The 41,107-nt window shown below is 69.8% G+C and carries 37 protein-coding genes and 2 pseudogenes; 19 read left to right on the forward strand and 20 right to left on the reverse strand.

The window, feature by feature from the left end; translation table 11 throughout:
* Positions 1 to 293 precede the first annotated feature (293 nt).
* From KUM44_RS34800 to KUM44_RS34810, 3 genes are all read right to left on the reverse strand, one after another.
* Positions 294 to 1,202 carry a GNAT family N-acetyltransferase gene (locus KUM44_RS34800; RefSeq protein WP_217213755.1) on the reverse strand — a complete coding sequence of 303 codons (909 nt, stop codon included), beginning with the start codon at positions 1,200 to 1,202 and terminating at the stop codon, positions 294 to 296.
* A gap of 172 nt (positions 1,203 to 1,374) precedes the next feature.
* Positions 1,375 to 3,348 carry an IucA/IucC family siderophore biosynthesis protein gene (locus KUM44_RS34805; protein WP_374202106.1) on the reverse strand — a complete coding sequence of 658 codons (1,974 nt, stop codon included), beginning with the start codon at positions 3,346 to 3,348 and terminating at the stop codon, positions 1,375 to 1,377.
* A gap of 449 nt (positions 3,349 to 3,797) precedes the next feature.
* Positions 3,798 to 5,531, reverse strand: coding sequence for a diaminobutyrate--2-oxoglutarate transaminase family protein (locus tag KUM44_RS34810; protein ID WP_217213756.1), 1,734 nt, complete (start codon positions 5,529 to 5,531; stop codon positions 3,798 to 3,800).
* A gap of 293 nt (positions 5,532 to 5,824) precedes the next feature.
* Here KUM44_RS34810 and KUM44_RS34815 point away from each other — a divergent pair, with 293 nt between their 5' ends.
* On the forward strand, positions 5,825 to 6,070 hold the full coding sequence (locus KUM44_RS34815; RefSeq protein WP_217213757.1) for a hypothetical protein: 246 nt from the start codon (positions 5,825 to 5,827) through the stop codon (positions 6,068 to 6,070).
* Here the strand turns inward: KUM44_RS34815 and KUM44_RS47760 are convergent.
* Positions 5,988 to 6,170, reverse strand: coding sequence for a hypothetical protein (locus KUM44_RS47760; RefSeq protein ID WP_374202103.1), 183 nt, complete (start codon positions 6,168 to 6,170; stop codon positions 5,988 to 5,990). The two genes, KUM44_RS34815 and KUM44_RS47760, sit on opposite strands and share 83 nt — an antisense overlap.
* 283 nt (positions 6,171 to 6,453) lie before the next feature.
* Positions 6,454 to 6,858, reverse strand: a pseudogene (locus KUM44_RS46165) (MerR family transcriptional regulator).
* Between the two features lie 85 nt (positions 6,859 to 6,943).
* On the opposite strand from KUM44_RS46165, the gene KUM44_RS34830 reads away from it, so the two are divergent.
* From KUM44_RS34830 to KUM44_RS34850, 5 genes and pseudogenes are all read left to right on the forward strand, one after another.
* Positions 6,944 to 8,152, forward strand: coding sequence for an NAD(P)/FAD-dependent oxidoreductase (locus KUM44_RS34830; protein WP_217213759.1), 1,209 nt, complete (start codon positions 6,944 to 6,946; stop codon positions 8,150 to 8,152).
* A 10-nt stretch (positions 8,153 to 8,162) separates the two neighbouring features.
* Positions 8,163 to 9,119: a sigma-70 family RNA polymerase sigma factor gene (locus KUM44_RS34835; protein ID WP_217213760.1), complete on the forward strand. Its 957-nt coding sequence runs from the start codon at positions 8,163 to 8,165 to the stop codon at positions 9,117 to 9,119.
* Positions 9,120 to 9,444: 325 nt separating this feature from the next.
* Positions 9,445 to 9,675 (forward strand): annotated as a pseudogene (locus KUM44_RS34840) (sigma factor); the annotation flags it as partial.
* A gap of 510 nt (positions 9,676 to 10,185) precedes the next feature.
* Entirely contained in the window at positions 10,186 to 11,406 is a 1,221-nt protein-coding gene (locus KUM44_RS34845; RefSeq protein ID WP_217213761.1) for a serine protease, read from the forward strand.
* Positions 11,407 to 11,705: 299 nt separating this feature from the next.
* Positions 11,706 to 12,902, forward strand: coding sequence for a serine protease (locus KUM44_RS34850; protein ID WP_254390564.1), 1,197 nt, complete (start codon positions 11,706 to 11,708; stop codon positions 12,900 to 12,902).
* A 79-nt stretch (positions 12,903 to 12,981) separates the two neighbouring features.
* Here the strand turns inward: KUM44_RS34850 and hflX are convergent, their stop codons facing one another.
* The 6 genes from hflX to miaA all read right to left on the reverse strand — a co-directional run bounded on the left by hflX (position 12,982) and on the right by miaA (position 21,360).
* Positions 12,982 to 14,475 (reverse strand): GTPase HflX, encoded by a 1,494-nt coding sequence (hflX, locus tag KUM44_RS34855; RefSeq protein WP_217213763.1) that lies wholly within the window; start codon positions 14,473 to 14,475, stop codon positions 12,982 to 12,984.
* Positions 14,476 to 14,666: 191 nt separating this feature from the next.
* Positions 14,667 to 16,262: a M1 family metallopeptidase gene (locus KUM44_RS34860; protein WP_217213764.1), complete on the reverse strand. Its 1,596-nt coding sequence runs from the start codon at positions 16,260 to 16,262 to the stop codon at positions 14,667 to 14,669.
* Positions 16,263 to 16,366: 104 nt separating this feature from the next.
* Complete coding sequence (locus KUM44_RS34865) at positions 16,367 to 18,562, reverse strand: bifunctional (p)ppGpp synthetase/guanosine-3',5'-bis(diphosphate) 3'-pyrophosphohydrolase (protein ID WP_217213765.1); 2,196 nt, start codon at positions 18,560 to 18,562, stop codon at positions 16,367 to 16,369.
* A gap of 298 nt (positions 18,563 to 18,860) precedes the next feature.
* Positions 18,861 to 19,754: a diaminopimelate epimerase gene (gene dapF, locus KUM44_RS34870; RefSeq protein ID WP_217213766.1), complete on the reverse strand. Its 894-nt coding sequence runs from the start codon at positions 19,752 to 19,754 to the stop codon at positions 18,861 to 18,863.
* Positions 19,755 to 19,800: 46 nt separating this feature from the next.
* Entirely contained in the window at positions 19,801 to 20,313 is a 513-nt protein-coding gene (locus tag KUM44_RS34875) for a hypothetical protein (protein ID WP_217213798.1), read from the reverse strand.
* A gap of 108 nt (positions 20,314 to 20,421) precedes the next feature.
* On the reverse strand, positions 20,422 to 21,360 hold the full coding sequence (gene miaA, locus KUM44_RS34880) for a tRNA (adenosine(37)-N6)-dimethylallyltransferase MiaA (RefSeq protein ID WP_217213767.1): 939 nt from the start codon (positions 21,358 to 21,360) through the stop codon (positions 20,422 to 20,424).
* A gap of 182 nt (positions 21,361 to 21,542) precedes the next feature.
* On the opposite strand from miaA, the gene KUM44_RS34885 reads away from it, so the two are divergent.
* Positions 21,543 to 21,812 carry a hypothetical protein gene (locus KUM44_RS34885; protein ID WP_217213768.1) on the forward strand — a complete coding sequence of 90 codons (270 nt, stop codon included), beginning with the start codon at positions 21,543 to 21,545 and terminating at the stop codon, positions 21,810 to 21,812.
* A gap of 24 nt (positions 21,813 to 21,836) precedes the next feature.
* Complete coding sequence (locus KUM44_RS34890) at positions 21,837 to 22,106, forward strand: antitoxin (RefSeq protein WP_217213769.1); 270 nt, start codon at positions 21,837 to 21,839, stop codon at positions 22,104 to 22,106.
* Positions 22,107 to 22,177: 71 nt separating this feature from the next.
* Here KUM44_RS34890 and KUM44_RS34895 read toward each other — a convergent pair whose 3' ends face one another.
* From KUM44_RS34895 to KUM44_RS34905, 3 genes are all read right to left on the reverse strand, one after another.
* Positions 22,178 to 22,918, reverse strand: coding sequence for a class III extradiol dioxygenase subunit B-like domain-containing protein (locus KUM44_RS34895; RefSeq protein WP_217213770.1), 741 nt, complete (start codon positions 22,916 to 22,918; stop codon positions 22,178 to 22,180).
* 150 nt (positions 22,919 to 23,068) lie between these two features.
* Entirely contained in the window at positions 23,069 to 24,583 is a 1,515-nt protein-coding gene (miaB, locus tag KUM44_RS34900; protein ID WP_217213771.1) for a tRNA (N6-isopentenyl adenosine(37)-C2)-methylthiotransferase MiaB, read from the reverse strand.
* 68 nt (positions 24,584 to 24,651) lie between these two features.
* Positions 24,652 to 25,056 (reverse strand): MazG nucleotide pyrophosphohydrolase domain-containing protein, encoded by a 405-nt coding sequence (locus tag KUM44_RS34905; RefSeq protein ID WP_217213772.1) that lies wholly within the window; start codon positions 25,054 to 25,056, stop codon positions 24,652 to 24,654.
* 93 nt (positions 25,057 to 25,149) lie between these two features.
* Here KUM44_RS34905 and KUM44_RS34910 point away from each other — a divergent pair, with 93 nt between their 5' ends.
* On the forward strand, positions 25,150 to 26,145 hold the full coding sequence (locus KUM44_RS34910) for a TAXI family TRAP transporter solute-binding subunit (RefSeq protein WP_217213773.1): 996 nt from the start codon (positions 25,150 to 25,152) through the stop codon (positions 26,143 to 26,145).
* 131 nt (positions 26,146 to 26,276) lie between these two features.
* On the opposite strand, the gene KUM44_RS34915 is transcribed toward KUM44_RS34910, so the two are convergent.
* A complete protein-coding gene (locus KUM44_RS34915) occupies positions 26,277 to 27,668 on the reverse strand; it encodes a HAMP domain-containing sensor histidine kinase (protein ID WP_217213774.1) in 1,392 nt (463 codons plus the stop codon).
* Positions 27,669 to 27,677: 9 nt separating this feature from the next.
* Positions 27,678 to 28,364, reverse strand: coding sequence for a response regulator transcription factor (locus KUM44_RS34920; protein ID WP_217213775.1), 687 nt, complete (start codon positions 28,362 to 28,364; stop codon positions 27,678 to 27,680).
* A gap of 288 nt (positions 28,365 to 28,652) precedes the next feature.
* Here KUM44_RS34920 and KUM44_RS34925 point away from each other — a divergent pair, with 288 nt between their 5' ends.
* From KUM44_RS34925 to KUM44_RS34955, 8 genes are all read left to right on the forward strand, one after another.
* The gene (locus KUM44_RS34925; protein WP_030046930.1) at positions 28,653 to 29,429 is read left to right on the forward strand and encodes an amino acid ABC transporter ATP-binding protein; all 777 of its coding nucleotides are present in this window, start codon (positions 28,653 to 28,655) and stop codon (positions 29,427 to 29,429) included.
* A 134-nt stretch (positions 29,430 to 29,563) separates the two neighbouring features.
* Positions 29,564 to 30,406: a glutamate ABC transporter substrate-binding protein gene (locus KUM44_RS34930; RefSeq protein ID WP_217213776.1), complete on the forward strand. Its 843-nt coding sequence runs from the start codon at positions 29,564 to 29,566 to the stop codon at positions 30,404 to 30,406.
* A 96-nt stretch (positions 30,407 to 30,502) separates the two neighbouring features.
* On the forward strand, positions 30,503 to 31,177 hold the full coding sequence (locus tag KUM44_RS34935; RefSeq protein WP_217213777.1) for an amino acid ABC transporter permease: 675 nt from the start codon (positions 30,503 to 30,505) through the stop codon (positions 31,175 to 31,177).
* Positions 31,174 to 32,106, forward strand: coding sequence for an amino acid ABC transporter permease (locus KUM44_RS34940; protein WP_217213778.1), 933 nt, complete (start codon positions 31,174 to 31,176; stop codon positions 32,104 to 32,106). The genes KUM44_RS34935 and KUM44_RS34940 overlap by 4 nt, the downstream gene beginning before the upstream one ends.
* A gap of 177 nt (positions 32,107 to 32,283) precedes the next feature.
* Positions 32,284 to 33,966 carry an FAD-dependent monooxygenase gene (locus tag KUM44_RS34945; protein ID WP_217213779.1) on the forward strand — a complete coding sequence of 561 codons (1,683 nt, stop codon included), beginning with the start codon at positions 32,284 to 32,286 and terminating at the stop codon, positions 33,964 to 33,966.
* 14 nt (positions 33,967 to 33,980) lie between these two features.
* Positions 33,981 to 34,205, forward strand: a complete 225-nt coding sequence (locus KUM44_RS47765; protein ID WP_374202104.1) for a putative leader peptide — start codon at positions 33,981 to 33,983, stop codon at positions 34,203 to 34,205.
* A 100-nt stretch (positions 34,206 to 34,305) separates the two neighbouring features.
* On the forward strand, positions 34,306 to 34,875 hold the full coding sequence (locus KUM44_RS34950; protein ID WP_217213780.1) for a cysteine dioxygenase family protein: 570 nt from the start codon (positions 34,306 to 34,308) through the stop codon (positions 34,873 to 34,875).
* Positions 34,872 to 35,270, forward strand: coding sequence for a rhodanese-like domain-containing protein (locus KUM44_RS34955; protein ID WP_217213781.1), 399 nt, complete (start codon positions 34,872 to 34,874; stop codon positions 35,268 to 35,270). The genes KUM44_RS34950 and KUM44_RS34955 overlap by 4 nt, the downstream gene beginning before the upstream one ends.
* Positions 35,271 to 35,497: 227 nt before the next feature.
* Here the strand turns inward: KUM44_RS34955 and recX are convergent, their stop codons facing one another.
* From recX to KUM44_RS34975, 4 genes are all read right to left on the reverse strand, one after another.
* Positions 35,498 to 36,430: a recombination regulator RecX gene (gene recX, locus KUM44_RS34960; RefSeq protein WP_217213782.1), complete on the reverse strand. Its 933-nt coding sequence runs from the start codon at positions 36,428 to 36,430 to the stop codon at positions 35,498 to 35,500.
* Between the two features lie 3 nt (positions 36,431 to 36,433).
* Positions 36,434 to 37,558: a recombinase RecA gene (gene recA, locus KUM44_RS34965; protein ID WP_217213783.1), complete on the reverse strand. Its 1,125-nt coding sequence runs from the start codon at positions 37,556 to 37,558 to the stop codon at positions 36,434 to 36,436.
* Between the two features lie 354 nt (positions 37,559 to 37,912).
* Positions 37,913 to 39,199, reverse strand: coding sequence for an AI-2E family transporter (locus tag KUM44_RS34970; RefSeq protein ID WP_217213784.1), 1,287 nt, complete (start codon positions 39,197 to 39,199; stop codon positions 37,913 to 37,915).
* A 60-nt stretch (positions 39,200 to 39,259) separates the two neighbouring features.
* Positions 39,260 to 39,454: a DUF3046 domain-containing protein gene (locus KUM44_RS34975; protein ID WP_217213785.1), complete on the reverse strand. Its 195-nt coding sequence runs from the start codon at positions 39,452 to 39,454 to the stop codon at positions 39,260 to 39,262.
* Positions 39,455 to 40,073: 619 nt separating this feature from the next.
* Between KUM44_RS34975 and KUM44_RS34980 the strand changes: the two genes are divergently transcribed.
* Positions 40,074 to 40,505 (forward strand): hypothetical protein, encoded by a 432-nt coding sequence (locus KUM44_RS34980; RefSeq protein ID WP_217213786.1) that lies wholly within the window; start codon positions 40,074 to 40,076, stop codon positions 40,503 to 40,505.
* A 70-nt stretch (positions 40,506 to 40,575) separates the two neighbouring features.
* The coding region (locus tag KUM44_RS34985) for a hypothetical protein (protein WP_217213787.1) at positions 40,576 to 41,107 on the forward strand (532 nt) is incomplete at its 3' end.

Consider the following 41,107-nt stretch of genomic DNA (forward strand, 5'->3'; position numbering starts at 1 on the left):
CGGGTGGGTGTGGCGGGCGGTTCGGACATGGCCGGGTCGGGTGGGTGTGGCGGGCGGTTCGGACGTGGGCCGGTCGGCGGGGTTTGGCGAAGAGAATCGGTAGTGGTGCGGGCCTGGCAGGTACGGATTCGGAGGGCCCAGCCCTGCATGCGCCACACGCCTCGGCTGCCTCGGCAGTCGACCGCCGACCCTGAGCGTGTGAGAGATCGACTCTGCCTGAAACCGGTTCGTCGGGAGTGGGAACCGGATCGCCGCGAGCGGTGTACCAAAAGTGATGATGCCGCGACGTGGCGTCACAGCAGATGGCGCAGACTTCGATCTCTGACCATGAGGGCAGCCCGCTTGGCGGGCAGGTCGACCTCGGCTGAGAACCGGAAGCCGGCGCTCAGGAAAGCGGCGACGGAAGGGGTGTTGCGAATGTCGGGTTCGGCGACGATGCGAGCGCAGGCGGGGCGCCTGTCGAGTGCGAGGTCGGCGACTGCTCGGAGGAGGATCCCGCCAAGTCCTCGCCCACGGTCGCCGACGGCTCCGATGAGGAGATGGACGCCGGTGTCATGAGGCCGGGCCGGATAATGCCGGGCCAGCGGGTCGAGGTCGGCCCGGTAGATTTCCCAATAACTCATCGGCGTGCCTTCCAACAATCCCAGGCACGGGACGCTGCGTCCGTCACCGGAGAGATGGAGCCGCAGGTGTTCCTCGGTCGCGTTCGGGGGTCCGGCAAGTTCCCAGAACGCCGCGACGGCGGGATCGTTCATCCAGTGGCCGATGATCGGAAGGTCTCGGTCGACCCGCACGGGGACCAGGTGAAGCACTCCTGCGGGTGTGCTGATCGGCCCCCAGTCGGCAATGTGGTCGAGCAGATCTTCGGCGTGGGACAGGTCGGAGGCGGGTACTGCTGCGGGATCGAGTACGGGTGCGTCTGTCGGATCGGGCACGGGCTTGGCAACGGGATCAGGTGTCGGCGGGGCCGCCGCCCCGGCTGCTGAGCCTGCGCCCAGGTTCCCTGCCCCGACTCCACCGGCGTCCTCCTCGAAGAGCGCGATGATCTCGTCGGGCAGGGGCACGTCCAGCGTGTCCTCACTGTCCGCGCTCGCGCCGGCAGCCGGGGCGCCACAGCTCTCACGAGCCCCCGGGCTCGTGGCGGTACCGATGTCGGTGACGGGGGCGGCATCGGCGTTGGCACTTGCGTCGGTGGGAGGCACGGCGACGCTCCTCTCAGGAGACGGGGTGGGTCATGTTCCTCAGGGATGAAGGAGATTGGCGAAGGCCGGAGACGGTGTCGGGAGCACAGGAGTCGAGCGACGGGGAGCGACGGAGGTGAGGGATAGCGGCGGACAAGACGCAAGTACGGGATGGCATGGGCGACACAGACGGTCAGATGTGCAGGGGGTTGGCGATGGTGACGTAGACGGACTGGGTGTCGACCGGGCCGACGAGTTCGTCGAGGCCGTGCACTCGGGTCAGCAGATTCGCCTTGCATCGCAGGACCGGTGAGTCGAGCAGGTGTGCCGGCAGTGATGTGCTCAACCGGGCGGGACCGGCGGCGACGTTGTTGAGGAAACGGCGGAACGCTGCGAGCAGCAATTGCTCGTCGGCAAGATGCTGGGAACCGAACGCGCCGATGAGACCGAACACGTTGTTGATCGCGAGGTAGTACGCGAAGCGCTCGTCGGTGACCTCGTCCGAGACGAAGGTGTCGCTGCACTCGCCGATGCCGGGAAGCCGGGCCTCCAGTTCCGTGCGCCGGGACTCACGGAAGTAGTAGCCCTGGTTGTCGCGGTACCGGCCGCCTGATGGCCAGCCGTCACCATCCAGCAGAAGCAGGGTGTTCTGCTGGTGCGCCTCCAGGGCGATTCCGGCCTCGGCGTCCAGCCACAGAACTGGACGGACGATCTGTTCGAGGTAGCGCAGGAACCACTCGGCGGCAACGGCCCCGCGAGGGCGCCCCGTCCGGACGGCGAGATGCGTGACCACGTCGGCCAGACGGGACCTGAGAACTTCCTTGCCCGACCGCGGCCGCCCGAGGGTGGTGCCGGGTTGTGCGGAGGGACGGGGTGAGACGAGTCCTGCTACGCAGGACACGTTGTCGGAAGGCGTGAACGGGTTGTGCCGGATCACCACGTCGAAGCCGGGCACAGGAGCGCCGTCCGGCCCGTCGACCGCGAGCCATGCCGGGTCGCGGACGATGTCGAAACCGGGGTGCGCAGCCTGCCACTGGGTGGAGAGACCGCTGCGCAGGAGGCGGTGTACCTCGACACCGCGGTGCAGCTCCTTGCGGAGGTTCTCACGGCGCGAGTTGGTGATCCGCAGGCCCAGCGACAGCTTGAGCATGGCGGGGGCACCGGACCTGTGGACGGTTCGGACGGAGGAGGTGGGGTGCCACAGAGCCCCGTGGGCGCCGAGGTCCCGGAGCAGACCGGCCTCGACCATGGCCGCGGTGTCGGGGCGATGCAGGACCTCGCGGTGCTGCCAAGGGTGCAGGGGGAGGGCCGCGTACCCGTCGGGCACCGGCAGCTCATGACCGGCGAGGCGGGCGGTGAGGTGCGCGGCCGGGACAGCCCTGCCACGTTCGGTCCAAGCAGAGTCAGTGGCGAGCAGGAAGGGAGCGACAGCCAGCCAGTGCAAGGGGAAGGAACCACGCAACTCGGGTGAGTACCGCCGAGCTTCGGTATCGGAGAGACCCTCGCGGCTCTTCGGCGTCGGGTGGAGCGGATGTCCGAGGAGGAGAGCCTGCTCGGACGCGAGGAAGTGGTCGGGGCAGTCGGCAGGGTGCTCACGGCGCTCGCTGATGAACGTGACAGTTCGCCGGACGGAGTCGGCGACACGGGCAACGAGGTCGGTGGCGTCGGAGGAAAACGCAGGGAGGGAGGGGTTCGTGGGCGCAGGAAAGGCGGAGGACTCGGAGGCCGGAGGCACGGCAGCGAGCGGGGATACGGCAAGGGTCGGAGACGCGGCGGACTTCACGGATGCAGCGGTGGGAGACGGTACGGGCGAGGAAGCGAGGGAGGCCCGAGCACACGGTGTGGGGGCGGTCGGGGGTGTCGCAGTATCGGAGTTCGGCAGAGGAGCACCGTCGGCAGCAGGGCTGCCGCCGCCGAGCGTCTCCCTGATGAGTAGGGCGGCGAGGGTGACCGCGTCGGTCGGCGGGGACTGGGGCGGGGCGTCGGCCAGGTGCGGAAGACCGAAGCGGTGCCACCCCGTCGGGGACCAGTAGTGGACCGGGACCAGCAGGGCGGTGCCGGTGGCCGGCAAGGGGATTCGGAGGACCCCGTTGTCGGGTGCCGGGACGTTCGTCTCGCGTACCCAGCAGCGGAGCAGGTTCTCCACCGCGGCGGCCTGGCCTGCCATGTGCGGGTCGGGATGCTCCAGGAAGTCGGCGGTGCCCTTGTGCAGCCACTCCCCGTCCGGGGCGCCTCCCTGCATCGGCCCGAGTACCGGCGTCTGGGAGGCGGCGAGGCCCTGTGTCGGCACGGGCGGCTCCGGCTCCGGCTGGGAGAGCCATCGAGCGGAGGAAACCTGCGCGCGGGTGTCGGTACGGCCGTCGGTCGCGGGGGTGGTGGTCAAGGCTGGTCCTCTTGAGGTGGTTCCGGCTGTGCGGCGACGGCCGCCGTGCTGATGGTGAGGGTGGGCGTGGCCTGGAGGGGCCCGCGTTCCAGAGGTGGGCTCGGAGGGGGGTTCCGTTGGTGGTGAGGTTTCGGTGGGAAGCGAGGGGGCGCTCGGGCGTGGGTCGGTCGGCTGACGCCGACGCGGCGGCACAGCTCGAGGTGGGAAGTGGCGCGCCCTCATCGGCTGCCGGACTACACGGCCCGGTCGGCCCAGTCGGCCCGGCCTGGCTGATCTGTCCGATCGGTTCGGCCGCCGCGCCGTCGCTGGACCGGGTGCGGCTGGTAGGTCCCGTCGTGGTCGGCGTGGTTGCGCGACACAGCGTCCACCGCGTCGGCCAGCCGGTCCAGCACCGCGTGGGCCTGCTCGTCGCTGATGGTCAGGGGTGGAAGCAGCCGTACGACGCTGGAGTGGCGGCCGCCGAGTTCGACGATCAGGCCGCGTCGAAGGCACTCCCGCTGGATCGCGGCTGCGAGTCCGGGGGCAGCTGGACGTGGGCGGCGATCCTGGTCCTGCGCTGTCGCCGCCGCCCGCTCTCCTCCACCGACAGGTGGCAGGCCCGCCGAGGGGCCGCCCGTAATTCGGGCAGGGTCGGCGCCCACGAGACCGCTCGCCACTCCCTCGCCAGGCCAACCCAGATCACCGGAACCACCAGGCTCGGCCTGGCCGGGAGCACGCCCGCACCCTCCCGGAGGAGCCAAGAGACCCGGCTCGTCGCCCGCCGCTTCCAGCGCCGCCATGTTCGCCGTCCGCGGCCCCTCGCCCTGCGTGGATTCAGCCTCTGGCTCCACCACTTCGACCCCGATCATCAGCCCTCTCCCCCGCACATCGCCGATACAGGTGAACTCGCCTGCCATTGCTTGGAGTTGACGCAGCATCTGCGAGCCCAGTTCGGCCGCCCGTTCCGCGAGCCGGTTCTCGCGGACGTAGGCGAGGGTCGCTGTGCCGGCGGCCATGGCGAGCTGGTTTCCGCGGAAGGTTCCGGCATGTGCGCCGGGTTGCCAGGCGTCGAGTTCGTCTCGGTAGACGATGACCGCCAGGGGCAGACTGCCACCGATGGCCTTGGAGAGGACCATGACGTCGGGGGTGACGCCGCTGTGCTCCATGGCCCAGAAGGCACCGGTTCGCCCGACCCCCGTCTGGACCTCGTCGGCGATCAGTGGGATGGAGCGGTCGGCGGTGATCTGCCGCATGCGCCGCAGCCAGCCGTCCGGCGCGGGGATCACGCCGCCCTCGCCTTGGACGGGTTCGAGGATCATCCCGGCGGGATGGGGCACTCCCGACTTGGGATCTTCGAGGACGGACTCGGTCCAGCGGGCGGCGAGTTCGGCACCGCGTTCGCCGCCGACGCCGAAGGGACAGCGGTAGTCCTGCGGGTAGGGCAGGCGTGCGACCCGTACGTCGAAGGCGCCCCCGGACGCTTCAAGGGCTCCGGCGGTCATCCCGTGGTAGGCGCCGCTGAAGGCGAGGATTCCGTTGCGCCCGGTGGCGGCCCGGACCAGCTTGAAAGCGGCCTCCACCGCGTCCGTGCCGGCCGGGCCGCAGAACTGCACGCGCGCGTGGTCGGCGAGGCCGGGCGGCAGGGTGTGGAACAGCTCGGTGATGAAGGCGTCCTTGACCGGGGTCGCCAGGTCCAGGACGTGCAGCGGCGCGCCCGAGTCCAGGACTTTGCGGATGGCCTCAAGGACCACGGGGTGGTTGTGGCCGAGCGCCAGCGTCCCGGCACCGGACAGACAGTCCAGGTAGCGGCGGCCGTCGGCCCCTTCGATGGTCAGCCCGCGCGCCCGCACTGGCACGATGGGCAGGGAACGGGCGTAGGTGCGTGCCGCCGACTCGCGCGCCGACTGCCGCCGCAGGATCCCCTCGTGCACGGCGCGCGCCCCCGCCGACTCGGACGTTTCCCCGCGCACAGATTCGGTCACTGCCATGGCTCCCTGTCCTCCCGCTGTCCAGGGGCGAGCAGGTCTCTCGCATCCTCGCCCGACCCGACATACGAAGCCCCGCGAGCGTCCACTCGAAACTCCGGGGAACTGGGCACAGGGGACCGCACACGGACAGCAGGCCCCCACCGCTACCAACCCCGGACTGTTCACCGGGTTACGGGTTGCTTCAAGATCCTTGCCGTGACGGATCGTCGCCGACCCACCCCGCATCGACATCGGCGAGCGGCCGTCGCCGACCGGCTTGGTCACCCCCGGGCCGACGCCGGCCCGCCCGCTCCGTGCGAACCGTCGGCCGTGCTGCCCAGGACGCCACCGACAAGGGATCTCGGGAGATCATCAACGAGCGGCCGCTGCTCGAAGCAGCCAGCGTCGGGCCCGGGCCTGGGTCCGGTGGCCCCATCTGGAAGGACTCCGTGGTCGAGCGCACCGCCGCCTCCAAGGTCACCGGGCTTGAGCGCATGCCCGGACGACTGGGCGGCGATCCGGATCCAGCCGTCTCGCTGCAACGTCCACAGGGGCGCTGAGGCCGGCCACCAGCCGTGGCTTCTCCTCGGGGTCGACCGTGATGCCCAGGCAGCCGCGCAGGCAGGCGACTCCGGTGCCGGCGGTGGTGTGGATGTGCATGATGCAGTCCGCGTCGGGCAGGTTGGCGTGGATCCCCGAGTGGATCAGCAGACAGCCTCGTTGATGGGCCGGTCCGAGTCGGACAGGTTGTTCCGTCGAGGTCGATCTTCACCGGGTTGATCAGGAGGTGCTCCTTCGCCGTCCATCACGCCCTGGTGAGCGAGGACTCCGGCGGACCGGTCGAGGTATGCGCCCCGACCGACAGGGTTGTCGCACCAATGGGGTCGATCAGCGTGCGTATCGAGCCCGGGCGCCGCGGGGCGTACACCGTTCGTCCGCTTATTTAGGCGGGGAGGAATACGCCGCCGGGCAAGAGGCGTGCAGGCCACGCAGGACTGGGCCAGGGCGTGGAAGTCCGCGCGAGGCGCTCCGCCAGCATGGCCGCGCGTCCATCCGCTCGGGCCAGTGTTGGGTGCGCAGGTTCTCGACTCGCTGCCGGGCCGCCTGCTCGAAACCGCGGATTCGCTCAAGCAGCGCCTCGCGTTCTTCGGGCGGCAGATCCTCGCTCGAGTCGAGGCGGTCGGTGTACTCCAGCAGGGCACGCATCTCGTCGAGGGTGAGCCGAGAGCGGCTTCATACGGCGGATGACCATCAGGCGGGCGACGTCGGCCTCGGCGTAGAGGCGGAAGCCACCCCGGGAGCGGGCGGAGGGGATGAGGCTCCTGCCGCACTGTGACTCATGCCACATGCAGTTCCTGTCAGCAATCGGGGCGCTGTCCCGCTCAATTCACCGAGCAAGTCACCGAGAGCAAGCCAACCGACAGGAGCAGCAGATGAAGCACCGCATCGTCGTCCTCGGCGCCGGCTACGCCGGGACCTACGTGGCCGGGACCCTGGCCCGACGGCTGTCCCCGGCGGACGCCGAGATCACCGTGGTCAACGCGGAGCCGGACTTCGTCCAGCGGCTGCGGCTGCATCAGCTCGCGGCCGGCCAGGAGATCGAAGCTCCACAGCTCGCCGACGTCTTCGCGGGCACGGGGATACGGCTGCGCGTGGCCCGTGTCACCGCCGTCGACCCCGAGCGCCAGGTCGTCGCCATGGCCGATGCCGACGGCGGCGGCGAACTCGGCTACGAAACCCTGCTCTACGCGCTCGGCAGCCACGTCGCCGACCACGGCGTGGCCGGCGTGGCCGAGCACGCCTTCGACGTTTCCGGCCGGCCCTCGGCGCTGCGCCTGCGCGAACGCCTGGACAGTCTGGGCAAGCGGGACGAAGGCGGGAGTGTGCTGGTCGTCGGCGACGGATTGACCGGTATCGAGACCGCCACCGAGATCGCCGAAGCCCGGCCCGGCCTGTCGGTGACGCTGGTCGCCCGCGGCGAGCTGGGCGCCCGGCTCTCCGCCGGAGCCCGCAGCCACCTGCGGCACGTCTGTGACCGGTTGGGCGTCACCGTCCTGGAGTACGCCAGTGTCGAAGCCGTCGAAGCGACGCGGGTGCTGTGCGCCGACGGCACCGCCCTGGCGTCCGACGCGACCGTGTGGACGGCCGGGTTCGCGGTCGGCCCCATCGCCGCCGTCGGCGGGCTGGAGGTCACCGAGAACGGCCGGATCGTCGTCGATCGCACCATGCGGTCGGTCTCGCACCCGAACGTCTACGCCTGCGGCGACAGCGCCTACGCCATCGGCGACAACGGCCGGCCGCTGCCGATGTCCTGCGCTTCGGCCGGCTACACCGGCCGACAGGCGGCGGACGCGATCGTGGGACGCCTGACCGGCGGCGAGATCGCGAACACCAAGCTGGTCTACCCGGGCAACCACATCAGCCTCGGGCGGCGGGACGGGATCCTGCAAATGGTCGACGACGAAGCGCAGGCACAGCCGAAGTACGTGGGCGGCCGGACGGCCGCGCGGATCAAGGCGGGCATCCTCAGGATCTCGCTGTGGGCCGTCTCGCACCCGACCTTCGGCCTGCCCAGGCGCACGCGCCACCTCGCGCCTGATGCACCCGCCGAAAGGGCGGTCGGCGTGCGCGTAGCCGCCTAGGGTGGCCCGCGTGGACAGCACCGCCACTGATCGCTTGGACATCAGCCGGTTCGAGGCCTGCCGGAACCGGCTGGCCTCGCTGGCGTACCGGCTGCTGGGCTCCGCCACCGACGCCGAGGACGCCGTGCAGGATGCGTTCTTGCAGTGGCAGGCCGCCGACCGGCAGCGGATCAAGGTGCCGGAAGCATGGCTGACCAAGGTCGTCACCAACCTGTGCCTCGACCGGCTCCGTTCGGCACAGGTCCGCCGCGAACGCACCACCGGCGCCTGGCTGCCCGAACCGCTCCTCGACGGCGACCCGATGCTCGGCCCGGCCGACACTTTCGAGCAGCGCGAATCGGTCTCCCTGGCCGTGCTGACTCTCATGGAGCGCCTGTCACCCCTCGAGCGGGCCGTCTACGTCCTGCGCGAAGCGTTCTCCTACAGCCACGCCGAGATCGCCGAGATCCTCGACATCACCGAGTCCGCAAGCCAGCAGCACCTCCACCGGGCCCGGCGCCGCATCACCGCCGCGCGCCGTCGCGGCAGCGGCGAAGTGGACCCGGCGACCTCCCGCAGGATCGTCGAGGAATTCCTCGCCGCTGCCTCCTCGGGCCGCACCGAACGGCTGGTGGCGCTGCTCACCGACGACGCGACCGCGATCTCCGACGGCGCCGGCCTGACCGAGAAGCTGCTGCGGTACGACACGCCCCAGCGCGTCGCCGCCGTCGCACGGGCCGGCTTCAAACCCACCCCCGCGAAACGGCGACTTGTCGGCGGCACGCCCGCAATCCACTACGCGCTCGTCAACGGCACCCCCGCCATCCTCACCGTGCTCGGCGACCAGGTCGTCGGCTCAGTGACGTTCGACATCACAGGCAGCAGGATCTCGTCCGTGCGCGGTATCGCCGCCCCTACCCGCCTCGCCCGGCTCACCGAAGCCTGGCGGCGGCACGAACCGGACACACCGCTCATCGCCCAGTGGTGACCCGACGCCGACCACCGAAAAGTGAGCTGGCTCACACGCTGTCACAGCTGCCGATCACGCGGTGTCTTGAGGCCGACCCTGGAAACGGAGGAGCCCCCCATGGCCGAGAGCACTGATGCCGTGGGGCGCCTGCTCACGGAGAGACGCCGACCAGCGTGGACGACGAGCGCATCGTTGCCGCCGGGGACTCGGCGGCAACGTCGGACCTGCCGTTCCGGATGAGCGCCTTTGTCGCGGGCTGCCTGGGTGCGCACGCCGCCGACTCGGTGCTCGGCCGCGTCGCCGGTGAGCGGCCCACGTCCATCAGCCTGTCGTTCCCCGCCATGTGCCTGCGAGATTGCTCGGTTCGGCGGCCGACGCCGAAGACGTCCTCCAGGAGACCTGACTGCGCTGGGTCAAGATCGACCTTGGGCAGGTGAGCGACCGGCGGACCTGCCTGGTGCGGATCACGACCCGGCAGGCGCTCAACCGGCTGCGCACCATGAAACGCCGTCGGCAGGCGTACGTCGGCCAGTGGCCGCCCGCACCGCTGCTCACCACGCCGGACGTAGCGGACCCCTCCGTCCAGCCGGTCGCCGCGAGCGTCTATGCCGTGAGCGTCGGCCCGGTCGGGGCTTCCCTGTCGGTGCTGGTCGACCTCCTCGGCGCGGTGGGCGGCAGCCCGGCCCTGGCCCGCCCCACCCCAGGGACGGGCTGGGCTGCGCCTACTTCGCCATGCTCCTGGGCCTGATCGCCGTCACCCTCGCCCGGCTGGCCCGCTCCCGTTCCCGCCGAACCCGCGCACGGTTGGTGTCAACGCATGAGGCTGACATCCACCGTTGACATCAACGGGTCCCGCCCCCCGACTGGACGGGCACAACAGACGTCACATCAGCGGCACTCGGGGTGAATTGCCAGCTCAGACAGCCCGTAGCGAAACCGTTGCCGTTCCGCCGGAACTCCCCCACAGCGAGCGCATAGTGTGTGGTGCCGTCCCAACGCGCCGTGACACGGGCCGGACCAGCGATGGATCGCCGAAGTTCACGGCCACGGCGCCAAGTACCGTCATCCCAGGGGGAGTCAGATCATGCGTTCGATACGGCCGTCGTTCACCGCTCGTCGGGGGAGGAACACGCGCCGCACCACCTCCCCGCTCCCCGTGGTCGCGATGGCCGCGGCGCTCGCCTTCACCGTCACGGCCTGCGAGTCGGGCGACGCCGAGGCGGGCGGTGAGGCCACCGCGTCCGCGGCGGCCGGGGGCGAGGGCAAGATCACGATCCCGGACGACATCAAGGACAAGCTCAAAGAGCACGGGATCGACATCGACAAGTGGAAGGGCGGCGCCTGGAAGCAGTGGGAGAAGGACGACTGGCTCCGCGAGGCCCAGGACTACATCAACCCGATCATCGAGGGCCTGTGGGACCCGGACCGCATGAGGGACGCCGAGGATCCGGACCGGGGCGTCGACGACAGCGACCTCTCCGGTGACCAGGGGGTGACCGACCCGACGCCGGAGCCCGTGGCCGCCCAGGGCGTGCCGGCCTCGTACCACGCGAACGCGCCCGAGGCAGGCAAGGTCTTCTTCGACTCCCCCGAGGGCACGATGGTCTGCTCGGCGACGGTCGTTCAGGACCCGGCCAACCCAGGCAAGTCCAACATGGTCTGGACGGCCGGTCACTGCGTGCACGCCGGCAAGAGCGGCGGCTGGTACCGCAACATCGCGTTCGTGCCGTCCTACAACGACGCGGGGATGTCGGCCGCGGAGATCAAGAACGCCACGCGGGAACAGGTCGCTCCGTACGGCGTCTGGTGGGCCGACTGGGCGCAGACCTCGGACCAGTGGATCGCGCAGGGCGGTGCGACAGGCGGGGACGGCGCCTCGTACGACTTCGCCGTGCTGCATGTGAAGCCGGAGGAGGGCAGCAACGGCAAGTCCCTGGAGGAGACGGTCGGTTCGGCCCTCCCGGTGGACTTCAACGCGCCCGCCGTCCCCGAGGTGGACAGCATCAAGGCGATCGGCTACCCGGCGGCGGCACCGTTCGACGGCCAGAAGCTGTACCAGTGCCAGGACAAGCCGGGTCGGCTGTCGCTCAAGGCGTCGGACCCGACGATGTACCGCATCGGCTGCACCATGACCGGCGGTTCGTCCGGTGGTGGCTGGGTCGCGACCGGCTCGGACGGCAAGCCGGCGCTCGTCTCCAACACCTCCATCGGCCCGGTGGACTCGGGCTGGCTGGCGGGCCCGCGGCTGGGCAAGGAGGCCAACGGCATCTTCGAGAAGGTGAGCGACAAGTTCGCCGGCCAGTGACGTCGGCCGGAAGCCGGAGGCCCGAGGCCGGTGACTGAAAGCTGACGGCAGCGTCGTAGGGACCGGCGGCGGTGGGTCGAGGGAGAAACCTTCACCGCCTCACCGCCGTTCGCCCCCAACTCCACGGGCATAGTGGGGTGTCGCGTCCGAGGGGTCGACACGAGAGCATGCACGACCCCTCCATGACCAGCACCTGGCGTTTCGCGACCAGTACCGACGTTTCGTGACCGGCGCCTGACTTCAGGCAAGACGGCTCAGCACGCTCCAACGGGGGTTACCGCACCATGCGTTCCGCACATATGCCCACAGCTCCACGCCGCAGGCGGCGCTCCGCCCTCGCCGCCACCGGCCTCGTCGCCGCCCTCGCGCTCACCGCGACCGCCTGTGGCGGCTCGGTGGAGGACGCGGCGAACGACCAGGCCGATGCCGCCGCGTCCCAGGCCGCCGACGAGATCGGCGGCGGCAAGATCCAGATTCCGACCGACATCGAGGACAAGCTCAAGGAGCACGGCATCGATGTCGACAAGTGGACCAGCGGCGGCTGGCAGGACTGGGACAAGGACAAGTGGCTGAGTGAGGCCAAGGACTTCGTCAATCCGGTGATCGAGGGCCTGTGGAAGCCCGACCGGATGCAGTCCGCCAAGGAGGCCAACAAGACGATCACCACGCAGGACGCCTCCGCCGACCAGGGCGTGAGCGACCCGGAGCCCGCCCCCGTGCAGGCCACGGCCGAGAAGACGCCGTACCACGACAACGCGGCCCCGGTCGGCAAGGTCTTCTTCGACTCCCCCGACGGCCCGGCCGTCTGCTCCGGCACGGTGATCAAGGACGTCAACCATCCCGGCAAGTCCAACCTGGTCTGGACGGCCGGCCACTGTGTGCACGCCGGTGGCGACGGCGGCTGGTACCGCAACATCGTCTTCGTCCCGGCCTACAACGACCTCGGCAAGTCCGCGGCACAGCTGAGCAACGCCAACGCCACCGAGATCGCCCCGTACGGCAACTGGTGGGCGGACTGGGTCTCGACCTCCAACGAGTGGATCAAGGGCGGTTCGCAGACCGGCGGTGCGGGTGCCGCGTACGACTACTCCGTACTGCATGTGAAGCCGGAGCAGGGTTCCAAGTCGCTCGAGGAGACGGTCGGCGCCGCCCTCGACGTGGACTTCTCGGCGCCGTCGGCGACCGAGGCCGGCACGATGGGCGCCTGGGGCTACCCGGCGGCGCCGCCGTACAACGGCCTGCGGATGTTCAAGTGCCTCGACCAGCCGGGCCGGTTCTCGCTCAGCACCACCCTGCCGACCATGTACCGCATCGGCTGCACCATGACCGGCGGTTCGTCGGGCGGCGGCTGGTTCCGGGTGGTGGACGGCGAGACCAAGCTGGTGTCGAACACGTCGATCGGCCCTGAGGACAACACCTGGCTCGCGGGCCCGCAGCTGGGAGCGGGCGCCGAGTCGGTGTACCAGTACATGAGCAAGACATACGGCGGTCGCTGACACAGGCACATACGAAAGGCCCGCCCCCTGCGACTTCCGTTCCAGCGGGGGCGGGCCTTCGGCGTATCTACGGCATGGCTCAGGCGGTCGCCGTCGGAACGTACGGCGTGAGATCCGCCGCCAGTTCCTCGTGCACCCGCACCTTGAGCAGCGTGCCCTCCGGGGTGTGCTCCTCGGAGATCACCTCGCCCTCGGTGTGGGCGCGGGCCACCAGCTTGCCGTGGGTGTACGGCACGAGCGCCTCGATCTCGACGGACGGGCGGGGCAGCTCGTTGTCGATCAGCGCGAGCAGCTCTTCGATGCCCTGGCCGGTGCGTGCCGAGACCGCGATGGAGCGCTTCTCGATCCGCATCAGCCGCTGGAGGGTCAGCGGGTCGGCCGCGTCCGCCTTGTTGATCACGACGATTTCCGGTACGTCGGTCGCCCCGACGTCCCTGACCACCTCGCGTACGGCGGCCAGCTGCTCCTCCGGGTTCGGATGCGAGCCGTCCACCACGTGCAGGATCAGGTCGGACTCCCCGACCTCCTCCATGGTGGAGCGAAACGCCTCGACCAGGTGGTGCGGCAGGTGCCGTACGAAACCGACCGTGTCGGCCAGCGTGTACAGCCGTCCGCCCGGGGTCTCGGCCCGGCGCACTGTCGGGTCGAGGGTCGCGAACAGGGCGTTCTCGACCAGGACGCCCGCGCCCGTGAGGCGGTTGAGCAGGGAGGACTTGCCGGCGTTGGTGTAGCCGGCGATGGCGACCGAGGGCACCTTGTGGCGCTTGCGCTCCTGGCGCTTGATCTCGCGGCCGGTCTTCATCTCCGCGATCTCCCGGCGCATCTTCGCCATCTTCTCGCGGATCCGACGCCGGTCCGTCTCGATCTTGGTCTCACCGGGACCACGGGTGGCGAGGCCGCCGCCCTTGCCGCCGCCCATCTGCCGGGACAGCGACTGACCCCAGCCGCGCAGCCTCGGCAGCATGTACTGCATCTGCGCGAGCGCGACCTGCGCCTTGCCCTCTCGGGACTTGGCGTGTTGGGCGAAGATGTCGAGGATCAGGGCCGTACGGTCGATGACCTTGACCTTGACGACGTCTTCGAGGTGGATGAGCTGGCCCGGGCTGAGCTCACCGTCGCAGATGACGGTGTCGGCGCCGGTCTCCAGCACGATGTCCCGCAGCTCGTCCGCCTTGCCGGAGCCGATGTAGGTGGCCGCGTCGGGCTTGTCACGGCGCTGGATCACGCCGTCGAGCACGATCGCGCCCGCGGTCTCCGCGAGGGCGGCGAGCTCCGCGAGGGAGTTGTCCGCGTCCTGCACGGTTCCCGAGGTCCAGACGCCGACGAGCACGACCCGCTCCAGACGGAGCTGGCGGTACTCGACCTCGGTGACGTCCTCGAGCTCGGTGGAGAGGCCCGCCACGCGGCGCAGAGCCGCACGCTCGGAGCGGTCGAACTGGTCGCCGTCCCGCTCTCCGTCGATCTCGTGGCTCCAGGCGACGTCCTCTTCCATCAGGGCATCGGCCCGAAGACCTTCGGGATAGGTGTGCGCGAAGCGCTGCGTGTCCTGGGAAGGGGAAGAAGAGGAGGTCATTGGGTCCTTACGTCGATGGGGAATCCGTTTGCGGCGACGGTGGCAGTGGCTCTGGCGCTTCGGAGCTGGTCCGTAGCGCCCGGAAACTGTCCGTCACTAGCCACAACGCACGAGTACCCCGGGAGATTCCCGCGCACCGTGCCGTGCCGACCTGAAGATGTTCGCACGGCACGGCCCGTCTCGTCACCGCCTTATTCGCCGGTCGCCTTCTTCCCGGCGGCCGTCTTGGCGGCGGCCTTCTTCTCAGGCGCCTTCCCGGTCGCCTTCTTCCCGGCCGGCTTCGTCGGGTCCGCCGACTTCCACTCCGGCTGACCGGGCATCGGCGGGGTCTTCTCGCCGTACAGCCAGGCGTGCATGAACCCGTCGAGGTGGCGGCCGGAGATGTCCTCCGCGAGCGCGACGAAGTCCGCGGTCGTGGCGGAACGGTCCTTGTAGCGCTTCACCCACGCGCGTTCCAGGCGCTCGAACGCCGGGGCGCCGATCTCCTGGCGGAGGGCGTACAGGACCAGGGACGCGCCGTCGTAGACGTTCGGCCGGAAGATCCCGTTCTTCTTGCCGGCGGCGGCCGCCTTGGGCGCCGCGGGAGGTCCGCCGGCCGCACGCCAGCGGTCGGAGGCGGCGTACGCGGCCTTCATCCGGGCCTCCATGGGCCTGCCCGCCTTCTCCGCGGCGTACAGGGTCTCGTACCAGGTGGCGTGTCCCTCGCTGAGCCACAGGTCGGACCACGCGCGCGGGCTGACGCTGTCGCCGAACCACTGGTGCGCCAGCTCATGCACCATGATCGACTCGATGTACCACTTCGGGAAGGCGGACTCGGTGAAGAGGTCTCGCTCGAAGAGCGAGAGCGTCTGCGTCTCGAGTTCGAACCCGGTGGCGGCATCGGCCATGAGCAGGCCGTACGTCTCGAAGGGGTACCGTCCGACCTTGCTCTCCATCCAGGAGATCTGGGCCGGGGTCTTCTTCAGCCACGGCTCGAGCTGCTTGCGGTCCTTGGCGGGCACGACGTCCCGGAGGGGCAGCCCGTGCGGCCCGGTGCGGTGCACGACCTCGGAGCGGCCGATGGACACCTGGGCGAGCTCGGTGGCCATGGGGTGCCGAGTGCGGTACGTCCAGGTCGTCGAGCCGCCCGCGCGGTCCACGTCGGTCGGCAGGCCGTTGGCGACGGCGGTGTAGCCGTTGGGCGCGGTGACCCGGATGGTGAACATCGCCTTGTCGGAGGGGTGGTCGTTGCAGGGGAACACGACATGGGCGGCGTCGGCCTGGTTGGCCATGGCGAGGCCGTCCGTGGTCCGCACCCAGCCGCCCTCCCGGGTCTTGCCGTACACGGGATCGCTGGTGTGCCGCACGGTGATCCGCGTCCAGCTGCCGTCGGCCAACGGCTCCTCGGGCGTGACGACCAGGTCCTCACCGGCGCTGCGGAAGGTCGCGGGCGTCCCGTCGACCTCGACGGACTCGACCTTGCCGTGGGCGAAGTCCAGGTTGACGCGGTCCAGGTCCTTCGTCGTCCAGGCGTCGATCGTGGTGACGGCCTGGAGGGGTTTGCTGTTCGTGCCGGGGTAGGTGAAGGAGAGGTCGTACGAGGCCACGTCGTAGCCGGGGTTGCCCAGGTGCGGGAAGAGGCGGTCGCCGACGCCCAGAGGTTCGGCCGGAGCGCTCGCGGCGAGGAGGCCGAGGGAGGCGGTGAGGGCGACCAGGGCGGACGCCTGGGCCCGTCGACGGGTTCCAGGACGGGTACGAGGAGCGCCAGGGACTGGTCGCCGAGCCTCGGTGCGGGGGGTGAGCAGCATGTACCACGGCTATCAGCGCGCGCGTGCGGGGCGTCGACGACGCGCGACCGCCCCACTCGAACGGGTATGTCAGGTGGGTGCAGCCGCTGGGGAACCCCGCGCCCTCACGCCCCCTGGGTCTGCGCCTGCGGCTGCGGCCTGCTCACGTCGTACACGCCTCCCACGTTCCGCATCGCCCGCATGAGCCCCGGCAGCAGCGCCGCGTCCGGCAACTGGACCGTGTAGGTGTGACGTACGCGCTGCTGGGTCGGGGGTTCGACCGTCGCCGAGACGATCTCGGCGCCCTCCAGGGCCATCGCCTCCGTGAGGTCAGCCAGAAGGTGCGGGCGGACGAACGATTCGGCGACCAGGGTCACCCGGCACTCGGTGATCTCCCCCCAGCGCACGCCGACCTCCGCGCGCCCGGCGCCTTTCATCCGAGCCACCGCGGAGCACTCGACGCGATGAACCGTCACCACGCCCCCGCGCACGGCGAATCCGGTGACCTCGTCGGGCGGTACGGGGGTGCAGCAGCCGGCGAGGCGTACGGCCGCGCCGGGACGGTCGACGAGTACGTCGCCATCCTCGGACCGGCCGACCGGGCCCTCCGCGCCCAGCCGCACGGCCGCGCCCTCCGGGGCAGCCGTCTGGTTCTTGGCCCCGTCCGCAGCCCCTCGGAAGGCCACCCCGGCGTCCTTGGCCTCCGCGGCTCCCTGCACGGGATGCGCGGCCAGCCACCGCTGGATGGCGATCCGTGCGGCAGGCGTGTGAGCGTGCTCCAGCCACTCCCTGGAAGGCTCCGAAGCCGGGTCCTGGCCCATGAGGAGCTGAACGGTGTCGCCGTCCCGCAGAACGGTGCTGAGGGTGGCCAGGCGGCCGTTGACGCGTGCGCCGATGCACGCGTGCGCGTCCTCGCCGTACTGCGCGTAGGCGGCGTCCACACAGGTCGCGCCCTCGGGCAGCCCCAGGGTGCCGCCGTCGGGCCGGAAGACGGTGATCTCTCGGTCCTGGGCGAGGTCCTCGCGCAGCGTGGACCAGAAGGTGTCCGGGTCGGGGGCCGCCTCCTGCCAGTCGAGGAGGCGGGAGAGCCAGCCGGGACGCGTGGGGTCGGCACGTTCGCCGTCGCTGGCGGCGACCTGCTCCTCCGAAGGAGGAGCATAGGGATTGCCGAGCGCGACGACACCGGCCTCGGCGACCTTGTGCATCTGGTGGGTACGGATGAGGACTTCGGTTACCTGGCCGTCCGCGCGGGCGACGGCCGTGTGCAGCGACTGATACAGGTTGAACTTGGGAACCGCGATGAAGTCCTTGAACTCCGAGACGACCGGCGTCATACAGGTGTGCAGTTCACCCAGCACGCCGTAACAGTCCGCGTCCTCGTTCACCAGGACCAGCAGCCGCCCGAAGTCGGCGCCGCGCAGTCGGCCGCGCTTGCGGGACACGCGGTGCACGGAGACGAAGTGCCGTGGCCGGATGAGGACTTCGGCCTGGATGTCGGCCTCGCGCAGGACGGTGCGCATCTCGTCTGCCATCTCCGCGAGCGGATCGTCGTCACGCGAGGCGTTGCCGACGATCAGCTCCCGTGTGTGCTCGTACTCCTCGGGGTGCAGGATCGCGAAGACCAGGTCTTCCAGTTCCGTCTTGAGCGCCTGGACACCGAGTCGCTCGGCGAGCGGGATGAGCACGTCACGGGTCACCTTGGCGATACGGGCCTGTTTCTCGGGCCGCATCACGCCGAGGGTGCGCATGTTGTGCAGCCGGTCGGCGAGTTTGATCGACATCACGCGGACGTCGTTGCCGGTGGCGACGAGCATCTTGCGGAACGTCTCGGGCTCGGCGGCGGCGCCGTAGTCGACCTTCTCCAGCTTCGTGACGCCGTCGACGAGGAAGCGGACCTCCGCGCCGAACTGCTCGCCGACCTGATCGAGCGTCACGTCGGTGTCCTCGACGGTGTCGTGCAGCAGAGAGGCAGTCAAGGTCGTGGTTTCGGCGCCGAGTTCGGCGAGGATCAGGGTCACCGCGAGCGGGTGTGTGATGTACGGCTCGCCGCTCTTGCGCATCTGGCCGCGGTGCGAGGACTCGGCCAGCACATAGGCGCGGCGCAGCGGTTCGAGGTCCGCGTCGGGATGGTGGGCCCGGTGGGCGTCGACGACATGGCTGATCGCGTCGGGCAGCCGGCCGCGCGAGGCGGGGCCGAGCAACGCCGCCCGGCCGAGGCGGCGCAGGTCGATGCGGGCACGGGCTTTCCTGCGAGGCACCGCAGGCGTCACAGGGCCTGCTACCGGGCCTGGCGTCGCGGAATTCGTGGCCTCCGCACTCATGGGCACCTCCGGCTGCGTGGACCGGCGGACGGGGTGCCCCATGGCGGACACGGCTCAGGGGATGGCGACATCTCCCCCGTCCGGGCCGGTGCTTGATGCTACCGAGCCCATCACGTGCGACTGACCGCCTCTCGCCGAGCGTGAAACGGATCACCCATTCGAGCGAGAGTGTGCGGGTATACGTTTTTGCGCCAGACAGCCAGCTGTCGTTCGCGATCTCGAACACGCCGAGGGTCCCGACGGCATCACTCTCAGGCCGCGTCCGGCCCAAGGCTCTGATGACGCACCACGCGACCGCTCAGCGAACGAACGTTTCCAGCCACTCGACGTCGATCTCCCCCTCGGCCACGATCACCGCGGGGCCGGTCATCTCGATCTCGCCATCGGGCCGCTCGGTGATCACGAGGCTGCCGCCCGGCACATCGACGGTGTACGTCACGGGGGCGCCGGTGACCGCCGGGTCCGCCCCGTCCCGCCGCGCGGTGGCCACGGCGACGGCACACGCGCCCGTGCCGCACGACCGGGTCTCGCCCGCCCCGCGCTCGTGCACGCGCAGCGCGACGTGCCGGGGCCCCCGGTCGACCACGAACTCGACATTGACCCCGTCCGGATAGGCCGAGGCCGGGCTGAACGGCGGCGCCGAGTACAGGTCGCCGGCGTGCGCGAGGTCGTCCACGAAGGCGACCGCGTGCGGGTTGCCCATGTTCACGTTCCGCGCGGGCCAGCTGCGCTCACCGACGCTGACCGTGACGTCCCCTTCGGGGAACAGCGCCTTGCCCATGCCGACGGTGACATCACCCGCGGCGGAGCCGCCACCGGACGCGGTCTTGGCGATGTGCACGGTCTTCACGCCCCCGCGCGTGGCGACCGCGAGATCGCCTTCGACGGCGTACCCGGCGCGCTGGAGGTAGCGCGCGAACACGCGCACGCCGTTGCCGCACATCTCCGCGATCGAGCCGTCGCCGTTGCGGTAGTCCATGAACCACTCGGCCTCGGCCGCCATGCCCTTGGCCTCGGGGTGCGCCGCGGACCGCACGACGTGCAGCAGCCCGTCACCGCCGATGCCCGCGCGGCGGTCGCACAGGGCTGCGACGGCGGCCGGGGGAAGGTCGATGACGTTCTCGGGATCCGGGACGATCACGAAGTCGTTCTCGGTGCCGTGACCCTTGAGGAAGGCGATCCGCGTGCTCATTCCTCGATCGTACGGTGCCGCTACGACAGACCCGTAAGGACAGTCCTCAGCGCAGGCGAGCCACTCGCCACACGGCCAGCACGACGATCGCGGCGACGAGCAGGACGTACGCCAGCACGACCCGCCAGTCCGGTCTGCGACCGGAGCCCCGCTGCGGCAGCCCGGGCCAGGTGTAGCCGACCCGGCGAGCGGCCATCATGCCCCAGCCGGCCGCACAGGAGCAGATCAGCAGCCCCAGCATGGCGATCACGGCCCCGCTGTCGCCGAAGTCGAAGGCCAGCGGGAACGCGAACATCAGGGAGCCGACCGCGGCCAGGGAGACGATGGGCGCGAGCTGCCAGATGCGCAGCCGGCGCTGCGGGCGCAGCTCGACCTCGACCTCCGGGCCGCTCGCGTACATCTCCTCGGGCTCGGGGCCGTCATCGGTGACGCCACCCTCGGTCTCGTCGATGCCGTCCGGCCCGTCGGGGCTCCGACGGTCGCCGTCCCGCTCCGGTTCGCCCCGGTCAGCGGTGACGTTCTCGGTGCCTTCTGCGGTGTCGCGAGGGCCGGCCTCCATCGCCACGCGCCCTCCCAACTCGGACTCCACTTGGTCGATCGAAGCTCGATGATGGCATGGCACCGGAGGCCGGGATGACGGCCGGAGCGTCCCGATGCCATCACGTGATCAGGCTGTAACCGGTCGTTCGACCAACGCCAGTGCGAGATGCGGAAGTTCTGTGAGGTCCGCCGCAGCCCCACTCAGCCAGTGCACCCGCGGGTCGCGCCTGAACCATGAATCCTGGCGGCGCGCGAAGCGCTTGGTGGCACGTACGGTCTCGGACCGCGCCTCTTCCAGAGTGCACTCCCCGGCGAGCGCCGCGAGCACCTGCTGGTAGCCGAGCGCGCGCGAGGCCGTACGCCCCTCACGCAACCCCTGCGCCTCCAGCGCGCGGACCTCGTCCACCAGCCCGGCGTCCCACATCCGGTCGACCCGGCCCGAGATGCGCTCGTCCAGCTCCGGACGGGCCACGCCGACGCCGATCTGGACCGTGTCGTAGACCGAGTCATGACCGGGGAGGTTGGCTGTGAAGGGCTGGCCGGTGATCTCGATCACTTCGAGGGCGCGTACGATACGGCGGCCGTTGCTGGGGAGGATGGCCTGGGCGGCCTCGGGGTCGGCGGCGGCCAGGCGGGCGTGCAGCGCCCCGGAACCGCGCAGTGCGAGCTCCTCCTCCAGCCGGGCCCTGACCTCGGGGTCGGTGCCGGGGAACTCCAGGTTGTCGACGGCCCCACGGACGTAGAGTCCCGAGCCGCCGACCAGGATCGGCCAGCGCCCCTCGGCGAGCAGCGCGTCGATCCGCTCACGCGCGAGCCTCTGGTACTCGGCGACGGACGCCGTGACCGTCACGTCCCAGATGTCCAGGAGATGGTGCGGAACGCCGTCCCGCTCGTCGGGCGTCAGCTTGGCGGTGCCGATGTCCATCCCTCGGTAGAGCTGCATGGAGTCGGCGTTGACGACCTCACCCCCGAGTTGCCGGGCCAGGAAGACGCCCAGATCGGACTTTCCGGCCGCGGTGGGTCCGACTACGGCAATGACGCGGGGGGCGGGGGGTGCGCTGCTCACCGCCCCAGTCTCGCAAACCTCACGGGGTGGCCTCGAACGAGTTACGTGACGGCACACGCGCGGGGTCGTTGCCTGTTGCGAGGTTTTCGCCGCCGGTTTCGCGGAGGCGGCGACCCGGGGGCGCAAACGGACGCACCGGACGACGCGGGATTTCGCCCGCACGAGTAACGTATGGAGTGGATATGGGCGTTTTCACACGACTTTTCCGGCGGTCGAAGGCCACGGAGGAGGCGTCAACCGTCGAGGCTCAGGCCGACACACCAACGGCCGAGCCCGCGGCGGAGGAGGCGGCGGAGGCGCAGGGGTCGGCCGGGACCAAGGCCGAGGACGCGGCCGAACCGACGGCGGCGGAGTCCGTCGAGACCGACGCCGACGACGGCGTCGAGATCCCCAAGCAGCAGTCCGCCGACGAGGCGGCCGACAGCGAGGCCGGTGAGGGCGCCCGCACGTAACTGCCCCGCGCGGGAAGGTGAACGATGGGTCTGAAGGATAATTTGAAAGCCAAACTCGCCCCGGCGAAGGACAAGGTCTCCGGCCTCGCGCAGCGGCACGAGGGCAAGATCCAGCACGGTCTCGACAAGGCCGCGAAGGTCGTCGACGAGAAGACCAAGGGCAAGTACAGCGACAGGATCCACACGGGCACGGGCAAGGCCAAGGGCGCCATGGACCGACTCGCGCACAAGGGCGACGACACGGCGACCGGCAGCAGCACACCGCCGCCGGACGCACCCCCGCCGACCACCTGAACGGCACATCGACGGACGGCCGCGGAGCTTGACGGCTCCCGGCCGTCCGCCGTTTTCGGAAGCGGCGTGCGCTACGACCAGGTCGCGACCAGGTAGCCCACCCCGTACGGCGCGTCCTCGTACAGCAAGGCGCCCGAGAGACCCGCCTCCTCCGCGGCGCCCGCGAGGACCTGCCAGGGGGCCCGGCCCGACGCCTTCAGCTCGTGCGCGAGTTCGGTGTCCAGTGCCCTCAGGGCGGCCACGTCCGCGTCACCCAGCGCACGCGCGACGGACGCGTCGAACGGGGCCGCTCGCTCGTCGAGGTATCCGGGCGCCTTGAGCGTGCGACAGGCGCTGGCGTCGCCCATCGCCAGCACTGCCACCCGCTCGGCCCGGGCGGCGATGTCCCTTCCGATTTCAATACACCGCTCGGCCTGAAGAGGTTCCCCCACACCGAGTCCCTCGATCGGGGCGTCCGACCATCCGGTCCGCTCCAGCAGCCATGCGGCGACGGCGAGCGAGGACGGAAGCCGCGGGTCCGAAAGCGCCGAATCGGGCGCGTCGCCGTCACCCTGACCTGCGCCCCGGCCCAGCCGTACGTCGATGTCCACACCGAAGCCCCGGAACGTACCCCACGTCCCTTGCGGATACGTCCGCCGCCCGCTCTCCTCGGCGGGCCCCACGACCACGAGCCGGTCCGGCCGGGCAGCGGCGAGCAGGCCCAGCGCATCCGTACAGGCAGCCCGCGCGGCGTCCAGCTCGCCCGCGGCGCCCGCGGCGACCAGGGGCACGAGGAGGGGCGGGCAGGGGCAGACGGCGGCAGCGACAAGCATGATCGGCAGCCTACTGCGAGGCCCCGGAGGCGACCCGGGACGACATCCGCGAGGCTGCCCGAGACGACGTCCCCGGTACAGCAGGCGGCAGGCGCCCAGACCGCCCCCTGAGCCATGTGCACGCCCTCGCGGTCCGGTCTCCCGGTCCCGTCAGTCGATGGCACAGCCCCCGGTGACGGCCGGCAGCGGCTCGGGCACGCCCACCTTGGGCAGACCCAGCATGACACCCGCGGCCTTGGTGGCCTCGGCGGCGTTGCGCTTCTCCCAGGCGTCGCCCGCGCGCGTGCGGCGCACGTTCAGGACGGCTCCCTCGGCGAGGAGGTGGTGGGGTGCGGCATACGTGATCTCGACGGTCACGACGTCACCGGGGCGGACCTCCTGCTCCGGCTTGGTGAAGTGGACCAGTCGGTTGTCGGGGGCGCGGCCGGACAGGCGGTGCGTGGCGCCGTCCTTGCGGCCCTCTCCCTCGGCGACCATCAGGTCGAAGGTACGGCCGACCTGCTTCTTGTTCTCCTCCCAGGAGATCTCCTCCTGGAGGGCGACGAGACGCTCGTAGCGCGCCTGGACGACCGCCTTGGGGATCTGGTTCTCCATGGTGGCCGCGGGGGTGCCGGGGCGCTTGGAGTACTGGAAGGTGAAGGCCTGGGCGAAACGCGCCTCGCGGACGACGTGCAGCGTCTGCTCGAAGTCCTCCTCGGTCTCGCCCGGAAAGCCCACGATGATGTCGGTGGTGATCGCGGCGTGCGGGATGGCGGCGCGGACCTTCTCGATGATCCCCAGGTAGCGCTCCTGGCGGTAGGAGCGGCGCATCGCCTTGAGGACCGTGTCCGAACCGGACTGGAGCGGCATGTGCAGCTGCGGCATCACGTTCGGGGTCTGCGCCATCGCCGCGATCACGTCGTCCGTGAAGTCGCGCGGGTGCGGGGACGTGAAGCGGACGCGCTCCAGACCCTCGATGGTCCCGCAGGCCCGGAGCAGCTTGCTGAACGCCTCGCGGTCTCCGATGTCGGAGCCGTACGCGTTGACGTTCTGGCCGAGCAGCGTGATCTCGCTGACTCCCTCGGCGACCAGGGCCTCGACCTCGGCGAGGATGTCGCCGGGGCGGCGGTCCTTCTCCTTGCCGCGCAGAGCGGGGACGATACAGAAGGTGCAGGTGTTGTTGCAGCCGACGGAGATCGACACCCAGGCCGCGTAGGCGCTCTCTCGCCGGGTCGGCAGCGTCGACGGGAACGCCTCGAGCGACTCGGCGATCTCGACCTGCGCCTCCTCCTGCACGCGCGCGCGTTCCAGCAGGACGGGGAGCTTGCCGATGTTGTGCGTGCCGAAGACGACGTCCACCCAGGGCGCCCGCTTCACGATGGTGTCGCGGTCCTTCTGCGCGAGGCAGCCGCCGACCGCGATCTGCATCCCGGGCCGTTTGGTCTTCATCGGCGCGAGGCGGCCGAGGTTGCCGTACAGCTTGTTGTCGGCGTTCTCGCGCACCGCGCAGGTGTTGAAGACGACGACGTCCGCGTCACCGTCGGAGCCCTCGGGCGCGCGCACGTAACCGGCGTCTTCGAGCAGCCCGGACAATCGCTCGGAATCGTGGACGTTCATCTGGCACCCGTAGGTGCGCACCTCGTATGTCTTCACGTCCACTGCCTGGCTCCGGTCGCTGCTGCTCATGGGACAAGGGTATGCGGTCACGAGAACCCGTCGCCCCGGCCCAAGAGGGCTGAAGCGGCGGAATAGAGCTACCGCGCGGGAGCCGCCCACCCCTGCCGGCGCAGCACGCCCGACACGTCCGGGGCCTCGTAGTGCTCGCCCTTGAGGACCTTGCCGTCGGCTCTGCGGGAGATCCGGCCGTCCGGGCCCAGCTTGGTCATGTTGGAGCGGTGGATCTCGGACAGTACGGCGTCGAGGTCGATGCCGTGGACCAGGGCCGTGCCGTACGCGACGTAGACGACGTCCGCCAGCTCGTGCGCGAGTTTGTCGAGCGGGCCGGTCACGGAGACCTCGGCGACCTCCGCGGCCTCCTCGGCGAGCAGCTCTCCACGGTGGGCGGCGAGTTCCGGGGAGACCTCGGTCGGCGTTCTGCGGGCGTCGAGGCCGAAGGCGAGGTGGAATTCACGGACCAGGTCGGCGGGAGAGGAACTCATGCGGCGACTGTATCGGCCGGGTCTGACACCCCTCGCCTCCCCTGTGACCCCTGCCCTGGTCAGCACCGCGTACCGGCTGGCAGGATCGCGGCCATGTTCAAGGCATTCACCCGCATCAGCAGGCGCCGGACCGTCGAGGGCGCGGCCGCCGGGCTCGTGACCCTCGGGTTGCTGCTGTGGTGGCTGCTGCCGCTCGGTGAGGACCCGCCGAGCGGGACGATCACGTTCAGTACGGGCACGCGCGCGGGGGTCTACCAGGAGTACGGCGAGCTCCTGCGCGAGGAGCTCGCCAAGGACATGCCGCAGCTGAAGGTGCGGCTGACGACGAGCGCCGGGTCGCAGGAGAACGTCGAACGCGTGGCGAGCGGTGAAGCCGACTTCACGATCGCCGCTGCCGACGCCGTGGACACGTTCAGGATGGGCGGCAAGCCCGTCACGGACCGGCTGCGCGGCGTCGCCCGCCTGTACGACGACTATGTGCAGCTCGTCGTCCCACCCGACTCCGACATCCGCTCCGTCGCGGACCTGAAGGGCAAGCGGGTGGCCATAGGGCTGCCCAACTCCGGCGTGCGCCTGATCGCCACCCGCGTGTTGGAGGCCGCCGGCATCGATCCGGAGAAGGACATCACGCCCAGGGCGGACGGCATCGACACCGGGCCCAAGCGGCTGGGACGCGAGCTGGACGCGTTCTTCTGGTCGGGCGGACTGCCGACGGGCGGCCTGGAGGAGCTCGCCAAGACCTCCGCGTTCCGGTTCGTGCCGATCGACGCGGACCTCGTCGCCAAGGTGCACGCCCAGGGGGACGCGGCCCACTTCTACCGAGCGACCAACATGCCGGAATCGGCCTACCCCCGCATCCAGGACGGCGCCACGGTGCCGACGATCGCCGTGTCCAACCTGCTGATCACCCGCAAGAACATGGACCCCCGGCTCACCGAATGGCTGACCCGGACGGTGATCAAGAGTCGCGACGGCATCGGCGCCCACGTCCACTCCGCGCAACTCGTCGACCTGCGTACGGCGATCTACACCGACCCGCTGACGCTGCACGAGGGCGCCAAGCGTTACTACCGCTCGGTGAAGCCGTAGCGCAGGCCGCGTCGGACCAGCCGTAGCCCTGCCCGCCTCGGACCAGCCGTAGCGCAGTCCGTTGGACCAGCCGTAGGCGACAGCAGGAACCCGCCGACCCGCAAACGCGCCCGCACCCGCACCCGCACCCGCTACGGCCTCGGGCCCGACCTCGGCACCGTCACCGTCACCCGTAGCCCGTGCGGCTCATGGCGGCCGTACGCGATCGAGCCGCCGCCCGGTGCGAGCAGTGCCCGGGAGATCGACAGGCCAAGACCCGAGCCCTTGATGTTCTGGTGGCGGCCGCTGCGCCAGAAGCGGTCGCCGATGCGGGCGAGTTCCTCGTCGGTGAGGCCGGGGCCGTTGTCGGCCACCTCGATCGTCGACGTCCTGCCGTTGGAGGTGACGGTCACCTCGACGCGCTCGTCTCCCGGCGTGAACTTGACCGCGTTGTCGATCACCGCGTCCAGCGCGCTGGACAGGGCCACAGGGTCGACCCAGGCGGTGGTGGGCGGACAGGTGCCCACCAGTCGTACGCCCTTGGCCTCGGCGGTCGGGGCCCAGGCCGCGACGCGCTCGGCGGTCAGCGCGCCGACGTCGGTCAGCCGGAGGTCGGCCTCGGTGTGCTCGGCCAGGGCGAGGTCGAGCAGATCGTCGAGGACCTGCGCCAGGCGCTTGCCCTCGGCCTGCACCGAGGCGATCTCCGCATTGCCCTCGGGGAGTTCGAAGGCGAGCAGTTCGATGCGCAGCAACAGCGCCGCGAGGGGGTTGCGCAGCTGGTGCGAGGCGTCGGCGACGAAGGCACGCTGCTGCTCCAGCACGTCCTCGACGTTGTCCGCCATCTCGTTGAACGACCGGGCCAGCCGTCTGAGTTCCGGCGGGCCGCTGGCCACCGCGACGCGTGACTTAATGCGGCCGCTCGCGATCTCGTGCGTGGTGACGTCCAGTACCCGCACCGGCCTGAGTACCCAGCCGGTCAGCCTGAGGGCGGCCCCGACGGCCACCAGCATCGCGGCCGTCAGCCCCGCGCCGATGATCAGCCAGCCGTGCAGGATCCGCGAACGCATCTGCCCGGTGGGCGAGTCGGTGACCACGACCGCGACGACGTCACCGTCCCGGATGACCGGCGAGGCGATGACGAGGCGGTTGCGCTGCCAGGGCCACACCTGCTGGGGATCGTGGCTGCGTCGGCTCAGCAGCGACTCCTTGAAGGCGTCGCGCTCTTCGCCGGTATCGGGCAGGAGCCAGGTCGTCGGGCCGCTGGCCAGGGGCGTGTCGGTGGGCAGGAAGACACCCGCCCGGATGCCGTAGACCTCGTAGTAGCTCTCAAGCTCCCGGCTCAGGATGCGCAGGTCGTCGCGGGAGCCGGTCGTGGTGTCGGCGGCGGGCCGCGCGATCGCCGCGAAGTACGCGGTGTCGTCGATCCGGTCGACGACCACCTTCTGCTGCTGGGCCGACGCCAGACTGACGGCGAGCGGTACGCCGAGGGCGAGCAGCACCGCCGCCATCAGGACGATCAGCAGCGGGAGGAGACGAGTGCGCACTCTTGCCCGCTACGACGCCGGGGCGACGAGTCGGTAGCCGACGCCGCGTACGGTCTCGATCAGCGCCGGCATGCGCAGCTTGGCGCGCAGGGACGCCACATGCACCTCAAGGGTGCGCCCGGTCCCCTCCCAGCTCGTGCGCCACACCTCGCTGATGATCTGTTCCCTGCGGAAGACCACCCCGGGGCGCTGGGCGAGCAGCGCGAGGAGGTCGAACTCCTTGCGGGTCAGTTGGACAACCGAACCGTCTACGCTGACCTGGCGGGTCGGCAGTTCGATGTGTACGGCGCCCAGGCGCAGCACACCGTCGCCGCCCGCCCCGGTGTCCTCCTGGACGTTGCGCCGGCTGACGGCGTGAATGCGGGCGAGCAGTTCTCCGGTGTCGTACGGCTTCACCACATAGTCGTCGGCCCCGAGGTTGAGGCCGTGGATGCGGGAGCGGACGTCGGAGCGCGCGGTGACCATGATCACGGGGGTGCTGGTCCGCTTGCGGATCTTGCCGCAGACCTCGTAACCGTCCTGGTCGGGCAGGCCGAGATCGAGGAGGACGACACCGAAGCCGTTGCCCTCGGGGACGAGCGCCTGGAGGGCCTCCTCGCCGCTACGCGCGTGCGTGACGTCGAAACCGTGCCGTGCCAGAACCGCGGACAGCGCGGCGGCGACGTGGTTGTCGTCCTCGACGAGGAGCAGTCTCACCCCGGCCTCCTTGGGTTCATCGGCCGTACGATTCAGGTAGGTACACAGTGCGTGCACCCGCGCGCGTGCACCATGGAAGTCACGCTGATGGACGAGGACGCCGTCAAGTGGGTTCCGGTTGCTCACGGCTTCCGTTATGCAGCCGGTACGCGCCCGGTCTCAAGTGCTACGACACGTGTCCGATTGCTATCGGATCGTGATGCTCAGATTCCCCTCAGAACTAATGACGCAGGTCGGATACGGTTACTACTGTCCTCCCACAACCGAGGAGGACGGAGCCTGAGAGCGATGACCGAAGTATCGGTGGCCAAGGAAGATGTGGCCGCGACCGGCGAGCTGGTCGTCCTGAAGAACGTGAACAAGCACTTCGGCGCGTTGCACGTGCTCCAGGACATCGATCTGACGATCGCCCGCGGCGAGGTCGTCGTGGTCATCGGACCCTCCGGGTCCGGGAAGTCCACCCTGTGCCGCACCATCAACCGCCTGGAGACGATCGACTCCGGCACGATCGCGATCGACGGCAAGCCCCTGCCCGCCGAGGGCAAGGCGCTGGCCAAGCTGCGTGCCGACGTCGGAATGGTCTTCCAGTCCTTCAACCTTTTCGCGCACAAGACCGTGCTCGAGAACGTGATGCTGGGCCAGATCAAGGTCCGCAAGACCGACAAGAAGAAGGCCGAGGAGAAGGCCCGCTCCCTGCTCGACCGAGTGGGCGTGGGCAGCCAGGCGGACAAGTACCCCGCCCAGCTCTCCGGCGGCCAGCAGCAGCGTGTGGCCATCGCCCGTGCGCTGGCCATGGACCCCAAGGTCATGCTCTTCGACGAGCCCACGTCGGCGCTCGACCCGGAGATGATCAACGAGGTCCTGGAGGTCATGCAGCAGCTCGCCCGCGACGGCATGACCATGATCGTCGTCACCCACGAAATGGGCTTCGCCCGTTCGGCCGCCAACCGGGTGGTGTTCATGGCGGACGGCAAGATCGTCGAAGAAGCTGTGCCGGACCAGTTCTTCAGCAACCCGCGCAGCGACCGCGCAAAGGACTTCCTGTCCAAGATCCTGCATCACTGACGGGGTGCGTTTCCGCACCACCGGCAGATGCTGCGATCCCGCACCACTGACGGACTGCTTCACGCACCCGACGACCTGCGTGACCCGCCGTTCCTGACGGCACGCATCTCTTCTTCACACAAAGGATGTTCACCATGAAGCTCCGCAAGGCCTCCGCCGCGGCCGCCGCTGCAATCGTCCTCTCCATCACCGCCACCGCTTGTGGTGGTGACGGCGGCGGCGACAGCAACTCGGGCTCCGGTGGCGGCGACAAGATCAAGATCGGCATTAAGTACGACCAGCCGGGTCTGGGCCTGAAGGAGCCCGACGGCACCTTCTCCGGCTTCGACGTCGATGTCGCCACGTACGTGGCGAAGGAGCTCGGCTACGAGCCGGACCAGATCGAGTTCGTCGAGACGAAGAGCGCCGACCGCGAGAACGCGCTCGCCCGTGGCGACGTGAAGCTCATCGCCGCGACGTACTCGATCACCGACGAGCGCAAGCAGAAGGTCGACTTCGCCGGCCCGTACCTGCTCGCCCACCAGGACCTGCTGGTCAAGACGGACTCGGACATCACCGAGGCCACCGACCTCAACGGCAAGAACCTGTGTTCGGTGGTCGGCTCCACCTCGGCGCAGAACGTCAGGAAGGACTTCGCCCCGAAGGCCAACCTGAAGGAGAACCCCACCTACTCGGAGTGCATCTCCTCGCTGCAGAGCGGCACTGTGGACGCCCTGACCACGGACGACTCGATCCTCGCCGGTTACGCTGCGCAGGAGCAGTACAAGGGCAAGTTCAAGCTCGCCGGCCTCAAGCTGAGCAACGAGAACTACGGCATCGGTGTGAAGAAGGGTGACACCGAGACCGTGAACAAGGTCAACGCCGCCCTCGAGAAGATGGTCAGCTCGAAGGCCTGGGACAAGGCGGTCGCCGACAACTTCGGTCCGGCCAACTACAAGAACGAGCCCGCGCCGAAGATCGGCGTCATCGTCAAGTAGCGCAGTGCCTGACCGGCGCGCCGCCGTCCACCGCGATCAGGGCGGCGGCGCGTCGCGCTATCCACAAACGCCACCCACCCGGAAGCGCGGGAGATCGTGTTCGACTTTCTTTCTGACTATGACGACCCAAACCTGTTGGGTGCCTTCTGGATGACGGTGAAACTCACCGCCATCTCCGGCCTCGGTTCCCTGATCTGGGGCACTCTGCTGGCCGCAATGCGGGTCAGCCCGGTCCCGCTCATGCGTGGGTTCGGCACGGCCTATGTGAACATCGTCCGGAACATCCCGCTGACGGTCATCATCATCTTCACCTCGCTCGGCCTCGCCGATGTCTTCGGCGTGACGATGGGCGCCTCCGACTTCAAGGTCCAGGGCTTCCGCCTGGCGATCCTCGGTCTCGTCGCCTACACCGCGGCCTTCGTCTGCGAGGCGATCCGTTCCGGCATCAACACCGTGCCGCTCGGCCAAGCCGAGGCGGCCCGTGCCATCGGACTGACCTTCAGCCAGACCCTCCGGCTGATCATCCTGCCGCAGGCTTTCCGCTCGGTCATCGGCCCGCTGGCCAACGTGTTGATCGCCCTGACGAAGAACACCACCGTGGCGGCCGCGATCGGCGTGGCCGAGGCCGCCTACCTGATGAAGGAAATGATCGAGAACGAGGCTCAGACGGTGCTCATCGGCGCGGTCTTCGCCTTCGGTTTCGTGGTACTGACCCTGCCCACCGGCCTCTTCCTCGGTTGGCTGAGCAAGCGACTGGCGGTGAAGCGATGACGTCCGTTCTCTACGACGCTCCGGGCCCCCGCGCCAAGCGGCGCAATGTGCTCATCTCGGTGGTCTTCTTCGCCCTGCTCGCCCTGCTCGTGTGGTTCGTCTGGGACGCCATGGACGGAAAGGGCCAGCTGGAGTGGGCCCTGTGGAAGCCGTTCACGGAGTCCAACGCCTGGACGACGTATCTGCTGCCGGGACTCGCCAACACGCTCAAGGCCGCGGCCCTGGCCATGGTGATCGCCCTTCCGCTGGGCGCGGTCTTCGGTATCGCACGTCTTTCCGACCACCTGGCGGTGCGGATGCCGGCCGCCTGGGTGGTGGAGTTCTTCCGGGCGATCCCGGTCCTGCTGCTGATGCTGTTCGCCAACGAGTTCTACGACCGCTGGACGAACGTCACGACTGACCAGCGGCCGATCTACGCGGTCGTCACCGGCCTGGTGCTCTACAACGCGTCCGTCCTCGCCGAGATCGTGCGGGCCGGCATCCTCGCCCTTCCCAAGGGGCAGTCCGAGGCCGCGATGGCGATCGGCCTGCGCAAGAACCAGACGATGCGGACCATCCTGCTGCCGCAGGCGGTCACCGCCATGCTGCCGGCCATCGTCAGCCAGCTCGTGGTCATCGTGAAGGACACCGCGCTGGGCGGCGTGATGATCGGCTTCACCGAGTTGCTCAACGCACGCGGCACCCTGGCGGCCAACTACGGCAACAACGTCCCCAGCTTCGTCGTGGTGGCGATCATCTACATCATCCTCAACTTCATCCTCACCAGCTTCGCGAGTTGGCTGGAGAAGAGGCTGCGGCGCAGCAAGAAGAGCACGGGTGCGGTCCTGAGCGCCGAGGACATGGAGGAGCTCAACCCGGCGGCGGTCGGAGGCTCCTTCGGGACCGGCGGCGAAGGCGGCGGCCTCCCGGGCTCCAGGACCTATACCTGACGAACAGTCAAATAGCATGAACGACCCGAAGGGCAGTGGCATGATCGCCACTGCCCTTCGTCACTTGACGCAAGCACCGGCAATGGGTTGCATACGTTCTGTGATCGTGCACCCTGCTCCAACTTTCTGTTCACTTGCGTCCCTCGGGACACCGCTGCGGGCAGGGGGCGCCGCGCCGTGGACCCGGTGATCATCGTCGGAGCGGGGCCCGTCGGGCTCACGCTCGCCCTGGCGCTGGCCCGTCAGGAGGTGCCGTCCGTCGTTCTCGACGAGGGGCCCGGCAAGGACGAACCCCGTCTCGCGCGCACGGTCGTCCTGCGCGAGGACACCACCGCCCTCGTGGAACGCCTGACGGGCACGCCGCTCTCCGAGGCCGGCGCCCACTGGGCCGGATGGCGGGCGATGCGGCGCAAGCAGGTGATGCGCGAGGTCACGTTCTACGACGCCGCGGAGGAAGCGGAGGGGCGCGAGGGCGTCAGCGTCACGAACCCCGCCCCCCTGCACATCGCCCAGCACGTGCTGACCGGTGCCCTGCGCGCGGCCCTCGCCGACGAACGGCTCGTCAAGGTCGCCGTGGACAGTCGCCTGGACGCCATCGAGCAGGAGGCCTCGGGCGTCACCGTCCACACCCGTGGCCCCAAGGGCACCTGGTGGCGTGGCAGTTACGTGGTCGGCTGCGACGGCCCCCGTTCGACGGTGCGCAAACTCCAGGACATCCGCTTTCCCGGACGTACGGCGGTGGAGCGACACGCCGTGGCCGCGCTGCATGTGGAACTTCCGTGGGAGGGCCAGGCGTTGCTCCATCGGATGCCGCCGTGGCGGACGTCCGGACCCTCGGGCGGGGAGGTGACCGGACGGCCGCTCCCGGACGGGGTCTGGCGCCTTGACTGGTTGCTCCCACCAGGCATGGACCTGGTCACACCCGAGCTGCTGGTGACGCACGTCCGCGAGACGCTCGCCGGCTGGTCCGACGGGCCGACACCGCCGTACGAACTCCTCGACACCGGAGTGCACACGGTCCACCACCGCCTGGCTCGCCGCTGGCGCGTGGGCCGCGTCTTTCTCGCCGGAGACGCGGCCCACTGCCTCGGCACGCTCGGCACGCATGGGCTGGAAGAGGGGCTGAGGGACGCCGACAACCTCGCCTGGAAGCTGGCATCGGCCTGGCACCACGGGCCGTACGAAGCGCTGCTCGACAGCTACCAGACGGAGCGGCGCGCGGCCGTCGCCGCCCGGCTGCGCGCCGCCGACCAGGCACTGCCGCTGCTGCGCGGCGGCGGAGGGCTGCGCGCATACGTCCCCGGCTCCACCCGGGGCCATGACGCGCTGCTGATCGACGGCCACCTCGGACAGGGGGCGATCGGTGCGCCGGGGACGTACGCCGACTCACCGCTCGCGCCCCCGCAGCTGGAGGGCGAGGTACCGGTGGACACGCCGCGCGGTGCACCGGTCATGGACGTACGCGTCACGGCCGAGGACGGCTCCTTCGTACGACTGCGGGACCGGCTCGGACGCGGCGCGCTGCTGGTCCTGCTGATCGCTCCGGGCACGGGCGTGTGGGACCGCAAGCACTGGGCGACCGCCGGGATCATGCCACGGCTGGCGGCCGCGGTGACGGCGCTGCCGTATCCCGCCGAACTTCTGGTCGCGGAGAGCTATCCGGGGGCGGCCGCGCACAGCGTGCTGCTCGTCCGACCCGACGGCCACCTGGTGACCGCCCTGAGCGGCGTGCGGCCGGCCGATCTGTACATGGCGGCCGAGGCGGCGCTGGGCGGATCGGTCAAGACGACCAAGACGACCAAGACGACCCAGTCCGCCGAGGCCGCCGAGGAGGCGGAGGCTGCGGCCGGCTCGCGCTGATGCCGTCGTCGGTGATGAGAACGAACAAGCAAGCTCCTCATCGAAAGCGAACAGAACAGACCCTGCCCCGGAAGCGCCACTCACCGTCACTGTGTGGTCCGCATAGTGACAGTAAGTTGACCGGTCCGCACCGGCATGGTGTACTCCGGATCGTGACCGACACCTGTGTGCGCCTGTGGCGGAGGGTCCATATGGACCTCGTCCGCTATGCGGGCTGCGTGTGTCGCCCGTCCTGCTGAACTCGCCTCTCTGTCTTCTCGCGCGCGCTGCTCCTGGCCTCCTGATTCTGTCGCCGGTGCCGTCGCGCGCACTTCGCGAACTCTCTTCAGGACGGTGCCCGTGTCTGTCTCTCCTGCCGCCGTTGCCGCTTCCGACCCGGCTGTCACGCCTCCCGCGTCGAATTCCACGGCAACCTCCACGCCGACGCAGGCGGACCTTCTCGACTTCGTACGGCGTACGGCCGCCGACGCCGACTTGATCGCCTCGCTCCCCCTCGACCCCGAAGGGCGCACCTGGGTACGGCTCGAAGGCCCCGGTGGCAGCGAGGCCTGGCTGATCGGCTGGCCGCCCGGGACGGGCACCGGCTGGCACGACCACGCCGACTCGGTCGGCGCCTTCGTCACAGCGGCTGGTGAGCTCAAGGAGAACGCACTCGCGGTCCGGCTGCCCGCCGACGGCTGGAAGACGCTGGAACTGACGGAGGACGTGGACCGGGAACGGCGGTTGCCGGCCGGAAAGGGCCGCTCCTTCGGCCATCACCATGTGCACGAGGTCCTCAACGAGTCCTTCGACCAGCATGCGATCTCCGTGCACGCCTACTACCCACCGCTGCCGCGCATCCGCCGCTTCAGCCGCAGCGGGCCGATCCTGCGCCTGGAGCAGGTGGAGCGCCCGGAGGACTGGCAGTGAGCGGCGTGAGTGAGCAGCCGGTCGGCATCGACGAGTTGCTGGAGCGGGTACGCGCGGGCTACACGCGGATCGAGCCGCAGGAGGCGTACGAGGCCGCCCGGTCCGGCGAGGCCCTGCTGGTCGATGTCCGGTACGCGGCCCTGCGTGAGCGGGACGGTCTGATCCCGGGGGCCCTCGTGGTCGAGCGCAACGAACTCGAGTGGCGACTCGATCCACGGGGCAGCCATCGCGCCCCCGAGGCAACGAGTCACGACCTTCTGGTCGTGGTGATCTGCAACGAGGGGTACGCGTCGAGTCTGGCAGCCGAATCGCTACGGCGACTGGGACTGCACCGGGCCACCGACCTGGTCGGAGGTTTCCAGGCGTGGCGGGCGGAGGGGCTTCCGGTGACGTAGGAGCTGGAGGCTAAGGCGAGAGTGACCGAGGGCAGCGGAGCGGGACCGTGCCCTACAGACCCACCTGATCACGACACAGACCCACCTGATTACTGACCGGCCCCGAACGCGATGGGCGCCCCCGCGCGTCCACCGTGTTCGGGGCCGGAAACCTCCGCGATCGTCGTCGGCCTTCGCTCAGGTCCAGGCCCATGTGCAGGCCCTCCACGGTGCCGCGGCCGTCGGGATCAGTACCCCTCGTCCCCGAGGAACTCCGTGTCCTCGCCCTCTTCCTCCAAGGCCTGTCGGACCACCCGTAGAGCCATGCCTTCGGGGTAGCCCTTGCGGGCGAGCATGCCCGCGAGGCGGCGCAGGCGTTTGTCGCGGTCGAGGCCACGCGTGGAACGCAGCTTGCGGGCGACGAGTTCGCGTGCGGTCGTCTCTTCCTGTTCGGAGTCGAGCTGGGAGACAGCCTCGTCGATCAGTGTGGAGTCGACGCCCTTGGTACGCAGTTCCCGGGCGAGCGCGCGTCGGGCGAGCCCCCGGCCATGGTGCCTGGACTCCACCCAGGCCTCCGCGAACGCACTGTCGTTGATCAGGCCGACCTCCTCGAACCTCGACAGCACCTCCTCGGCGGCATCGTCCGGGATCTCGCGCTTGCGCAGGGCGTCCGCGAGTTGCTTCCGCGTGCGCGGGGTCCCGGTGAGCAGGCGCAGGCAGATCGCCCGCGCCTGCTCCACCGGGTCCGCCAGGGGCGTCCTCTCCTCGGCCCTCGACGAGGAAGAGGCGCCTCCGTCCTCACCCGGCGGCCCTGTACGACCGCGCCGACGATGCCCGCGTGAGCCGTCCGAGCCCCGGGCCCCACCCCGGCTACGACGCGAGCCCCCACCGGGCGCACCGGAGCCATGTACCGAACCGCCCTCCGCCCACGCCTCGCCGTCCACCGCGCCTTGGCCCGGCTCATCGCCGTACGCCAGCCCCGACCCGTCGCCGTACCCGCCGAAGGACCTGCGTCTGCCGTACGGCGCCGTGTCGTCGTTCTCCCGGTCCGCGTCATGGGCCGCGTCTCCTGCATGGGCGTGGCCGCCCATCCCGGAGGAGCCCTCGTCGCCGCCTCGTCTCCGCTCGCGCGGAGCGTCCGGGTAGGCGGCGTACTCGGCCCAGTCCGTTCGCCGTGTCACGGGTCAGCTCTTGGCGGTCGCAGCCTTGGTCTTGGCTGCCTTGGCCGCCGGAGCGGGCACTGTCTTCGCGGCGTCGTCCGGAGTGGCGGAGACCGCGGCGTCCGCGCCCGGCTCGACAGCAGGCTTCTCCGGCCGCACGCCGACGCCCAGCTTCTCCTTGATCTTCTTCTCGATCTCGTTGGCCAGGTCGGGGTTGTCCTTCAGGAAGTTGCGCGCGTTCTCCTTGCCCTGGCCGAGCTGGTCGCCCTCGTACGTGTACCAGGCGCCGGCCTTGCGGACGAAGCCGTGCTCCACGCCCATGTCGATCAGGCCGCCCTCACGGCTGATGCCCTGGCCGTAGAGGATGTCGAACTCGGCCTGCTTGAAGGGCGGCGCGACCTTGTTCTTGACGACCTTGCAGCGGGTGCGGTTGCCGACCGCGTCGGTGCCGTCCTTCAGGGTCTCGATGCGACGGATGTCGATGCGCACCGAAGCGTAGAACTTCAGCGCCCGGCCACCGGTCGTGGTCTCCGGGGAGCCGAACATCACGCCGATCTTCTCGCGGAGCTGGTTGATGAAGATCGCGGTGGTCTTGGACTGGTTGAGCGCGCTGGTGATCTTCCGCAGGGCCTGGCTCATCAGACGGGCCTGAAGACCGACGTGGCTGTCGCCCATCTCGCCCTCGATCTCCGCGCGCGGGACGAGCGCGGCGACGGAGTCGATGACGATGAGGTCGAGGGCACCGGAGCGGACCAGCATGTCCACGATCTCCAGGGCCTGCTCGCCATTGTCGGGCTGGGAGAGGATCAGGTTGTCGATGTCGACGCCGAGCTTCTTGGCGTACTCGGGGTCGAGGGCGTGCTCCGCGTCCACGAAGGCGACCTGTCCGCCGGCCTTCTGGGCGTTGGCCACCGCGTGCAGGGTCAGCGTGGTCTTACCGGAGGATTCCGGTCCGTAGATCTCGACGACACGGCCGCGGGGCAGACCACCCACGCCGAGGGCCACGTCGAGCGCGGTCGACCCGGTCGGGATGACCTCGATGGGCTCCATCGACCGCTCGCCCATGCGCATGACCGCGCCCTTGCCGAATTGCCGTTCAATCTGTGCGAGCGCGGCATCCAGGGCCTTCTCGCGGTCGGTTCCTGCCATGGGTTCCACCCGATTTGCTTGAGTCGATCGCTTCACGTCAAAGACGCTAACGCCTGCCACTGACAATGCGCCCCGACGCCCGTCCGGCCTGTGGATAACTCGGGAACTTCTCCATCGAAAGCGGGGCGAAATGCCCGCCGAGCGCCTCGCCGGAGCCTTCATGAGAATGGATGTTCGATTTTTGTGTCAAGCGCATCACACGTCACCTACGAGACTACGTTCGCGGCCCGGGACGCCCCGGATCCTCGGCCCGGCGGGCCCTCACTCCCCGCACGCGGGCCATGAGCAGACTCCCAGGCAGAGCATGCGTCCCCAGGAAGCCACACGCTGCCTGGACAGCCCCGCACGCTCTCCTCAGCCGGAATTCTCCGTGGAGCTCTCCCCGGAATCCCCCGCGCCCACCCCCGGCTTCGCCGATCCCGGCCGCCGGGCCCACAGCGCACGAGCGCGCTTGACCAGACCCCGCCCCGCTCCCCGGCCCCGGTGCCCATGGACCCGGGGATCGTCCGTGACGTCGTAACGCTTCACGTACGCCCCCAGGAACGCTTGCAGTGTGGCGATGGCCGGGATGGCGATCAGCGCACCCACCGCGCCCAGGAGGGCGGTGCCCGCGACGACGGAACCGAAGGCGACCGCGGGATGGATGTCGACGGTCTTCGAGGTCAGCTTGGGCTGTAGGACATAGTTCTCGAACTGCTGGTAGACCACGACGAAGACCAGCACCCACAGCGCGTACCAGGGATCGACCGTGAAGGCGATCAGCATGGGCAGGGCGCCCGCGAGATACGTGCCGATGGTGGGGATGAACTGCGAGACCAGGCCCACCCAGACGGCGAGCGCGGGCGCGTACGGCACGTCCAGGCTCGCCAGCAGGATGTAGTGGGCTATGCCGGAGATGAGCGCCATCAGGCCGCGCGAGTAGATGTAGCCGCCGGTCTTGTTGACGGCGATCTCCCACGCGCGCAGCACCTCCGCCTGCTTGGCGGGCGGCAGTACGGAGCACAGCGCGCGGCGCAGTCGCGGGCCGTCCGCGGCGAAGTAGAACGAGAACAGGGTGATCGTCAGCAGTTGGAAGAGACCGCCGAGGACCTGGGCGGACACGTCCAGGACTCCGGTGGCGCTGTTCTGCACGTAGTTGCGCAGCCAGTCGGAACGGAGCAGGCCCTCCTGGACGTCGACACGGCGCAGCTCGGTGTTGAAGTGCGCGTTGATCCAGTTGATGACCGAGTCGAGGTAGTCCGGGAAGTCCTCGACGATCTTGATGATCTGGCCCGCGAGCATGGACCCCAGCAGCGTCACGAATCCGGCGGACACGACGATCACGGCGAGGAAGACGATGCCGGTGGCCAGCCCCCGGCGCATGCCACGCGAGGCCATCCAGCTCACGGCCGGCTCGATGGCCAGGGCCAGGAAGAAGGCGATGAGGATGTTGACCAGTAGCCCGGTGAGCTGGTGAAAGGCCCAGCTGCCCAGCTGGAACGCGCCGACGAGGGCCAGCGCGAGCACCAGGGCGCGCGGAAGCCAACGAGGCATGCGGGCGTCCGGCCCGGCGGCGCCCTCGCCGGGCGGCGGGGTGGGCGGCGTCGTGCCGAACGGCGATGCGTGCCGGGCGGGCTGCCCGGTCTCGTCAGTGCGTGCCACGGAGCAAGTGTCGCCCACGCCACCGACAACCGGCTGCCGTCCTGCGATCTTCGTGACCTGTCAGCGCCTCTCCCCCGGAACGTTCATGACGGCGCAGACCACACGCCACACGTCCTTGGCCTCCCAGCCGCTGTTCAGCGCCTCGTGCACCGTGCGCCCGCCGAGCTCCGCCATCACATGGTCGCGCGCGAAGGTGTCGGCGTATCCCGGACCGAAGTGGTCCGCCATCCGCTCCCAGAAGACCGTCAACCGCATGAATTCCGCTCCACACCCGCCATGACCTGCATGTTTCCAGCCTCTCACGCCCCTGCATGACCGTCAGGGGGTTTCCAGGGAGTTCGTCTCCCCTCTCAACCAAGCATCCATGGCGGCGCGACCTCGCGTGCCGGCGTCGTGCATGAAGTGCGCGTATGTACGCAGAGTAAAGCCAGGGCCAGCGTGCCCAAGCCGGCGGGCGGGGGAGACGATCAGCTCGCGGGCCTTGGTTGAGCAGGACTTGGCCGGCGCCTTCATGGTGTCCAGCCCCGCTGTGCGGCGCCTTCTCGGCGTTCTCCTGGGTTCCATGGCGACCGTGCCGAACAGACCCTGCCCGCTTGGGAGTCTTCGGCGTCAGGACGCAGCCGCGCCCTCGGCCTGCCCGACCGGGTCCACCCAGGAGGGGTCGATACGGCCCTTCACGCCCTGTGGACGGGCGCGAAGTATGAAGCTGACATACGCGAGCTGAACGAAGGATGACCACTCGATGCGGCTCCAGTGATGGTGAGTGACTGAGCGGACCGGAATTGATTAGTCCCCTGGATCCGACTCCCTGATCAACCCACGCCCCCGGAAAGTCATGTCTGCCCGAACCGACAGGACAGAAGGGAGCGGGGCCTTGTCCCGTTCACTCCGCAAGAAGTTCGGCGGCGCCCTGGCCGTCGCCGCCATGGTAGGTGGGTCGCTGACCCTGGCCGCCGGTGAGGCCGGTGCCGCTACCATTCCCCCGCCCCGCCCCATCCCACACCCCGCCTGCAACTCCCCCGTCTTCACCGCCTGCGTCGCGATCTCCAACCACAGCGTGGACGCGTACAGCTGGCGCATCAGTGTCACCCAGCCCAACGGCCACCGGTGGGACCGGTGCCTCCAGGGCGGTCGGCCCCACAGCACGAGCCACTGGAAGAGCGTGTGGTTCTCCAACAGCGACAAGGTCTCGCTGACGGCCTACCGCGGCCAGAACTGCGAGGGCTGGAGCAAGAACGACGACTGGTGGGGCGACTGGAGCACGACCCAGGACCAGTACCACCTGATCGTCGTCAACAGGCACTGACCTTCGTGCACCGCTCGCAGCACCGGAGCCTCTCTCTCCGCTGACCCACCCCCCACAAGGAGCCACCCAAGTGCGTCCCCACATCACGGCACCCCCCGAGGCGGAGCCCGCCGTGAACAAGAAGAAGAGCCGCCGCCGCTGGCTGGCGCCGGCGCTGGCCATGGGTCTCGCCCCGCTCGTCCTGCTGGCCTCGCCCGGTTCCGCCTCGGCGGACACCTGGTGCTGGAAGCCGGACGGCTACGACATCCGCAAGGGCGACACCACCTGGGCCAAGGCACAGACCCAGGCCCGGAACACCTACCAGGACTGGGTGTGGCGCGGACCGACGTTCCGCTGCCCCACGAACGTCCCCGGCTGCTCCTACGCCTGGGGCGAGCAGAAGACGACGGGCTGGAAGTGGTCGGTCGGGCTCAGCGTCAGCAACCCTGTTCCTTACCTCAACCAGGTGCTCGGCAGCATCACCCCCTCCTACGAGCGCAACGGGTCCACGTCCACCACGTTCACCTTCACCACGAACCTGAGCCCGGGGCAGTACGCACAGCCGATCCAGGTGGTGGAGCGCCGCTGGACGCAGGGCACCTTCGTCGGCGCCTTCCGCACCG

Origin of the sequence: Streptomyces sp. AC550_RSS872 (assembly GCF_019049285.1) — a bacterium.
Classification (GTDB): domain Bacteria; phylum Actinomycetota; class Actinomycetes; order Streptomycetales; family Streptomycetaceae; genus Streptomyces.

Coding starts and splice junctions, on each gene's coding strand:
- KUM44_RS34805 (WP_374202106.1), bottom strand. CDS start 3,348: ATGGCAGGCCAGGCCGCCGCGGTGGAGAACCTGCTCCGCTGCTGGGTA.
- KUM44_RS34810 (WP_217213756.1), bottom strand. CDS start 5,531: ATGGCAGTGACCGAATCTGTGCGCGGGGAAACGTCCGAGTCGGCGGGG.
- KUM44_RS47760 (WP_374202103.1), bottom strand. CDS start 6,170: ATGCACATCCACACCACCGCCGGCACCGGAGTCGCCTGCCTGCGCGGC.
- KUM44_RS34830 (WP_217213759.1), top strand. CDS start 6,944: ATGAAGCACCGCATCGTCGTCCTCGGCGCCGGCTACGCCGGGACCTAC.
- KUM44_RS34845 (WP_217213761.1), top strand. CDS start 10,186: ATGCGTTCGATACGGCCGTCGTTCACCGCTCGTCGGGGGAGGAACACG.
- KUM44_RS34850 (WP_254390564.1), top strand. CDS start 11,706: ATGCCCACAGCTCCACGCCGCAGGCGGCGCTCCGCCCTCGCCGCCACC.
- hflX (WP_217213763.1), bottom strand. CDS start 14,475: ATGACCTCCTCTTCTTCCCCTTCCCAGGACACGCAGCGCTTCGCGCAC.
- KUM44_RS34860 (WP_217213764.1), bottom strand. CDS start 16,262: ATGCTGCTCACCCCCCGCACCGAGGCTCGGCGACCAGTCCCTGGCGCT.
- KUM44_RS34865 (WP_217213765.1), bottom strand. CDS start 18,562: ATGAGTGCGGAGGCCACGAATTCCGCGACGCCAGGCCCGGTAGCAGGC.
- dapF (WP_217213766.1), bottom strand. CDS start 19,754: ATGAGCACGCGGATCGCCTTCCTCAAGGGTCACGGCACCGAGAACGAC.
- KUM44_RS34875 (WP_217213798.1), bottom strand. CDS start 20,313: ATGGAGGCCGGCCCTCGCGACACCGCAGAAGGCACCGAGAACGTCACC.
- KUM44_RS34885 (WP_217213768.1), top strand. CDS start 21,543: ATGGGCGTTTTCACACGACTTTTCCGGCGGTCGAAGGCCACGGAGGAG.
- KUM44_RS34890 (WP_217213769.1), top strand. CDS start 21,837: ATGGGTCTGAAGGATAATTTGAAAGCCAAACTCGCCCCGGCGAAGGAC.
- KUM44_RS34895 (WP_217213770.1), bottom strand. CDS start 22,918: ATGCTTGTCGCTGCCGCCGTCTGCCCCTGCCCGCCCCTCCTCGTGCCC.
- miaB (WP_217213771.1), bottom strand. CDS start 24,583: ATGAGCAGCAGCGACCGGAGCCAGGCAGTGGACGTGAAGACATACGAG.
- KUM44_RS34905 (WP_217213772.1), bottom strand. CDS start 25,056: ATGAGTTCCTCTCCCGCCGACCTGGTCCGTGAATTCCACCTCGCCTTC.
- KUM44_RS34910 (WP_217213773.1), top strand. CDS start 25,150: ATGTTCAAGGCATTCACCCGCATCAGCAGGCGCCGGACCGTCGAGGGC.
- KUM44_RS34925 (WP_030046930.1), top strand. CDS start 28,653: ATGACCGAAGTATCGGTGGCCAAGGAAGATGTGGCCGCGACCGGCGAG.
- KUM44_RS34930 (WP_217213776.1), top strand. CDS start 29,564: ATGAAGCTCCGCAAGGCCTCCGCCGCGGCCGCCGCTGCAATCGTCCTC.
- KUM44_RS34940 (WP_217213778.1), top strand. CDS start 31,174: ATGACGTCCGTTCTCTACGACGCTCCGGGCCCCCGCGCCAAGCGGCGC.
- KUM44_RS47765 (WP_374202104.1), top strand. CDS start 33,981: ATGAGAACGAACAAGCAAGCTCCTCATCGAAAGCGAACAGAACAGACC.
- recA (WP_217213783.1), bottom strand. CDS start 37,558: ATGGCAGGAACCGACCGCGAGAAGGCCCTGGATGCCGCGCTCGCACAG.
- KUM44_RS34975 (WP_217213785.1), bottom strand. CDS start 39,454: ATGCGGTTGACGGTCTTCTGGGAGCGGATGGCGGACCACTTCGGTCCG.